Source organism: Pseudomonas saxonica (assembly GCF_007858365.1).
Classification (GTDB): Bacteria; Pseudomonadota; Gammaproteobacteria; order Pseudomonadales; family Pseudomonadaceae; genus Aquipseudomonas; species Aquipseudomonas saxonica.
Map to the genome: position 1 here is coordinate 115,344 of NZ_VFIO01000002.1, position 57,671 is coordinate 173,014.

Below are 57,671 nucleotides of genomic sequence, written 5' to 3' on the forward strand. Positions count from 1 at the left end.
TGCGTTGTATGTGCCGCAAGTGGGCATCATCAACCCCGGCGAAATGTCACCGACCAACTCCATCGAAGCGGCCGTGTGGGTGGCCTTGGGCGGACGCGGCACCTTGATTGGGCCTTTGCTCGGCGCAGGCGTGGTCAACGGCATGAAGAGCTGGTTCACCGTGGCCTTCCCTGAATACTGGCTGTTCTTCCTGGGCGCGCTGTTCATCATCGTGACCCTGTACCTGCCCAAAGGCGTGATCGGCCTGCTGAAGAAAAAGGGCGAACAATGAGGAATGTCATGCTCGAACCTATCCTCGACCCGAACAAGGACGCCGGCAGCAGCCGCGACGCCATCAGCTTTGGCCAGCGCGCTGAACCGGGCCTCAACACCCGCCACGGCACCATCCTGACGCTGGAAGATATCAGCGTCAGCTTCGATGGTTTCAAGGCACTGAATAACCTCAACCTGTACATCGGCGTGGGTGAATTGCGCTGCATCATCGGCCCTAACGGCGCCGGTAAAACCACGATGATGGATGTCATCACCGGCAAAACCCGGCCCAGCGAAGGCCAGGCCTGGTTTGGGGAAACCCTCGATCTGCGGCAGATGAGCGAAGTGCAAATCGCCCAGGCCGGGATTGGCCGCAAGTTTCAAAAGCCCACTGTTTTTGAAGCCTTGAGTGTGTTTGAAAACCTTGAACTGGCGCAGAAAACCGACAAATCGGTGTGGGCCAGCCTGCGCGCCAAACTCACCGGCGAGCAAAAAGATCGCATCGGCGAAGTACTCAACACGATCCGCCTGACCGGCTCGGCGCAGCGCCCGGCGGGGTTGTTGTCCCACGGCCAGAAACAGTTTCTGGAGATCGGCATGCTGCTGGTTCAAGACCCGCAACTGTTGTTGCTGGACGAGCCGGTGGCGGGCATGACCGACGCCGAAACCGAGTTCACCGCAGAGCTGTTTAAAAGCCTCGCGGGCAAACATTCGCTGATGGTGGTGGAACACGACATGGGCTTTGTGGGCTCGATTGCCGACCACGTAACGGTGCTGCATCAAGGTAGCGTTTTGGCCGAAGGTTCGCTGGAACAGGTGCAGGCGGATGAGCGAGTGATTGAGGTTTACCTGGGTAGGTAGCGAACCCGTAGCCGCAGGTCAAAAGGAATACATGCATGCTTCAAGTCGAAAAGCTTCATCAGTTCTACGGCGGTAGCCACATTCTTCGCGGCCTGTCATTTGAGGTCAAAGTGGGTGAAGTGACATGCCTGCTGGGCCGCAATGGTGTAGGCAAAACCACGCTACTCAAATGCCTGATGGGTTTGCTGCCGGTCAAAGAAGGCACGGTGCAATGGGAAGGTAAAACCATTACTGCGCTCAAACCTCACCAACGGGTACACGCTGGCATCGCCTACGTCCCTCAGGGCCGCGAGATTTTCGGGCGCCTTACGGTAGAAGAAAACCTGCTCATGGGTCTGTCGCGCTTTCCCGGCTCCGAAGCCCGCGAAGTGCCCGCGTTTATCTACGAACTGTTCCCGGTGTTGTTGCAAATGAAGCATCGCCGGGGCGGCGACTTGTCCGGTGGTCAGCAACAACAACTGGCCATTGGGCGTGCATTGGCCAGCCGCCCGCGCTTGCTGATCCTCGACGAGCCCACCGAAGGCATTCAACCCTCGGTGATCAAGGAGATCGGCGCGGTGATCAAAATGCTGGCGGCACGCGGCGATATGGCCATTTTGCTGGTGGAGCAGTTCTACGACTTCGCCGAAGAATTGGCTGATCAATACCTGGTGATGTCGCGTGGTGAAATCGTGCAGCAAGGCCGTGGTGAAAATATGCAAACAGAGGGTGTGCGCGGCCTGGTGACGATTTAATCTGTCACTCTTTCCGGGTAAAAAGTCCTACATATGAACCTGCCTGCCAACACCGCCTTATTCACCCCTAGCTGGCATGCCGAGCTGGAGCTGGGCTATGGCCGTTTCGGTGACAGCACGCGCCCGACTCTGCGCCGCCACGTCGGCCCGTTGCGGGTGCAAAAGCACCTGTACGCCGAAGGCCCTGAAGTGTGCCAGCACATCATCGTGCACCCGCCCGGCGGGATTGCGGGCGGTGACCGTCTGGACATTCGCGCCAGTGTCGGCCCCGATGCCTGGGCGCAGCTCACCAGCCCCGGCGCGGCCAAGTGGTATCGCGCGGCGGGCCCGGCCTATCAAACTGTCGAGCTCAACGTAGCGGCCGGCGCGACCCTGGAATGGCTACCACAAGAAACCATCGTCTTCAGTGCGGCCCAGGCCGAGCTCAGCACCCGCATTGAGCTGGAAGGCGATGCCAAATTGTTTTATTGGGACATGGTGGCGTTGGGACGGCTGGCCAGCGGCGAGCGTTTTGAGCGCGGGCACTTTCAGTCTGGACTGGATATTCGCCGCGACGGCCAATTGCTCTGGCATGAGCGCCAGCGCATTGTCGGTGACGACGGACTGCTGGACTCGCCCATCGGGCTGGACGGCAATCCAGTGTTTGCAACGTTGTTGGTCACGGGTGAAATCAGCGCTGAGTTGCTGGAAACCTGTCGCAGTTTGCCGAACCCGGTGCGCGGGGACTTGACCCAATTGCCGGGTTTGCTGGTGGCGCGCTGCCTGGCGGGTGAAGCCTTGCAGGCACGTGGCTGGCTGATTGATTTATGGCGCTTGCTGCGCCCGGCATTGCTGGGGCGCGAGGCGGTAGCGCCGAGAATTTGGAGCACCTGAAGCGCCCTCACCCCAACCCTCTCCCAGAGGGAGAGGGGGCTGATTAGAGGTGTTATACAGATCTGCTTTGCTTTTAGTCCCCTCTCACGAGAGAAGGAGATGATTGGGGGTGTTGCTTTTAGTCCCCTCTCCCTCCGGGAGAGGGCTAGGGTGAGGGGCTTTTGATTTTGAGCAACCCACACAACTTTTAACTGCCGAACACGGACTCCACCATGGACCTGACTCCACGCGAAAAAGACAAGATGCTGATCTTCACCGCCGGCCTGTTGGCTGAGCGTCGATTGGCCCGCGGCGTGAAACTCAATTACCCGGAAACCATCGCCTACATATCCGCCGCCCTGCTTGAAGGTGCCCGCGATGGCCGCACAGTGGCTGAATTGATGCACTACGGCACCACCCTGCTCTCGCGTGAACAAGTGATGGAAGGCATCCCGGAAATGATCCCCGACATCCAGGTCGAAGCCACCTTCCCGGACGGCACCAAGCTGGTCACTGTCCACCAACCCATCGCCTGAGGCTGCGCCATGTCTTATGTCATTCGTGATGCCGTCCCGGCTGACTTACCGGCGATTCGAGAGATCTATAACGATGCGGTGCTCAATACCCTGGCCATCTGGAACGAGCAAACCGTCGACCTCGATAACCGTCAGCAATGGTTCAACGCCCGTCAGGCGCAGGGTTATCCGATTTTGGTGATTGTCGACGACGCCAATATCCCCTTGGGTTACGCCTCGTTTGGTGACTGGCGGCCCTTTGAAGGTTTTCGTCACACGGTCGAACACTCGGTGTACGTGCACCCCGAGCAGCGCGGCAAGCGCCTCGGTCCACAGTTGCTGGCCGAGCTGATCAAGCGCGCCCGAGCGTGCGACAAACACGTGATGGTTGCGGCCATCGAAGGCGGCAATGCAGCATCGATTCACGTGCATAAGCAGCTGGGCTTCGTCACCAGCGGGCGCATGCCGCAGGTCGGTATCAAATTCGGCCGCTGGCTCGACCTGACCTTTATGCAACTCATGCTCAACCCCGGCGCACTGCCACCTCAGGAGTGCGGCCAATGAACGCCGAACACGTCATTCAAGTCACGGCCGCCACCATTGGCCAGTTCCGTGAAGACTTGATCGTACTGCTGCTCGATGCCGTGAAGCATGGCGCGTCCGTCGGTTTTATGGACGACCTGGATCTGCCACAGGCCAATCGCTATTTCGACGAAGTTCATGCGCAACTGAATCAGGGCAACCTGCTGTTGTGGGTGCTGGTTGAAGAGCAACGCGTGCTGGCCAGCGTGCAATTGGCGTTGTGCCAAAAGACCAATGGCCTGAACCGCGCCGAAGTGCAAAAGCTGCTGGTGCTCAACGAAGTCCGCCGCCGAGGCTTGGGCCAAGTGCTGATCCATGCCTTGGAGCAAGGGGCACGCGAGCAAAAGCGCGGCCTGCTGCACCTCGACACCGAAGCCGGCTCACCGGCCGAAAACTTCTACAGCGCTCTGGGCTACACCCGTGTCGGCGAACTGCCCAACTACTGCCAAAGCCCAAACGGCCATTACAGCCCTACGGCCATCTACTACAAAACCTTGAGTGAGCCGCAATGATTCCAGGCGAATACCGAATTGAAGCGGGTGAGATCGAACTCAACGTCGGTCGTCGCACCCACACACTCAGCGTCTCCAATCGCGGCGACCGGCCGATTCAGGTGGGCTCGCACTATCACTTTTTCGAAACCAACGACGCCCTGATGTTTGACCGTGCCGACAGCCGCGGTATGCGCCTGAATATCCCGGCGGGTACGGCGGTACGTTTTGAGCCGGGCCAGACCCGCGAAGTGGAACTGGTGGAACTGGCCGGTCTGCGCCGCGTGTTCGGCTTTGCCGGACGGATCATGGGTGATCTGGATTAACCCGAACTTATAGCCGCTGCCGAAGGCTGCGAAGGGTTGCGCAGCGGCCCCGGCATTTCAACGTGAACGAAGGTCCTTGGGCCCTTATCGCAGCCTTCGGCAGCGGCTACAGGGTTCGACTCAACGCTTAGGAACACACCATGAAAATCTCCCGCCAGGCTTACGCCGATATGTTCGGCCCGACTGTAGGTGACAAGGTTCGTTTGGCCGACACCGAGCTATGGATCGAGGTCGAGCAAGACTTCACCACCTACGGTGAAGAAGTAAAGTTTGGCGGCGGCAAGGTCATTCGTGACGGCATGGGCCAGAGCCAGTTGCTCGCCGCCGAGGTGGTCGACACGCTGATCACCAATGCGTTGATCATCGATCACTGGGGCATCGTCAAAGCTGATGTGGGCCTCAAGAACGGTCGCATCCACGCCATCGGCAAAGCCGGTAACCCGGACATCCAGCCCAACGTGACCATCGCCATTGGCGCCAGCACGGAAGTCATCGCCGGTGAAGGCATGATCCTCACCGCAGGCGGCATCGACACGCACATTCACTTCATCTGCCCCCAGCAGATCGAGGAAGCGCTCAACAGCGGCGTGACCACCATGATCGGCGGCGGCACCGGCCCCGCGACAGGCACCAACGCCACGACGTGCACCTCCGGCCCGTGGCACATGGCGCGCATGCTGCAAGCCGCCGACTCGTTCCCGATGAACATGGGCTTTACCGGTAAAGGCAACGCCAGCCTGCCACAGCCGTTGATTGAGCAGGTCGAGGCCGGCGCCATTGGCCTCAAGCTGCATGAGGACTGGGGCACCACGCCCGCCTCTATCGACAACTGCCTGAACGTGGCCGACCTGTATGACGTACAGGTGGCAATTCACAGCGACACACTCAATGAGTCGGGCTTTGTCGAAACCACCCTGGCGGCGTTCAAGGGTCGCACCATCCACACCTACCACACCGAAGGCGCGGGCGGCGGGCATGCCCCGGACATCATCAAGGCCTGCGGCCTGACCAACGTGCTGCCTAGTTCCACCAATCCGACCCGGCCATTCACCCGCAACACCATCGACGAACACCTCGACATGCTGATGGTCTGCCATCACCTGGACCCGAGCATTGCCGAAGACGTGGCGTTCGCCGAAAGCCGCATCCGCCGCGAAACCATTGCCGCCGAAGACATCCTGCATGACCTTGGCGCGTTCTCGATGATCAGCTCCGACAGTCAGGCGATGGGCCGTGTGGGTGAGGTGATCACCCGCACCTGGCAAACCGCCGACAAGATGAAGAAACAACGCGGCCCCCTGCCTGAAGATGCGCCCGGCAACGACAACTTCCGCGCCAAACGTTACATCGCCAAGTACACCATCAACCCGGCGATCACCCACGGTGTGAGCCATGAAGTGGGCTCGATTGAAGTGGGCAAGTGGGCCGATCTGGTGCTGTGGCGCCCGGCGTTTTTCGGGGTTAAACCGACGTTGATTCTCAAGGGCGGGGCGATTGCATCGAGCTTGATGGGCGATGCCAATGCCTCGATTCCTACTCCCCAGCCGGTTCACTATCGCCCCATGTTCGCCAGCTATGGCGGCTCTCGGCACGCCACCTGCCTGACGTTTATCAGCCAGGCAGCATTTGATGCAGGGGTGCCAGAAACCCTCGGGCTCAAAAAACAAATCGCCGTGGTCAAAGGTTGTCGCGATGTGCAAAAAACCAACCTGATCCACAACGGTTATTTGCCCACTATTGAAGTTGATCCGCAGACCTATCAGGTCAAGGCAGATGGCGTATTACTGTGGTGCGAACCGGCAGACGTACTGCCCATGGCCCAGCGTTACTTTTTATTTTGAAGCATCCCATTCAGCGCTCCGGCTCTTATTCAAAGTCGGAGTCTGAATTGCTCAGCAGGGAATCCAGGGGCGACCAGGAGAATTGAGCTGTCAAGGTACGCATGAGTTCACGCTCCTCGTCGTCAAGTGCACGCATTTGCGCATCATAGGCCGTGTTGGACATCAATCTGCCGAGGGCGACCTCGTCAGCCGACTTGCCCAGCACCCCAGCGGCTGTGTCGATGGTTGTGCGTAACTCAGCCCGCTGTTGCTCCGTTAAGGCGGGCTCTTCGATCCACTCGCGCAGCCCTACTTGCAAATCGGTCAAGGCGATCATTTTTTCCCTTATTGGCTTGAACCGTTCCGCATAAGCGCCCCGCAAATACTCGGTCCAGATGGGCTGATCCAGGAGATGATCGGACAGGCCTCCACCTTGCTCCAGCTCATGAACTCGTTGATAAGCTCGCTCTAACATTGCCGGGGTCACATCAGACTCGGGGAACATCATCTCGGGTGACTGCCAGGGTAAATGCAGCCTTTGCGCCAGTTCAGTGGTATAGGCCAGGTAGATTTCAACCTCATCAATGTCGCGGATCGGCCTGCCACTGCTGTCAAGGTGTGGCACTCGCTGACCGTTCGCATCGTACTCCGGGTGCAATCGCCCTTCAGCTTCAAGCGCACGCACTCGTGCCCGAGCAATGGCGCCCAGCTCATCCAGGCGCACCTTACCTCTAGCCAATTCATAAACTTCTGCACCGACGAATAACCGCGAGCCCTGGTAGATTTCGTGCAGCCTGACTTCAATCCCCATTGCATTGAACAGCTGCACTCCTGCATCCACGCAGGAATAAGGAGCGGCGGCCATCTCGAATAACTTCTCGCGCAGTACAGAGCTGTCCGAGATGCCTTGCAACATGCGCCAAACCTTGTCGCTCATGTCCAGCTTGAACGCCTGACTACGAAGGTTTAAGTGGCGAGCCTGATCGCGGATGACATTGAAAAAAGGTTCAGAACCCGCATGCGCTTCAACAGAATTCCACAGCGCCTGGTTAAGACCCACTTGTTCGGGCGACAAACCACTCATCCAGTCAAGGCTATCGGGCTGCAACTTCGAAGCAATGCGTTGCAACGGCTCCATACCCACCGACTCGAGATACAGGTTGTAGCGTTCGGCCACCTCGATGGAGACCTCACTCAGGGTCAACGAGGTGCGTGCAACGGTGGCGGCCTTATCCGAACCCGGCACCACCTCGGGAATGTGACGAAGCGGGTTCTGGTCAAGCAGCAGCTTGAATGCCCGTGCCCGCGGGTGCGCAAAGAGCCCCGTCGGCCAACGATCAAGCGCGCATTGGGTCAGCGTCAATTTCGACAGGTAAGGCATGCGGCTGATATCCGGAGGCAAGCCCAGCGGGCATCCCTCAAAATTCAACTCTTGCAGGTGGACCAAAGCTCGTAACCGGGCCACCCCCTGCGGGGTCAGCACAATAGCGTTGCCTTTGAGATTGAGTACTTCTAAAAAAGGCATGTCAGCGATGGCGGGGAGCACATGAGTCAGCGACTCACCCGTAATGTGCAGTTCCTGCAGGTTCTTGAAGCTGGTGAGAAATGTGTTAATCCCGTCCGTGATTCCGATCCCTGACAAATTGAGCTTGCTGACGTGAATCAGGTCAACACCCAGCGCCGGCAGGCTCTGTAAAATTGGCCCCACGCCCTCCAGTGGAAAGCTCAACTGTTGACCCTGATATTGCCCCGCTCGGTCAAAGTGAGGCTGTCCGGATCGGCGCCAGGCTTTATCCAGACGCTCACGCACTTGGTGCTTGAGCCTGAGAATGCGTTGTTCATGGGGTGTGGGGGTGGCGCTCACAGCTTTGCCGTCGATGGGCTGGTAATTCCAGTCCCCCAGTACCGTGGAGAACGCATCGAATTCATCCTCCAACGCATGGAGGCGGAGTTTCGAGAGGGCATCTTTATGTTTAAAAAAAGCATTTAGCTCGTCGGACGTGAACGTTGGATAAAGCCGTCCCAGCCGAATCTTCATCGCCACCCACTGAGCGTCATCCTCAACCAGCCCGGCCCTGCCGCTGAGTACATAACCCAACCGGCCATCAACCAATCGTTGAGGCGGCAGAAAATAGGGACGGCTGTCGGCTTTCAAATTCAGCAGCTTTTGCAGTTGCTCGCGCGATAACGCCCGGCGCTGCAAGCCACGCTTTAACTTCAAACCTTGCCCAACATGAGGCACCCCAAGTGCTTTTCGATAATCATCCGGCAAGGCGTGTTGCAAGCTGCTGTAAAGGTCATCAATGCCGTGCAGTTGATTGCCCTCGGCGTCAAAAGCCTGGTATTTCCCTTCGGAGGTTCTCACCAGTACTTTTCGATAGAGATCATCCTGCTCGCCAATGCTGGCCCTGAGCCGGCCTGAGAAATACTTATCGCGCACTTCAAGGAGCAGGTCGCTTTTCCAGCCGGGCAGCATCTTGAGCGTATTGAGGGCCAGGACCTCGGTATCTATCGTGACCAAGCCGTCCATATACAACCCCAGGTACGCGGTCGAAAGCCGCGTATTGCGCTGCAACGTGCGAGCCGACTCCATCAAACGTAAAGGGACTTTGCCCGTGGCGAGCTGTTTAATGTCATCCGGCCCCGCCTGCGCGACCAATCGCCGAGCCATTGAGCTGGGCAATTTTGGAAACATCTGCTTAATCAACTCAACGGGTCGATACGCGGGGTCTGCTTTGGCCAGAGGCTCCTCACGCAAGCTGTCGAACAGGCGCCGGGTATTATTTTCCATATAGGCACTCAACCGCTCTTTGAGCATATCCAGACAATCTGCCCGATCAAAGGGCACTCGACTGCCCAGCAGCACTTCAAGTTGCGGCATGCTCAAACCGTCCGCCACATGACCTGGCAGCTTGCCTGCCATCAAATCGGCCCGACTGATTTTGATCACATCCCCTTGGGTTGCCTTGGGGTTGCCGTAACTGATGCTGTTGGCGTGGAGTGCTTTTGAATCTGCCACTTCAATCGCTTTTGCCGCAGGCCAGCCGGGCATATCAACCGTGAACGCGGCCACATAGCTACACAACTCTTCGGAAATACGACCGGCTCGTACTTCAGTGACAATACGCCTGGCCTTGGAGTAGGCCTCCAGTTGGCGCAAGTTTTCATGCAGTAACATCGGTATCGGCTCGCCTTCGGCATACATACGTCGCAGGTCACCCTCTTGTACGTCACACACCTTAAGCATGAGTTCTATGTCTAAATCCCGCAGACCTTTCACCAAGGGCCCCAAGCGACGCTTGAGCATTCTGCGATTCCAGGTATGAGGCTGATCGGCTTCATCCACCCAGACCCCATAACCATTGTTCTTGAACTCGGGCCTATAGGCCGTTGAGTCTGTGGAGTGAATGGCGCGGTACTGCCCGAGTATGGGGTCTGATTCCAGCACATAGTTTTTACCCTCGTGCGACAACACTTTCTGCCCATCGATCAGGTAAAGCCCCTGCTCATTCACCTTGGTCTCTGGAGACATTTCAATCAGGCGTTCATAGGGGCGCAGGTCAACGTTCCACAGCCGCTGAGTGCCATTGCGCAAGGTGATTTTTTTGAGTCCATCGATAATGGGTGACGCCGCGACGACGGCGCCAGCACCTACCGCCAATGTCGCCACATTTTCCAGCACGTCACTGATGTGGGCCCAAGCCGCTTCCATGTCGCCGTCAGACCATTCATGAATGCCCTCGATGGTTTCATAAAGCAGCTGCCCCGCCATGACCACCATCATGACTTCGCCCAAAGGCGGTATGACCATCGCGACCAGGTTGGCCGAAAACAGCCCGATGTTCAGGTAGTGCGAAGTGCGCAATGAGCGATTATTGGCATCGGCCATCGCGGTGGGTAACGCCATGACTTTCGCATTGGCAAAAGCCAGGGTACGCATCTCCTTGAACAAGGTGCTCCATGGATCCAGCTCTGCCCAATAGGCTTCGTCACCCAACGTTATGGCACTGACGCGGATCGACGGGTGATTGGCCTGAACACGGCGTTGATGGGCTTCAGGGTTGGGCTTTACAACCAGCGCCAGCGACGCTTGCGGCGCCAAGGCACGAACCCAGAACTGGGTGGTTTCGGAGCGAAACCACTTCAGCCCCCAAGGCTGATCAGGCGCATCCTTAACGAGCTGGGTTAAACGTTTGTAGTAGTAAGGACGATCGGCTTGTTTGATAAACCGGCTTAGAAACTCCTGATAGGGTGTTAAACCGTTTTGCCTCAATCTCGTACTGCGAGCCGTTAGCTTGCGCACCAGCTCATCACGAAAATGTGCAAACGTGGCATACCGCTTAAGGGGATGCTCCGGATCGCCCGCAATCCAGACAATGAACTGGTCGGCATATCGGTATTTAACGCCGAGGGCGAAGATCACACAGCCTTGCAGCAAAAGCCCCATCACAGAAGGGGTCCAGTACCACAGTTGCTGCTCGCCCACTCGGATGTTGCGCTCGCCCTGAATCACGCGCTGCATCAATGCATGGCTGCTGGGGTCAATATCCCCTTTGAGCAAGGCAATTTCCGCATCCAGCTTGAGCATGGCTTTTTGCTGAGTGGCATGACGGTGCTCCAGTACGCCTTGGTACACCTGGCTCTGGGAGTTCAAGTACGTCTGTAGGTGCTCCTGATACTGAGCGCCAATATCAAGGTCGCGGCACAGCCGGGTGAAGGTCTCTATTTTCAGTGCGGTTTTATACGGCTGGAAACGCCCCAACTCATCGGGCTGTGTAATAAAGCCGGACCCTTCAGCAAAGTAATTGGCTTGCGTTTCGGGCTGTTCAAAATTGTGAAGCGCCGCTTGCAGCAATGACAACGTACGCACGCTGTGCGCCCCGGACCTGACCCCAAAGGCATCCACCGTCGGCGAGTAAAGTCGCAGATGCACTTCATTCACGGGCAGTGTGAAGCCCGCAGAGTTGAGGGCGGCTTCTAACAGCGGCTGCGCGAAAGCCTGCGCCGTCTTTAAGGCTCGCAGGTGGGTATCCAGGCGATTTTGTGAAATGAATCGAGCTTCAAACAACGATTTAAGCTGTTCTCTTTGCCCGTGGGTCGCGGCGGCGTACCAGTCCGGAATATGAGGTCGGATGTTCTTGAGTTCGGTCTTGCGTTCAACGCTGGTGTCGACCAGCCACCGGGGAAATGAACGCTTAAGGAAGGCATCATGACGCCCTTGCCGTGCCGGTTGAATAATCAGGGAAGACCCTGGAGTGCTGGAATCAAGCATGGTTGACCCTCGATAAATGTCTGAGTCATCAGCTTATCGAGGGGCACCGCCAGCAAGAGTTATCTATGTAGTGCCGCGCACTTAGGCAGACGCGACGTCTTACACGCCGCGCTGTATCTACTTATACGGCCAGTCAGGAGTCAGCTCTGCCTGTTTTCGGTTCATCTGCATCGGCCTCTATATTCAACTCCTCATTCGTCAAGAATTGCAGCAAGGCCGTCTTCTCTTGATTAAAAACCTCCAGTTGCGCGTAATACGCCTCATCACTGAGTACTTGCCCTGGCACAACCTTTATGGCGGCGGTGTCAGCCGCCTGCTGGATGTCCTTGCGCAATACCTCCTTTTGCACCTCGGACAACGTGGCACCCTTTTCTGCTAATTCTTCTTGCGCTTGAATCAAGTCGCTTAGTGCATCTATTTTATTTTTTATCGCGTCGAATGCTTCAGGGTTAGCGCGCTCAAGGTATTCAGTCCACATCGGCAGCTCAAGAAGTTGATCCCGCAGCCCTGTGCCCTCTTCCAGCGCTCTCACGTGGATGGCTGCGTTTTCGATCATTTCTGGGGTGACATCATCTTCACGAAAAACCATGTGGTCTATTTGCCAAGGGAGGTCGAGCCGGTTTTTAAGCTCGGAGGTGTATTTGAGGTAGATTTCGACCTCATCGATGGACCTCTGCAGAACGCCGTCTCGCCGATAAGGCACAACATCACCCGCTTCGTCGAATTGCGGAAAACGACGCCCCTCGGCAAGCAGTTCATCCACCCGCGCACGCGCAATCTTCCCTAATTGATTGAGACGCGCCTTACCTTTGGACAAGTCAAAGACCTCCAGTTTGACCAGCCACTCCCGTGGCGACAGGTAGGCTTCATACAACATCACCTCAATGCCCAATGCATTGAAAATCTGTGCCCCGGCATCCACACAAGCCGCAGGCGCAGATGCCATCAGAAACATCTTCTCGCGAAGCTGAGGGCTTTCGTCCATCGCCCTCAGCATCCGCCATATTTTATTTTGCATGTCCAGGATCGCCTCACCTGGACGATCCTTGAACGACCAAACCTGCTGTTGAAAAATTCTAAAGAAGGGTTCTGAACCATGCTCCTGCTCTATGCGATTCCATAATGCCTTGTTACTCACGACCACTTCGGAGGTTAAATCCTCCAACCAACTTTTACTGCCCTCTTCCAGCGCAGGAGGGAATTGGCGTTCAGGATCCAGCCCCAGGGCCCTCCTGTAACTTTTCAACTTTGTGAGCACCTCCAATGACACGTCATCGTAAGTCACTATTGCTCGGGCCAACGTATTAGCCCCCTCAGAACCTGGCTCTAAATCAGGAATGCTTGAAAGGGGGTTGTGATCAAGGTACATCTGAAATTCTCGAGGCCGTGGGACAGCCAAAAGACCTTCTGGCCATTGCTCGACTTCACAATGCCTCAGATTCAAACCTCTCAGTTTAGGCATGTGACTGATATCGGGAGGCAAACCGATCGGGTTGAATTCGAAGGACATCAGCTGCATTAGGCTCAATCGGCTTAGCTGGTTCACAGACTCAGGCGTCAGCTCTATATGATTAAGCGACAAGTCCAACTGGCCCAAACGCTTCATACGGCCAACCGACGCAGGTAATCGCGTTAGATAGCTATCCGTGATATCGAGCGAACGCAGCTTACTGAAGTTAGACAGAAAGCCATCGATGCCATCAGTTGTGCCAATACGGTCCATGACTACACGGCTGATATGACCAAAGTCCGCCGGAAGGGGCGGCATGGACTCAAGAATAGGGCCCAACCCAGGCTTATCGAATACCAGCATATGGCCAACATGGGTCTCGTTGAAAATATGCCGGGGGCCCACTCGACTCCAGGCTTCCTTTAAACGATAACGCACCCAATGTCGCAGCTTAAGTATTCTGCGCTGCCTGTTAGACAAAATGTTATCTATCGATTGACCGTCAATATTCGAAATAATCCATTGATTGAGCGTGCGGTCCAACTGGGCAAATTCATCTTCCAGTGCCTTTACACGAGCCGCCGTATTCTCCCCATACGTAGTCAGGTATTCCAACACCCCCGCTTCACTTAACGAGGGATAGAGGTTGCGCAACCGCGACTTCAAGATTTCATTGCTGTTAGGGGCAGCGCCAGTTGCGCCTCGGCCGCTGAGGGGATAGCCCAGTCGACCATCAAGCAAACGCTCAGGAGGCAGGAAAAAGGGGGAATTATCAGCTTGCATCCCTAACAGCTCGCGCAAGGATGATTGCGGTAATGCGTGCTGCTGGAGCTTGAGTTTTAACTCCCCCCCTTGGCCTACATGGGGCAAGCCAATTGCCTTGCGATACGCATCAGGCAGGGCATGTTGCAGGCTGCTGTAAAGATCATCAGTGCCGTGCAGATCATTGCCTTCGCGGTCGAACGGCTTATATCGGCCGTCCGAGATTCGGACTAATACCTTGCGATCGCTCGCGTCACTCTCGCCAAAACTGGCCGTTATCTCGCCACTAAAATGGTCGTTACGTATTTCAATACGCAGGTCGTTTTTCCAGCCCGGCAGATTTCCAAGGGTATTCAATATCAAGGTTTCGGTATCGGCCGTAATCAAACCGTCCAAATACCCACCTAAATAAGCGGCAGATAAGCGCGTTTGGCGCTGCCATCGGCGCGCGATCCTGTGCAGACGCGCCGGTAATTTACCGCTCTCAAGCTGCAGGCTTTCTGCTGTGCTGACGTCAGCCACTAGCTCACGCGCCAGGTTCGTCGACAGTTTAGGGAACAGACGCTGGACGAGTTTAATGGACGCTTTGGCCGGGTCTGTTTCCAACACGGGTTCACTAGACAAACTGGTGTACAGCCGATGGATGTTTTTTTCCATTTGCATGGCCAGTCGCTCTTTGAACACCCGCACTCGCTCTTCAGTCTCAACGGGAACCCGTTCACCCAGCAACCCGCCTATTTGCGACTCACTCAGCGCTTCGAGCACTCGTTCCGGCAACTTCCCCTTCATCAACTCTTCCTGGCTGATTCTGATTACGTTGCTGCCCGTTGCCTCCTCACTGCCATAGCGCTTGGGTTTTAACTGCGGCAAAGGCTCATCGTACACATCAAAGGCCAGGGTCTGCGGCCACCTCGCAAGCTCGGTGGTAAAGATGGCGCTATACGCACTCAGATCTCTGGAAAGAGGCCCGGCCCGTACTTCTGCGACAGCCTTCATGGCCCTGTTGTAGGCCCTGAACTGACGCAGATTATCGATCAGCACCCCAGGTAATGGCTCGTCCTCGACAAAAACACGTCGCAGATCATCTTCATGTACATCACTGACCTTGAGGATGTGGTCGAATTCGGTGTCGCTAAAGTCTGCGCTCAAGGTACCCAGACGGCGCTTAAGCGTGGGCAGATCCCACGTCAGCGGACGCTCTCCCTCATGCACCCAAACACCCTGCCCTTTGTGCTTGAATAAGGGTTTATAGGCATACGGTGCATAAGGATGGCCCGCACGGTATTCGCCGGAAACGGGATCAAACTGCAGGGTGTAGGTTTTGCCTTCGAGTAACAGCACGGCCTGCCCTTTTATGGTGTGCAGCCCCGTATCATCCGGTTGGGAAGTGGGAGGGATTTCAATTGAGCGGGCGTAGGGGCTCAGATCTTCGTTCCACAGCCGACTTGAACCATCGGGCATGAAAACCACTTTGAGTTTTTCAATCACCGGTGCCGCAACGTGAAAGACTCCAGCGCCTATCGCCAGTGTCGCTATGTTTTCCAGCACGTCGCTGATATGAGCCCACGCTGCCTGCTTGTCATCCTCGCCCCACTCGATAAAACCTTCGAATGTTTCGTAGAGCAATTGCCCGGCCATCACCACCATCATGACCTCGCCCAAGGGCGGTACGACCATCGCCACCAGGTTGACTGCAAACAACCCAATGTTCAGGTAGTGCGAATAGCGCAATGAACGATTGTTGGCGTCAGCGAGTGCAGTGGGTATCGCCATACCTTGCGCATTGGCAAAGGCTTGGGTGCGCATGTTGTTGAGCAGCGTGCTCCATAGATCTATGTCTGCCCAGTCGCTGCCTCCGTCCAGGGTGGTGGCCGTTACGCGGATCGAGGGGTGTGCGAGCTGAACACGGGTCTTATGGGTGTCGGGGTTGGGGGGTACGACTACCGGCAACGACACTATCGGCGCCAATGCACGAACCCATAACTGGGTACTTTCGGAGCGGAACCACTCCAGGCCCCAAGGTTGATCCGGCGCATCATTAACCAGTTCGGTTAAGTGCTGGTAGTAGCGAGGTCGATCACTTTGCTGGATAAACCGGCTGAGGAATGCCTGATACGGCGTAAGACCGACCTGCCTTAATCCCGTACTGGGAGCGGTTAGCTTACGCACCAGTTCGTCGCGAAACTCATCGAACGTGGCATACGACTTCAGGGGGTGCTCGGGATCACCTGGAATCCAGACAATAAAGCCCTCGGCATATTTATATTTCACGCTCGGCGCGAACACCACGCAGCCATGCAACAAGATTTTCATGACACAGGGGGTCCAGTACCACAGTTGCTTATCGCCCACCTTGATGCGACGCTCACCGTTGATCACTCGCTGTATCAGATCATGCTCACTGCGGGTTATATCCCCTTTGTACGACGCAATTTCCGCGTCCAGTTCGAGCATGGCCTTTTGCTGGGAGAAGTAACGGTGCTCCTGGATGCCTTGGGGAACCGGTTCTTGGGAATCCAGAAACGGTTTGATGTATTCCTGGTATTTAGCGCCAATATCAAGGTCGCGGCACAGCTGGGTGAAGGTCTCGATTTTCAGTGCGGTGGCATAGGGTTTAAATCGCCCCAGCTCATCGGGCGGCGTTATAAAGCCTGATCCATCAGCAAAGAAGTTAGCGCGCGTTTCGGGCTGTTCGAAGTTGTGCAGCGCCGCGTTCAGCAATGTCAACGTACGCACACTGTAGCCCCCAGTGGACACGCCAAAAGCATCCACCGCAGGCGCATATAACCGCAAATAGACGTCCTTCACGGGCAAGGGAAACCCTGCTGTCTTGAGGGCAGCGTCCAATAATGGCTGCGCAAACGCCTCAAGCGACAGCATTTTGGCCCAGTGCTGATCCAAACGATTTTGCGAAGTGAATCGCGCCTCCAGTAACGACTTTAGATCTGCCTTACGAGCCGGTGACAATGCGGCATACCAGCTTGGCATGGTTTTTTCGGTACTTTTAAGCCCAGCACGATGCTCAGGCTTGGCCGCCGCGAGGTACGGCGGGATAGAGGTTTTTAAAAACTCATAATGGCGTGATTCGGTAATGGGCGTTGCGCCGGGGGGCATGGCACGCGCTATCGTCGCAGGCATGGAAAACTCCTTGATAAATGATGAAGGCATCAGGTTATCGAGGAGGTGAATCACTCAAGAGGTATCTATATATCCCGTGTCCGCCTGGCATCAGATCCGTGGCGGTATTGCAAAGCTACATTAACGGCTAAGATACGCCACCCGCTTTATATCAACTCTTTTACCCAGGAAATTGGCTATGCGCCTGTCAGAATTCATCGTGCAAAACGTTGATCGCATCGTCGATGAGTGGGAGCAATTCGCCGCAACGATCGCACCCGCTGCCGAAAAAATGGACAGCATCGAGTTACGCGACCATGCCAAAGCTATTTTGATTGCGGCCTCTCGCGACATGGACACCGCGCAAACGGCCAGCGAGCAGCAGGCCAAGGCTGAGGGTGAAAACCTGGAGAAAACCCCAAGCCTGGACCGCGCCTCTGCCAATCATGGTGAGCTGCGCCATGCAGTCGGTTTTGATCTGGTGCAGATGACCTCGGAGTTCCGCCATTTGCGCGCCTGCGTGATTCGCCTGTGGGTAAATAGCGTCGACAGCCCCGCCCATACTCACCTGCAAGACATGATTCGCTTCAACGAGGCGATTGATGAAGCGTTGGCCGAGTCCACAGCGGCCTATGCCGAACAGGTCAATCGCTCGCGGGACATCTTCCTGGCCATTTTGGGACACGATCTGCGTGCGCCCTTGCAGGCAGTGAGCATGTCTACCGAGATGCTGGAACGTAAGGCCACACTGGACACACATGCGCTGGCGTATGTGTTGGCCATCAAAAACGGCACTCGCCACATGGGGTCAATGGTCAGTGACCTGCTGGAGTTCGTGCGCAGCCGGCTTGGCAGCAAGATGCCAATCGAGACCGTACCCATGGATCTGTCGCAGGCGTGTCAGATAGCGCTGGAAGAAGCCACTGCCGGACAACCTCACTGCGCCGTTACTTTGCATGTTGAGGGGGACGTCGTAGGGCAATGGGACCCGCGTCGTATGGGTCAGTTGCTGCAAAACCTTATCGGCAACGCACTGCAACATGGAGCCCGCAAGGGAGAAGTGAAGCTGAGTTTGAACGGCACGGCACATGACGTGACCCTGCGCGTTCACAATGTGGGCCTGCCCATCGCCCAAGATGCATTGGCGACATTGTTCGACCCACTGGTGCGCAGTCCCAGCGAAGACATCGAGCAACCGGGTACCTCGACCAGCCTGGGGTTGGGATTATTTATCATCAAAGAAGTGGTTGATGCTCACGGCGGCAAGATCGATGTCACGTCCACCGCCACCGATGGCACGACCTTTACCGTGGTGTTGCCGAAAAGGCCTTGATACGTGTAGTCGCTGCTGCAAGCTGGGGGCTGTTGTGAGTGGCTAACAGCTCGCAGCCTGCGGCAGCGACTCCAGGTCAGTCACGCGTGGCGTTGCCTACAAACCGCCCCAGTCGTTGCTTGAGACGCTGGTTCTCGGCGCGTAACTGCTGCACCTCCTCGATCAGGTCCAGCGCAAGGGCGACGCCTTCCCATTCAAGCTCCAGGTCTTTATGCAGCTTGGCCGCACGTTTTGCGATGAGCAGCTCATAGTCTTCAAAACGCCACGCATCCGGAGCGTGGCCCTGAGGTTCGATAATTCCGTGTTCGACAATCTCTATCACGTAAGTGGCCGGGATATTGGCCTCTTCGCAGAACCTTTCCATGTCCAGCTGAACGATCAGGGTGTTGCTCATGATCAGTTACTCCATTGGGCTCTCGGATCAAATGCCGCTTTGTCGGCGAGTTCTTGCCACAAGGCTTTGGTGGCCTCGTCGCTTTCTTTGGGCATGACCACTTTCAATTGGGCATACAAATCACCGCGCTGGCCTTTCTTGTCTACCAGGCCATGACCCTTGATGCGCAAACGATGACCTGTCTGGCTGTCAGGGCGCACGGTCATCATCACTTTGCTGGTCAGAGTCGGCACAGGCACTTTGGTACCTAGCGCGGCTTCCCACGGTGCGACCGGCACTGTGATGATCAAATCGTGACCTTCCACATCAAACTTCGGATGCGGCGCGAAACGAATGATCAGGTATAGATCACCATTGGCTGCGCCGCCTGCACCCGGTCCGCCCTGGCCTTTGAGACGGATGCGTTCACCATCTGTAACACCGGCCGGAATCTTCACGTTCAGGGTTTTGCTGACACCGCCAATCTGGAAGCTGATCGGCTTCGACTCACCCGACAGGGTTTCTTCAAGGAAAATCGGCAATTCCATTTCAACATCCTGACCGCGTCGTCCTGCACTACGGCCAGACTGGCCACCAAAACCGCCTCCGCGCGATCCGAAGATCGAGCTGAAAAAGTCTGAAAAATCGCCAGCGTCTTCGAAGCCACTGCTGGAGTGCCCCTGCCAACCAGGCGGGCCCTGAAATGGCTGACCATGTTGGCCATATTTGCGAATTTCGTCGTACTCAGCCCGTTTTTCGGGGCTTTTCAACGCTTCATACGCCTCGTTGACGTCCTTGAACTTCTCTTCGGCGTCTTTTTCTTTGCTCACATCAGGGTGGTATTTGCGTGCGAGCTTGCGATAGGCGGTCTTGATCGCCTTGTCGTCCGCCGTGGGCTCGACACCCAGGATCTTGTAATAGTCTTTGAAGTCCATGTAAGGATCACCATCCGTTATCAAAAACGCGCCGCTCAGCGCCCAGAATGCTCGGTTTGACTGGTCTGTACATTGACCGACCTCAACCCTGTGACCGTGCAGCGCTGCGAAAATGTTCGATAGCCCTGAAGCTACCACGCCAATGTCTGGAAGTTTGGGGACAAAGGATAGTCTTTCAAGAGGATTAAAACCTGCGAATTAGCGAATGTTCGCACTTCGGTTCTGTGAGCGTCTGACATACACTGCGCGGCCGTTTTTTTAACCGGAACATGATCGACATGAAAAGCGCCACTCCAGCACGTGCCTGCGGCATCGACTTTGGCACGTCCAACTCCACCGTCGGCTGGCTCCGTCCAGGCGTGGAAACCCTTATCGCGCTGGAAGACGACAAGATCACCCTGCCCTCCGTGGTGTTCTTCAACATTGAAGAGCGTCGCCCGGTGTATGGCCGTCTGGCGCTGCATGAGTACCTGGAAGGCTACGAAGGCCGCCTGATGCGCTCGCTCAAGAGCTTGTTGGGCTCCAAGCTGATCAAACACGACACCAGCGTTCTGGGCACGGCCATGCCGTTCAAGGACCTGTTGGGCCTGTTTATCGGCCAGTTGAAACAACGCGCCGAAGCCACCGCCGGTCGTGATTTCGAAGAAGTCGTATTGGGCCGCCCGGTATTTTTCGTCGATGACGATCCTCTGGCCGACCAGGAAGCCGAAAACACCCTGACCGACGTGGCCCGTGCCATCGGTTTCAAGGAAGTGTCCTTCCAGTACGAACCGATTGCCGCCGCTTTCGACTATGAGTCGACCATCGAGCGTGAAGAGCTGGTACTGATTGTCGACATCGGCGGTGGTACGTCCGACTTCTCGCTGGTACGCCTGTCTCCTGAGCGTCGCGGCATGGACAACCGTCAGGACGACATCCTCGCCACCGGCGGCGTGCACGTTGGTGGTACCGACTTCGACAAACAACTCAGCCTGCAAGGCGTGATGCCGCTGTTTGGCTACGGCAGCCGCATGAAAAGCGGTGCTTACATGCCCACCAGCCACCATATGAACCTGGCGACATGGCACACCATCAACTCGGTGTACTCGCAAAAATCCCAGTTGGCACTGGGCAGCATGCGCTACGACATCGAAGACACCAGCGGGATCGACCGCCTGTTCAAGTTGATCGAACAGCGTGCCGGTCACTGGTTGGCGATGGAAATTGAAGAAACCAAAATCGAACTGACCCACAACGACAACCGCCATTTACCGCTGGATCGGGTAGAGGCCGGGTTGAGCGTTGATTTGAGCCGTGTGATGTTTGAAGCCGCCATCGACAACCAACTGGAGCGCATCCGTAACAGCGTGACCCAGTTGCTGAGCAGCGCCGGTGTGGGTGTCGAGCAAGTCGACACCGTGTTCTTCACCGGGGGTTCGAGCGGTATTCCGGCGTTGCGCCAGAGCGTGTCGGCCATGCTGCCAAACGCCCGCCATGTTGAAGGCAACATCTTCGGCAGCATTGGTAGCGGCTTGGCGATTGAAGCTAAAAAGCGTTACGGCTAAAAACCCCTCACCCCAGCCCTCTCCCAAAGGGAGAGGGAGCTCGATTTGTGTGTGTGTTACAAATCTGCTTTTAGCCTTAAGTCCCCCCCCCTCAGGGAGAGGGCGCTCGATTTGTGTGTGTTGCAAATCTGCTTTTAGCCTTTAGTCCCCTCTCCCTCCGGGAGAGGGCTAGGGTGAGGGCAAGGCGTTACACCAACTCCAACTGCTTCAACTCACTCTTCAAATACGCGTAGTAGATCGGCCCAGCCACCACGCCCGGCAGGCCGAAGGCTGCTTCGAATACCAGCATCGCCAACAGCAATTCCCACGATTTGGCACTGATCTGGCCGCCAACGATTTTGGCGTTCAGGAAGTACTCCAGCTTGTGGATAACAATCAGATACCCCAATGCCGCCACCGCCACCCAGATCGACAACGACAAGCCGACGATGGTGATCAGGGTGTTGGAAATCAGGTTGCCGATCACAGGCAGCAACCCCAGCAAAAAGGTCAACATGATCAGCGTCTTGGTCAGCGGCAAGTGCACACCGAACAGCGGGAGCACCACGGCCAGGAAAATTCCGGTGAACACGGTGTTGAGCAAGGCGATCTTGATCTGCGCAAACACAATATTGCGGAACGCTTGCACCAACAGGTGAAGGCGATCAAACATCGCGGCCGCCAGCGGCTTGCGTCGACTGATATCAGGGATGCGCTGCAACGCAATGATGGCTCCCAGCACCATGCCGATCAGCAACGTCACAAACATGTGCGCCGCATCTTTGCCGACCAGTTGCAAGTCACTCAGATGCTTATTGGCCCATGCCCCAATGGCGATACGGAACTCGGCGGCACTGGCCGGCAAATAGCTGTCCAGAAACGGCGGCAGTTGCCCCCGCGCCCGGTCGACCACGGCCATGAACTTGTTCAGTGAGGCCCCCGGGTTTTCTGCCTCATGCAGTAAAAAGCTGATCGCTCCCGCAAAGATCAACGCCAACACGCTGACCACCAGTGTGCCCAGCAGGGCCACAGCCAACCAGCGCGCCCGGCGCCCGGCAATCAGGCGCTGGAGTTGCGGCGTGAGCATGTTGACCAGCTCGTAAACCAGCAAACCGGCCAGCAAGCTGGGCAATAGCCTTAATGGAAAAACCAGCAATAAGCCGATAGCAATAATGATGTAACTGGCCAACAGGATGTGACGCTGGGAAAACGATGGCATACAGCCTCAAAACGGGCAGCGCGAAAGGATGGGCAGTCTGCCAGCCTTCGTCCGGCAGCACTACACAATGTGACGGTTGGCGAGCAGCCCCCCGCAGCCACTCACGGTTATTTTTTCTTCAGGCACTCACTCATGAACGTTTTACGTGCATCACCTTTGAGCGCCTGAGTGGTGGCAGTGGCATTGCAGGTTTTCATTCTTTCTTGCGGCGTGCTCGGCTTGGCTTTCAGGCAGGCACTCATAAACGCTTTGCGCTCATCGCCCTTGAGGGTTTTAGCGCTGGCGTCAGCGTTGCACGAAGTCATTTTGTTTTGTTGGGAGGTGTCGGCAAAACTGTGGGAGCACAGCACCAAACCCATCAGCAGAAAAGGAACACGCAACATCTTCATGGAGTTTTCTCCTTAGGGCCGCACCGAATGGCCGCGGACTTAACAGCAGTGTAGACAAACTCTGTTACTTGCCACTTCGATAAAACTTTCTGCTCGCGCTGAACTCACACCCTATGAACCGACGTTGCCTACAGAGCGATGCGGCAACCTGATGAGTGAGGAGATTGAAATGACCGACATAAAGCTGTCCGATAAACAAACCCTGCGCGATCGTGCCCGCAAGAACGTCGAAGAAGGTGCCGTGACCCCTGGCTACAGCGCTGACCGCGAAGAAATCATTCGCTTGCTTAACGAGTCGCTGGCTACCGAGTGGGTGTGCGTGCTGCGTTACAAGCGTCATTACTTCATGGCAGACGGAATCAAAGCCCACGTGGCGGCGCAAGAGTTTTTGGAACACGCCAATCAGGAAATGGAGCATGCCGACAAGCTGGCTGAGCGCATCGTGCAATTGGGCGGCGAGCCGGAATTCAATCCTGACCTGCTCTCCAAAAACTCCCATGCACAGTACGTAGCGGGCAAGAACTTGAAAGAAATGGTGTATGAAGACCTGGTCGCCGAACGCATTGCGGTCGACAGCTACCGCGAAATCATCCAGTACATCGGCGACAAAGACCCCACCACGCGTCGCATCTTCGAAGAAATCCTGGCTCAAGAAGAAGAGCATGCTGACGACATGGCTGATCTGTTGAAAGGTCTATAAACGCCACCCTCACCCTAACCCTCTCCCAGAGGGAGAGGGGACAGGCTTGTGGTGTAGTGAATATCTGCTTTTGCCTTTAACCCCCTCTCCCCTTGGGAGATGGGGTTAATTTTTGCCGTCACGCAGCTCTGCCTTTGCCTTTTAGCCCCCTCTCCCTCCGGGAGAGGGCTGGGGTGAGGGGCGGCTTACTTCACCGTCTTCGGCACTTTACCCTGCTGCATTTGCTGCAACAGTGGCGCGCACTGGTTAGGCTCCCCGCCACTCGGCGCAATCAACGCCAACAAACCCGCCGCAGGCCCGGCTATCACACCCAACGCCACCATCCCCGCACCACGCAACAGCAAAGGCACCGCTTGGACGCCAGCGGACGGGTTGCCGAATGTGCCGCGCACATACAACGGCGAGCGCAGCGAAAACACCCTGAACCCCTTCGATTCAGGTGTGATCTTCAGGTCCAATTGCTCTGTCGCAAAGTTGGCTGTGCCATCGATGTAAATAATCGCGTTCTCTGTATCGAACACAAACAACTGGGTAGTTGCCAGGCCGTCCTTGATGCCGAAATCCGCGGCTGCGCAGTTGATCTTCACGTCTTCGTCACCAAAGATCTTGCCCACCACGTAGTTGCCCACGTTCAACCCGGCGATTTCCATCAGGCTGCGGCTGATGGCACCGTCGTTGATGATCATCTTCAAGCCACCATTGGCCGTGCCCAGCAATTTGGCCACTGAGTTGCCGCGCCCAGAAAGATGAGCATCGCCATTGAGCTCGCCAAAGCTGGTTTTCATCGGTTCAAACGTCGGGAACAACTGCTTGAGCTTGAAGTTACGCGCTGTCAGCTTGGCCCGCCCTTCAAGCGGAGTACTGCGGCCATTGAGGCGGATTTGCGCATCCAGCTTGCCACCCGCCACGCCGAAACGAAGGGGCTCAAGGCTCAACTCACCGTTGTTCAGCACTACATGGGTGAAAAGATCGGTAAACGGCAAGTCGGCACTCTGCACGATACGCTTGCCGGTAAACTCCACATCGGCGTCCATGTCGCGCCAGCGCTCAGTGCGGAACTCCTCGACAGGTAACACTTTGCCCGCAGGCTGTTTGCTCGCTCCGCCTCGGGCTTTTTGCTCTGCGTTGCTATCGGCGCCAATCAGCGGAGCCAAGTCAGCCATCAACAACTGGTTGGACACCAACTTGCCGGACAGCTTTGGCCGTGGCTGGCTGGCCGCGTATTTCAGGTCACCATGAATATCGCTGCTGCCAATCTTGCCGTTGAAGTTTTCATAGGTGAACACGGCACCACCCGGTTCATGCAGCTTGGCGATCAGATGACCATCAGTGGAATAAGGTGGCGAATCGGGCAAGGTCACACCCGTCAGCGGATAAAGGTTGCTCAGGCTGCTACCTGCGAGCTTGAGGCGTAAGTCCAGAGCGCCCAGATTGAGCGGGTCAGTCAGCGTACCGGCCAAGGCCACCTTGGTGTCCGCAATGCTGACCTGCGCTTGCAGCGGGAACGGTCTGGACGCGTCCTGTAACGCCAGCAAACCGCCAATTTTGCCAGTGCCATTGAGTTTCTGGCCGTGGTATTCGCCGCTCACCTTTAAGGCAAAGGCATAGTCTTGCGGCACCGCACCCTGTTCCTGAGCTTTTTTCGCTTCCTTTTCGCCGACGATGTCACTAAACGGGATCGGCTTGCCCAGAGGATCGATGACCACATCCAACCGAGCCTTCAAGGTTTGATCGTTTAAGGTCACGTGGCCTTTATCGAAGCCAATCGCCCCAATATCCACCGTCCAGTCTGAAGGTTTGGCATCGGGATCTTTAGGGTCGAAGGTAAAGGTCCAGTTGGCCCTTCCATCAGCCAACCGTTCAAGGTTGGCACTGGGCTCCGTCAGGTCGATGCGCGGGATGGCCACGGTCTCGGTCAATAACGCCAGCGGTGACACGCGTGCCTCAACTTTCTTGAGGCTGGCCATTTGCGGGTTTTTCGACCACTCGGGATTGCCCAGGGTGATGTCCTCAGCGATCACATGGGGCCACGGCACCCACGCCCGCCAGCCTCCCTCACCCTCTTCGCGCTGCCAGCGCACGGCCAGGTTGCCATTGATGGCAAAGGGGCGATGGAGAATGTCGGACACTTTGGTGTTGATGGTGGGCTTGATACGGTTCCAGTCGAAGGTCGCCAGGATCACCACCAGCACGGCCACCAACAGGAAGAAAATACCGACAACCCAAGCAAGGGTTTTACGGGTGCGCGTCATATCACGACTCCTTTCATACAACTGAACGTCCTTATTAAGACGCTATTAAGGTACGACTGACAAACCGGGCTCAAGGTTTAACCCGAGCTTAACTTTCGTAAAAAAACTTCCAAAAGCGGCGCAGTAGAGCGGTTGAGCCTGGACAATCAATTTTGTTGATTATCACCATTGGCCGTATGAACTTTGATCTTGAGGAGGCAAGCGTAGCATTGGCACCCTACCTACTTGATTGAACTGCTACGGAGTACCCTCATCATGAAACGCCCAGTATTGTTTGGCCTGAGCCTGTCACTGCTTGCTTTTAACGCCTTTGCCATGCCAGCCGAAGACGAACCCACTCCCATGGTACAGCCTGCCTCCAGCACCTTGAGCCAGCCTCTGAACCCAATTGCCGAAGACGGCGCCCAACGCACGCTGGATCAGCAAAACCGTGTCGCCGAAGATGGCTACGACCGCACCAAAGGCAGCACATTTGTGGCTGAGGGCGGCGCTGATCGTCTTGCTGAAAGAAATCAACGTGCGAGTTAATACCGACGCCAGCGGCCACAAGGCTTATTGAGCAACACAGCGTTCGACGTCATCAAAGCCGATTTGCTAGAGTGCGCCGCTGTACTTGTCTGGAATACCAGCCCCGATGCTGCCCCGCGCCGAACAGAAGCAACAAACCCGCCTTGCACTGATGGACGCTGCCCGCCACTTGATGGAATCGGGACGCGGCTTTGGCAGCCTGAGCCTGCGTGAAGTCGCCAAAACGGCTGGCATTGTACCCACCGGTTTTTATCGCCATTTCAGCGACATGGACCAGCTGGGCCTGGCACTGGTCAGCGAGGTCGGTCAGACCTTTCGCGAAACCATTCGCCTGGTGCGCCACAACGAGCTGTTCATGGGCGGAGTGATCAACGCCTCGGTGCGTATTTTTCTCGATGTGGTTGAAGCCAACCGCTCTCAGTTTCTGTTTCTGGCCCGCGAGCAATACGGTGGCTCACAGCCAGTTCGCCAGGCCATTGGCGCCCTGCGCGAAGACATTACGCTGGATTTGGCCACTGACTTGGGCTCAAAACCCAAATTGCGGCATCTGAATCATGCTGGCCTGACCGTGATTGCCGATCTGGTGGTTAAAAGTGTGTTCGCGGCCCTGCCCGATGTCATCGACCCGACCGGTGAGACGTTGCCCGATTACTTGCAGCCTCAGGCCAAAATCAGTCAGCAACTGCGGTTTATCTTTATCGGGCTCAAACATTGGCAAGGTCTAGGAAGCACCGAATAACCCCACGGCGCACCTTGCTGGTGCGCGAGCGCGCTAATCGCGCACCAGTTTTGACCTTGTCGCACCCTTCTGAGGCTTTTTCCCTACACATTTACGGCACACCACCGGGTTGGCGCGGCCTTTGCTCTGTTCAAGGCATTGTCATTCGCAGGAAGCCTTCCGATGTTGGTGATTCATCGCAGAGTCCAACCCCACCCCGTGTGGAGCGCCGAGTTACACCTGCACTTCGAGGCCCGCAGTAAAAGCCGCCTGCGCTGTTTCAGCAGCGACGGCGAAGATGTCGGCCTGTTTCTTGAGCGCGGTCAATCGCCTTTGCAAGACGGCGAATTTCTTCAAGCTCAGGACGGGCGTATCGTGCGCGTTTGCGCCAGCCCCGAAAAACTGCTGCACGTCACGTGCCGCAATGCCTTTGAACTGACACGCGCCGCTTATCACCTGGGCAACCGCCATGTCGCGTTGCAAGTGGGGGATGGTTGGCTGCGCTTGCTTGATGACTATGTGCTCAAGGCCATGCTTGATCAGTTGGGCGCCCACACCGAAACCATCGACGCCCCGTTTCAACCGGAGCATGGCGCGTATGGCGGCGGCCATCATCATTCAAGAGCCGGTGAAGAAGACTTCAACTATGCGCCGCGCCTGCACCAGTTTGGTGTGCGTTTGTGAATCCGGCCTGGGCGCTGCTGCGATTGGCCAGTCCCCAGTTGCCGATTGGCGGTTATAGCTATTCCCAAGGGCTGGAAATGGCCGTCGACAATGGCCGAGTAGTCGACCCGGTTACGGCCAGCCGCTGGATCAGCGATCAATTGCTGCTCAATCTGGCGCGCTTTGAAGCGCCACTGTTGCTTGCGCATTGCCAGGCAGCGGCGGACGAGGACTGGGAGCGCTTGCAGCGCGTTTGCGACGAACACCGTGCCAGCCGCGAAACCCGGGAGCTGCATCAGGAAAGTCGACAAATGGGCTATTCCTTGCAGCAACTGCTCACGGGACTGCCCGAACTGGACGACCCCGCCCGACTGTTTCTCAACCAACAATGCGAGCCACATCTGGCCCTCGGTTGGGCCTTGGCGGCGCGCGCTTGGGGTATCAACCCACAAGATGCACTGGCAGCCTGGCTGTGGAGCTGGCTGGAAAACCAATTGGCAGTGCTGATGAAAACCTTGCCACTGGGCCAACAAGCAGCCCAGCGCATGACCAGCGAGCTGTCACCCGCATTGCAGCTGGCTCAACAACACGCCAGCCGTCTCGATATGACCCACATGGGCAGCGCCGCATTTGGCCTGTCATTGGCGAGCATGGCCCATGAGCGCCAGTACAGCCGTCTGTTTCGTTCCTAGGAGAATGTCATGAACACACAACCTTTACGCGTCGGCATCGGCGGCCCGGTAGGCTCCGGCAAAACGGCCCTGACCCTGGCCCTGTGTCTGGCCTTGCGCGACAAGTACAACCTGGCCGTCGTAACGAACGATATCTACACCCGTGAAGATGCTGATTTTCTGGTGCGCAACGAGGCGCTCGCACCAGAGCGCATCATCGGCGTAGAAACCGGCGGCTGCCCACACACCGCCATTCGTGAAGATGCGTCAATCAACCTTGAAGCGGTTGACCAACTGAATCGGCGTTTTCCAGGTCTGGATCTAATCTTGGTGGAATCGGGTGGGGATAACTTGTCCGCAACCTTTAGCCCGGAGCTGTCGGACCTGACCATTTACGTGATTGACGTGTCGGCCGGCGACAAGCTGCCGCGCAAGGGTGGGCCGGGAATCTGTAAATCGGATTTGCTGGTCATCAACAAGATTGACCTGGCGCCGCTGGTCGGTGCTTCGCTTGAGCTAATGGACAGCGACACGAAACGCATGCGCGGTGAAAAACCCTTTGTGTTCAGCAATCAAAAAACCGGTCACGGGCTGGAGACCATCGTGGCGTTTATTGAGCGTCAGGGTTTGTTGGTTTGATTGCGAACCTGTAGCCGCTGCCGCAGGCTGCGATAGGGCCCAGAGACCGTCACTTTTATTTAAAAGCAGGGTCGCTGCGCAACCCGTCGCAGCCTGCGGCAGCGGCTACAAGTTTTGCGTGTATCATGTTGCGCAAACGCCCCAGCCGTGACGACGCCCGCCAATGCCCGATGTAGCCAGCACCACCTTTGCGCCTGAATTGACCGCCACCTTTGCGGCCGTGCAACAGCATTTCCGTCAGGTCATTGTGCCGCTCTGGCAAGGCCCCGGCTGGAATGCCGAACTGGCATTACCCTACGAGGCGCTCAGCCCCGAGCATCGGCCGCTGCCGCCCCAGCGCTATCGGGCTATGGCCTGCGCCCGTCAGCTCTATGTGTTTTCCAGCCTCATCGGCGACCCGGCCTTCCCCGCCGCTGCCGAGCGCGCGGCCGATTTGTTTCGCTCGCTGCAACGCCACTTTCACGACGCCGAGCACGGTGGCTGGTTCTACAGCATCGATCCTCAAGGGGCGCCGCTCGATACACGCAAAGACCTCTACACCCACGCCTTCATCATCTTCGCCTGCGCCCATTACTGGGCCAAGGTAGACGACTCGATTGTGGCGTCAGCCCTCAATGCCGCGTTACAAGTGGTTGCAGAGCGGTTCAGTGACGGCAAGGGCTTGTACGAAGCCAACCTTAATCAGGATTGGACCTCGCTGAACACCGGGCCGCTGCAAAACCCGCTGATGCACTTGGCCGAAGCCTTTCTTGCCACCTTGTCAGTGCGTGAGGATGAAATCGTGAAGGCCGCTTTGTTGGCACTGGCCGACGGTATGCAGCAGCGCTTTATTGAGCCTGTGCATAACGTGATGCTCGAAAAACCGTGTGGGGCTGTGGATAACTGGTTTGAGCCGGGGCATCAGTTCGAGTGGCTGTATTTACTGGAATCGTCGCCATTGCTGTGTTCAGGGGCTTTGCACGCGTCTCTGGATCGTGCGTTCGACTTTGCCGAGCAGGTAGGTGTCGATCTTGAAAGCGGCGCTGTGTGCGGGATGCTGGCGCCCGATGGCACGCTGCGCGATGGCACGCAACGCATCTGGGCTCAAGCCGAGTATTTGCGCGCCCTCACGTTGCGGCCGGACAACCTGACGCGTTTGCAACGTCAGTTGCAGGCGTTGCAGCAGCAGTTTTTGCATGCTGGGGGCTGGTACGAGTGCCGAGATGCCGAGGGTAACGTCAGCCGCGAAGACATGCCGTCGACTACGCCTTATCACTTGGCGACGTGTTACAGCGGCTTGGCGCAGTTTTTCGGTTGAGGCAAAACCCTCACCCCAACCCTCTCCCAGAGGGAGAGGGAGCTGATTTGTGCCGTTACACCTATCTGCTTTTGCTTTAGTCCCCTCTCCCTCCGGGAGAGGGCTAGGGTGAGGGGCTTACCGTCTCAGGTGATCCACTTGCGATCCCCGGTAAAGCTGATGGTCAGCCAGCGGGCACTGTCCCCCGGCCCCAACAGCGCGGAAATCTCTTCGCGCAGCGCATCCAGGGTGTTGATGCTGGTCAGGGCATAACCCCTTGGCAACACAATGTGGATTTCGATAAACCTCGCCCGCCCATGCTTCTGCACATAGGTTTTGTAACCCTCGAACCCGTGGCGCGCTGACATTTCTTCCAGCACTTCACGCACCTTGTCATCGAGCCTGTCCGGGGCAATGCCCAGCACGTCACGCAAGGCCGGCTTAAGGATTTTGAACGCTGGTGCCAACATGCTCAGCGCCAGCAAGATCAGAATCGCAGGGTCAACGTACGCCGCCCACTGTGCATAACCTTGCTGTTTCAATACCAGGGCCGTGACAAAACTTATCAACAGGCCCACCGACAACATGGCGTCCACCAGCCAACTGATGTTGTCGAACTGGATCAGAGTTGATTTGAGCTTGATGTTTTTGCGCCGTACCCAGAAGTAGTAGCCAAATTCGATCACGGTAAACACCGCCGCGTAGGCGATGACTAACCCCAGTTCAATATCACGTCCGCCATTGAGGATGCCGAACACACCATTGAGAAAGGCATAGATCGCAATCAATAACAGGAAGCTGCCTTCGATCAACAGCACCATCGGCTCAAGGTGCCAGAAGCCGAACTGAAAACGCTGATTGCTTTCTTTGGCGATCAATTGCGCCGTAATCAACATCAGCACTTTGATAAAGGTCGCGATCAGCGAGAAGAACCCATCAAACAGGATGGATTCTGACCCCGACATAAAACCCGTCACGATGCCGGCAACGGCCACCGCAAACATTAAAACAGTCGATTGCTTGAGCAATTTCTGCTCACCACGGTTACTCACACAAACTCCTTTCAACCCGGTTGAATGCGACCCCCTCAGGAGGCCGCGAGTGGGCTGCCAGGCGCGAGTTTACTCCTTGGCGTGACGTTCGATGGCAAAACCGCCCCAGGACTGGGTGACAGGCATCAGTTCAAGTCGGTTGATGTTGATATGCGCCGGGGTGTTGAGCACCCAGAAAATGGTCTCTGCAATATCTTGCGGCTGGATCGGCTCTGCCCCTTGATAGGTGGCATCGTAGCGCGCCTTGTCGCCGCCAAAACGCACCATCGAGAACTCGCTTTCACACAGACCCGGCTCAATGTTGCTGACCCGCACGCCCGTGCCCTGCAAGTCGCAACGCAGGTTCAGGGAAAACTGCTTAACGAACGCCTTGGTGCCGCCATACACATGGCTGCCCGGGTACGGATAGTTGCCGGCCACTGAACCCAAATTGATGATCCCGGCACCCCGGCCATAGGCAATCAGCCGTGGCAGCAACAGACGAGTCGTGAAAATCAAGCCTTTGATATTGGTGTCGACCATGGTTTCCCAGTCGTCCAGATCGCACTTGGGCGCAGGGTCAGTACCCAATGCCAGCCCGGCATTGTTGATCAGCCCACGCAATTTGCTGAACGAGGGTGGCAAATTCGCAATCGCAGCCTCCATCGCCGCCCGGTCGCGCACATCCAGCACCAGACCATGCACTTCGGTCTGTTTGGACAGTTCTTCACACAACGCCTTAAGACGCTCTTCGCGTCGCCCCGTCAGCACCAGTTTCCAGCCTGCCTGCGCAAACTTGCGTGCACACGCCTCTCCAAATCCGGAAGTCGCGCCCGTAATAAACAGGGTGGAAGTCATCGTGTTCTCCTTGGCTGGCGGGCTTTGGCCGCCGTTGAAATGGACACTGAGCAGCATGCCCCGACTGCGTTCCGGCAGCAACCCGGCCGCACTAAACGCCCCCGAACTGTACAAAAAACAACCAACATCTTCGAACCCACGTTCTATATAGGCTGGAGCACTGTGCACTCACCTTATCCACAGGCCCGTCCACAGTCTTTGGGGGCAACTCAACAGGCTGCAAGCTTCTGTTTACACGGGGTGCAGAGAATTTTACCGGGGTTATGACTTGACCTTGATACGACGAATATGCAGACGCCCCAAAAAGGTGCGGCCGTCCAACCCTTATGAGATAGCCAGAAGCCAGCAATTACACCGTCTAGCGCATTCTTTCCAGAGTTTAACCACAGACTTATCCACAGGCCCTGGGAACATTTATGACGGGCTATATAACTGAATAAACCTGTTGACAAATAATCCCGGCGGCTTGACATAAGACACTGTACAAAAAACAGCCACACCTCTGAACGCCACATAAATAAAGGCCTGCAGCCAACTACTCCCACGTTACCCACAGGCACCTCCACAGCAAACGGGGACAAGTCAAAACGATGACAAAACAGCAATTTACAGCGGCTTTATGTCGCGCTTTAGTAGGGTTGCAATATTGTTTTCCACAATTTCAGGCGCGAAAAAAAAGCCCCTCTGAAGGGGCTTGTCTACCTGTCGTTAATGCCCGCCCAAATAGGCGTTACGCACTTCATCATTGCTCAACAGTTCCTTACCGGTGCCGGTCAAGCGAATCTCGCCGTTGACCATCACGTAGGCACGGTCTGAAAGGCGCAAGGCATGGTTGGCATTTTGCTCAACCAGAAAAATCGTCATACCGGTTTTCGCCAACTCCCGCAGGGTGCCAAAGATCTGTTTCACCACAATCGGTGCCAAACCCAGACTGGGTTCATCGAGCAGTAACAACTTGGGCCGGCTCATCAATGCACGGGCGATGGCGAGCATTTGCTGCTCACCACCCGACATGGTCATGGCCCGCTGGGCACGCCGCTCTTTCAACCTGGGAAACAGCTCGAACATACGCTGCATGTCTTCAGCGGCGTATTTGTCGCCAATGGGGATGGTGCCCATCAACAGGTTTTCTTCAACGGTCATGTCCGGGAACACCCGGCGTCCTTCCGGCGATTGAGCAATACCGTGAGAGGCAATGTAATGCGAAGACTTCTGAGTGATGTCCACGCCCTGGTAGAGAATCTGCCCGCCGCTGGCACGAGGTTGGCCAAAGATCGACATCAGCAGCGTGGACTTACCCGCACCGTTGGAGCCGATCAGGCTCACCGTTTCGCCCTCTTCGATGTGCATCGAGACTTTTTTCAGGGCCTGAATCGGCCCGTAGTGAACGTCCAGTTCCTTGAGTTCGAGGATCTTGCCCGTCATATCAGCTCCTCTTCGTCTGCGCCCAGGTAGGCGGCGATCACTTTAGGGTCGTTGCGAATGGCGTCTGGTCCGCCCTCGGCGATCACGTTGCCGTGGTCGAGTACGACGATATGGTCAGAAATGCTCATGACCATGCCCATATCGTGCTCAATCAGCACAACGGTAATGTCATGCTCATCCCGCAACAGGCGAATCATCCCGCTCAGGGCTTCAGTTTCTTGTGGGTTGAGACCCGCAGCCGGTTCGTCCAGACAGATGATCTGCGGGCGCGTACACATGGCCCGCGCGATCTCAAGCCGCCGTTGCTGGCCGTAAGACAGTTCACCGGCCAGGCGGTTGGCACAGTCCACCAGGTCCACCACTTCCAGCCAGTAGAAGGCATGGTCGAGCGCATCGCTTTCGGCCTTGCGATAGCCTTTGGTGTTAAGAATGCCCGCCAGCATGTTGCGGTTGACCCACATGTGCTGCGCCACCAGCAGGTTTTCCAGCACCGACATTTCCTTGAACAGACGAATGTTCTGGAAAGTTCGCGCCAGCCCAGCCCGATTAACCAGATGCGTGCCGCCGAACATTTTGTAATACAGCCGGCTGGCAAAGGCTTTGGGCGAAATGAAGTCAGTCAGCCTGAACGGTTCCCCCAGCAACTTGATCACGTTGGTGCAGGCACCCCGGGCATTGACTTCAATCCTGCCGCCGCTGGCTTTGTAGAACCCGGTCAGGCAGTTGAAAACGGTGGTCTTACCGGCTCCGTTCGGGCCGATCAGGGCAAAGATCGAGTTACGTTTGACCTGAAGGCTTACATCACTGAGGGCCTTGATGCCTCCGAAGTGCATCATCAGTTTGTCAACGCGCAGTACGACCTCATCAGTGGTTTTGGCGAGTGTGGTCATGGCGCAACTCCTTTGCGTGGTTTAACCCCGACACGGCTAATGCGAATCAGGCCCCGCGGTCGCCAAATCATCATTAACACCATCAGCACACCAAACAGCAGCACCCGGTACTCGGCAAAGCTGCGCAGCAACTCTGGCGCAACGGTGAGCACAAAGGCCGCGATCACTACGCCCACCGTCGAGCCCATGCCGCCGAGCACAACGATCGCGAGGATCAACGCCGACTCGAAAAAGGTGAACGAGGACGGGTTGACGAAGCCTTGATAGCTGGCGAAAAACACACCTGCCAGTCCCGCTGTCGAGGCACCGAGGGTGAAGGCCGATAGCTTGACCAGCACGTGGTTCAAGCCCATCGAGCGGCAGGCAATTTCGTCTTCGCGCAGCGCTTCCCAGGCCCGGCCGATCGGCATGCGGGTCAACCGATGCTTGATGTAAAGCACCAGCAGCACCACCAGAAACAGCACGATGTAGATAAACAGGAATTTGATATTGGGGTTGTAGTCCAGGCCGAAGAACTCATGGAACGGCACGCCGCCTTCCTTGGCACGCCGACCAAACTCCAGGCCGAAGAACGTTGGTGAGGGCACAGGCATACCGTTAGGCCCACCGGTAAACGACAGCCAGTTGTTGAGCACCAGACGGATAATTTCGCCGAAACCCAGGGTCACGATGGCCAGGTAGTCGCCGTGCATTCGCAACACCGGAAACCCGAGAATGCACCCCGCCATCGCCGCCGCAATCGCCGCCAGTGGCAGCACCGACCAAAACCCCAGCCCCAGATATTGATAGCCCAAAGCCAGACCGTAGGCACCGATTGCATAGAACGCCACGTAGCCCAAGTCGAGCAAGCCGGCCAAACCGACCACGATGTTCAACCCAAGGCCCAGCAACACGTAGATCAGCCCCAGAATCACCACGGTCAAAATGTATTTGTTGGCAAAAAACGGAAAGACGATCGCAATCACGATCAACAACGGAATGATCCAGCGCAGCCGCGATTTGTAGTCTGGCGGCAGCACATGCACACCCGAGCCGCTGGACTCAAATCCTTGAAGAACTTTCAGCCCCTTGGGTGTCTGCAAAAACAGGCTTAAAAGGAAACGCCCCACCATCACAATCGCTACCAGCCAACCGACCCGTGCCGGTTGCAAGTTGAAGCTGTAACCGTCGAGCACCACCCCCACGATGGGCCCGAACAGAATCAAGGAGATCAACCCGGCAAGGATCGAATCGACAACGCTTTTTTTGATATCAACCGGTTTATTAATGGCTGCAGACATACTCACACCTTCGCCACAAGAGGACGACCCAGCAGGCCTTGGGGACGGAAAATCAGAATCAGCACCAGCAGTGAGAAACTGAACACGTCTTTGTAGTCAGAGTTGACCAGGCCGGCAAACAGCGACTCGGACACCCCCAGAATGATGCCGCCTAACATGGCGCCGGGCAGAGAACCGATGCCGCCCAGTACCGCGGCGGTGAAGGCTTTGATACCGATGATAAAACCCGCATAAAAATCGAAGGTGCCATAGTTCATGGTAATCAGCACACCGGCCAATGCCGCCATGGCAGCACCGATCACGAACACGTAGGAAATCACCCGGTCCGTGTTGATCCCGAGAATGGAGGCCATTTTGCGGTCTTGCTGCGTGGCGCGGCACATGCGGCCCAGCTTGGTGTTCTTAATGATGTAGGTCAGCAACCCCATGCCGACGAAGGCTGCAACCAGAATGAAGACTTTGGTGTAGGTCAGTTGCACAAAACCCGTACCAATATCGACGCGCCATGCGCCGCTGAGCAAGGTCGGAACGCCTTGCTGGCGTGAGCCTTGGGCAATTTGTACGTAGTTTTGCAAGATCAACGAAATACCGATGGCACTGATCAGCGGTGCCAGTCGGGTGGAGTTTCGCAGCGGTTTGTAGGCCACGCGCTCAATCACCCAGCCATATACGCCGGTGACCACAACCGTGAAAATCAAGGTGCCCAACATCAGCAGCGGGAAGGATTCGATACCGAAATATGCCAGCAGAGCCAGACTGATTGCCGCCAGATAAGCAGAAATCATGTACACCTCGCCATGGGCGAAGTTGATCATGCCAATGATGCCGTAGACCATTGTGTAGCCGATGGCGATCAGGCCGTAGACAGACCCGAGGGTCAGACCGTTCAGCAGTTGCTGCAGGAAGATACCGTCCATAACGCAATCTCACACAGGTGAGCCTTTGCGCAAACCCAGACCTGCCACACCGTCCGCAGACAGTGTTGGCAGGTTGGAACAAGCGCGACTCTTGGAAAAGATGACAGGTGAGGCCGATGAACCCTGAGACTGATCGGTAGCCAGGTACCGATCAGTCGAGGGACTCATCTCACTTCTGTTTTTCCAACTGGTGATACTTGCCGTCTTTGTCCCACTGGTACACCACGTAGTCAGAGACTTTCAGGTCGCCTTTGCTGTCCCAGGCTTTTTCACCCATCACCGTTTTTACCGGGTTGGCTTTGAGCCATTTGGCAGCATCCTCGCCCTTGTTGGACTTGGCGCCATTGAAGGCGTCTGCCAATGCTTGAACCGACGCGTAGGCATACAGGGTGTAGCCTTCAGGCTCAGTGCCGGCTTTACGGAACGCATCCACCACTTCTTTACTCTCTGGCAGCTTGCGCGGGTCTGCACCGAAGGTCATGTACACACCGTCAACGTATTGAGGGCCGCCAGCGGTGGCTACCAATTCATCGGTTACCACACCATCATCGGACATGAACTTCACGTCTTTGAGGCCCGCTTCTCGCAGTTGACGCACCAACGGGCCAGCCTCCGGGTGAAGGCCCCCGAAGTACACGACATCAGCGTCTTTGGAGCGGATCTTGGTCACCAGAGCGCTGAAGTCTTTTTCGCCCCGGGTCAGGCCTTCTTCAAGAATGGGCTTCACGCCACGCTTGGTCAGTTGTGCACTGGTGGCATCGGCCAAGCCTTTGCCGTAGGTGTCCTTGTCATTGATCACGGCTACTTTCTTGCCTTTGAGCACGTCGACGATGTAATCCCCGGCCACGACGCCCTGCTGATCATCGCGCCCACACATGCGGAACATGGCGTTCAAACCGCGCTCGGTAACTTGCGGGTTGGTTGAGCCCGGTGTAATTGCAATCACACCCGCCTCGTCATACACCTCGGATGCCGGGATAGTGTTCGACGAGCAGAAGTGGCCGACAACGCCAATCACCTTGTCCTGATCGACCAGACGGTTTGCCACCGCCACAGCTTGCTTTGGCTCACAGGCATCGTCGCCTGCGACCAGCACAATTTTTTCACCGTTAACCCCGCCCTTGGCGTTAATGGCATCTGCCGCCGCCTGCGCACCCTTCATGTACTGCTCACCAAATGCTGCGTTGGCGCCGGTCATGGGACCTGCCACACCGATTTTCACATCAGCCTGAACAAACGAAGAAACGCCCAGCGCAGCAGCCACTGCGAGGGCTAGAAAACCTTTTTTGTAGAACATCTGCGACATGAGGTGGTGCTCCTGAGGTTTTGTTAGATGGCACTTCGACTTCACGTAAAGCGCAGAGCAAGCCGCGTGCCATTGGTTTTTTATTCTCAAAAAAGCGTTTGTTTCAGGGGGGTGCAGGCGCCCTTGGTGCCCGTTCATCAGGCGTGCAACCGTCTAAACCGGGGAAGCTAAAACCACGCATTGATGATCGGTCAAACCCGCCACATCACGGGTTTCACCCCATCCGGACTGCACTGTGCTGCGAGGTCGTAACCGGCGGCGTCACCGAACTGCACACTCTCGGTGCGACACTGCTACAAGGCGCACCTTTTTAAGTGCGTGGTTAAACGAACAATCAGTCTCAAATCACAATCCGTAAACACTGACCCGCGTGATACAGCGAAAACCCGACTTCGTACAAACAGCTGCGCAGGGCCGTGCCAGACAGTGGCCGCATGGGTGTGAAGGGAATCGGCAGCATGCTCGCATCGCCATGGCACAGATAGTCGGCAAAGGCTTTGCCGACCACACTGCCGGTGGTCACGCCGCGCCCGTTGTAACCGGTGACTGCCACTAAACCGGGCGCGGGCTCAAATAAACGCATCAGGTGATCAGGCGTGAACGCGATACAGCCCGTCCAGGTACATTCCCACTCCACGCCTTTCAAGTAAGGGAAATAGTGCTGCTGGACGCGGTCGGCCCAAGCTTTGAGAAAGCACGTGGGTTTTTGATTGCCATTGCCCAGACTGCCCAGCAATAAACGCCCTTCGGCATCGCGGCGAATACTGCTGAGTACCTGACGGGTGTCCCAGGAACCTTGCCCACCCGGCAGAATGCGCTTGGCACAGTCATCGGTCAGTGGTTTTGAGGCGACCTGGTAGTAATACCCGGGGAAGAAATGACGCCGCAGATCGGTCCATTCGCCTTCGGTGTAGGCATTGGAGGCCAATACCACCTGTTCGGCATTCACCGCACCGCGCGCGGTTTGAACAGACCAGCGCTGGCCCTGACGTTCCAGCCCGGTGACGGGGGAGTGATCGAACAGGCGGCCGCCCAGATCACTGGCGGCCTTGGCCAGCCCCGAGGTGTAGGCCATGGGATTGAGCGTACCGGCGCGACGGTCCAGCAAGGCGGCGGCTATTTTCGGCGTGCCGGTGGCCGCTTCGCAGGCGGCCCCTGTGAGTAATTCAACGGGTGCGCCGCGACGTTTCCATTGCTGTTCCCGACAGCGCAAGTCTGCTTCACCCTTGGCATTGTGGGCCATGTGCAAGGTGCCTTCGCGTCGCAGCTGACAGTCGATGGCGTACTTGTCGATCAGGCTGAACACCAGCGCCGGAGCCGCGCCGAGCATGCGATTGAGCTGGCTGCCGACCGCCTCACCAAAGCCGGCTTCGATGTCATCGGGTGCGATCCACATCCCGGCGTTGACCAGTCCTACATTGCGTCCCGAACCGCCATGGCCGGTGCGATGGGCTTCGAGGACGCACACCGTCTTGCCTTGTTCGAGCAAATGAATGGCGGCTGACAGGCCGGTAATTCCGGCACCAATGACACAGACATCGACCTTGAGTTCGCCTTTGAAGGCGGTGGCTTGAGGTCGTTGTGGCGTGAGTGTTTCCCACAGACATTGTTCGCGTAAAGACATTGCCAAGCTCCAGAAATGAAACCCAACCACGAGATCAAAAGCCCCTCACCCTAACCCTCTCCCAGAGGGAGAGGGGACTGACCGTGGGCGTCCGCAAATCAGCCCTGTATCCCCGAAGGCGGGGGGAGCTGACCGCACGCGGCCTCAAAAACACCGCAAATTAGCCCCCTCTCCCTCCGGGAGAGGGTTGGGGTGAGGGCAAGGCATCACCTCAATCGAACGTAATCCCCTGCGCCAGCGGCAGTTCAAGCGAGTAATTGACGGTATTGGTCTGACGCCGCATATACCCGCGCCACGCATCCGACCCAGATTCGCGACCGCCTCCCGTTTCTTTTTCGCCCCCAAACGCACCGCCAATTTCAGCACCGCTCGGCCCAATGTTGACGTTGGCAATCCCGCAGTCACTGCCCGTAGCCGACATAAATTGCTCGGCCTCACGCACATCGGTGGTGAAGATGCACGACGACAAGCCCTGCGGCACGGCGTTATTCAGACGCACCGCCTCGGAAAAATCGCTGTAGCCGACAACATACAAAATGGGCGCAAATGTCTCGCTGCACACCACTTCGCTCTGCTCCGGCATTTCCACTATCGCCGGGGCCACGTAGTAAGCATTCGGGTACTGGTCAGCCAGCTGGCGCTCACCGCCAAATACACGCCCGCCTTCGCTCAACGCTTGTTCCAACGCATCGCGCATGTTTTCAAAGCTGCTCTTGTCGATCAGCGGCCCCACCAGATTGCCTTCCAGCGGATGACCAATACGGATTTTGGAATACGCAGCCTTGAGCCGGGTGACGATTTCTTCTTTGACCGACTCATGGGCGATCAAACGGCGCAAGCTGGTGCAGCGTTGACCCGCCGTGCCCACGGCGCTGAACAGAATGGCGCGTACAGCCATATCCAGATCGGCACTCGGCGCCAGAATCATCGCGTTGTTGCCACCCAACTCCAGAATGCTGCGAGCAAAACGGGCAGCGATTTTGGGTGCTACTTCGCGCCCCATCCGAGTGCTGCCCGTCGCACTGATCAGGGCTACACGCGGGTCATCGACCAAGGCTTCACCGGCGTCGCGACCGCCAATAATCACTTGGCTCAAGTACGCAGGCGCACCTTCGAAGGTGTTTAACACACGATCAAACAACGCCTGACAGGCCAGCGCGGTCAGCGGAGTCTTCTCGGACGGTTTCCAGACCACGGCGTTGCCGCACACCAGCGCCAGGGTGGTGTTCCACGCCCAGACCGCCACCGGAAAGTTAAACGCGCTGATCACCCCGACCACGCCCAGCGGGTGCCAGGTTTCACGCATATGGTGGCCCGGGCGCTCCGAAGCGATGGTCAACCCATAAAGCTGGCGCGACAGGCCGACCGCGAAGTCGCAGATGTCGATCATTTCCTGCACTTCACCCAGCCCCTCCTGAGTGATTTTGCCCGCCTCCCACGACACCAGCTCGCCGAGGTCGGCCTTGTATTCACGCAGCAAATCACCAAACTGACGCACCAGCTCGCCACGGCGCGGGGCCGGCACCTTGCGCCACAGATCAAAGGCATGCTCGGCACGGGTAACATGCTGCTCGGCTTCGGCCGCACCCTCCCACTGCACGACGCCGATCTGGCTGCCATCGATGGGCGAATGCACGGGTTGTTTGCCCTGTTGGTACAACGCGGGGTTGACTCCTAAACGATCCAGCAATGCGGCAACCATGGGTCACTCCTCAACTCAATAAACGGAAACTCTGGCCATTAGTTGTAGCTGGCTCACATCGCCGCAACAAACGACCTTTAAGCGAGATATCATTCCGAAAATTCATGCTGCGCTAGTCATCTACCCAAAAGGGCCGCCCGATGCTCAATAAACGTTATCTGCCGTCGATCGCCGCTTTGCAGTGCTTCGAAGCCGTGACCCGTCACTTGAGCTTTACCCGCGCAGCAGAAGAGCTGAACCTCACGCAAAGTGCAGTCAGCAAACAAGTGGCCCAGTTGGAAGATCTGCTACAGCACCTGCTGTTCCGCCGGGTAAGGCGGCGTTTACAACTGACCCCTGCTGGCGAGCTGTATCTGGTAGAAGTCCGAAAAATCCTGACCCAAGTCGAAATGTCGACCCATACGCTGCGCTCCTATGGCGGCGAAACTGAGGTATTGCGGGTAGCCACACCCTCAACCTTCGGCGCCCGATGGCTGGTACCCCGGTTAAAAGGCTGGCGGTTACGTCATCCACACATTCATCTGGACCTGTGCAATGAGGCTGTAGCCGAGGAGTTGTTGCAGGGCGGCTGCGACCTGGCCTTTTACTTTGGTCAGTGCGCACGACCGGGCAGTGAATGCCTGAAACTGTTTGGCGAAGAAATGGTGGCGGTCTGCGCGCCCGGTAACCTGCCCGCCTCGCCGTTCACTGATCCCACGCAATTGACCGATCTGGTACTGCTGCAAAATGCTTCACGCCCTCAAGCCTGGCATGAATGGTTTGAAAACCAGGGCTATCACACTGACCACAGCTACCATGGCCCGCGCTTCGATACGTTTTATATGAGCACCCGGGCCGCTCAAGTCGGCTGTGGAGTCGCCCTGCTGCCGCGATTTCTGATCGAAGAAGAATTAAACGACGGCAAACTGGTGATTGCCTGGCCACACACGCAGCCCAGTCAGGACGCGTATTACCTGACTTACCCTGAGCATTCAGCATGTGTGCCTAAGGTCAGAGCCTTTGTCAGCTGGATGATGGAGCAGCTGGATGATGCACCGGGTTGAAAAAACCGCTGGCAATACTGCCTGCGGATATGCGCCACTAGCACCATTCATTGAAAAAGCTGAACGTCGTGGCAATCAGGCACGGCCAGCATGGAGATTGCCGTTATGAGCGAGAGTGTATTTGCCGATCGCATCGTGCAGAACCTGCTCGACACCGACTTCTACAAATTGACCATGATGCAGGCGGTGCTGCACAACTACCCCAACGTCGAAGTCGAATGGGAATTCCGCTGCCGCAACAGTGAGGATTTGCGCCCGTACCTGAATGAGATTCGCCATCAGATTGATCGTCTGGGTGAGTTGAGCATGACCCAGGACCAGCTCGGTTTCCTGGAGCGTATTACCTTTATGAAGCCGGATTTCATTCGGTTTCTCGGGCTGTTTCGCTTCAACCTGCGCTACGTGCACACCGGCATCGAGAACGGCGAGCTGTTTATCCGCCTGCGCGGCCCGTGGCTGCACGTCATCTTGTTTGAAGTGCCGTTACTGGCGATTGTCAGCGAAGTGCGCAACCGCTCACGTTATGCCGACACCGTGCTGTCTCAGGCGCGCGAGCAGTTGTACCGCAAGTTCGACTGGCTTCAGGCAAATGCCAGCGCTGAAGAATTGTCTGAACTTCAAGTCGCCGATTTCGGAACGCGCCGTCGATTTTCGTACCGCGTACAAGAAGAAGTGGTCAGCGTGCTCAAGCACGATTTCCCCGGACGCTTCGTCGGCACCAGCAACGTTCACCTGTCCCGCGAGCTGGACATGAAACCGCTGGGCACTATGGCCCACGAATGGATCATGGCTCATCAGCAACTCGGCCCCCGGCTGATCGACAGCCAGAGCGCCGCGCTGGATTGCTGGGTACGGGAGTATCGCGGCCTGCTGGGGATTGCCCTGACCGACTGCATCACCACTGACGCCTTCCTGAAGGACTTTGACCTGTACTTTGCCAAGCTGTTTGACGGCTTGCGCCATGACTCGGGCGATCCTGTGGTCTGGGCCGAAAAATGCATCGCCCATTATCACAAGCTCGGCATTGACCCGATGAGCAAGACGCTGGTGTTCTCCGACAGTTTGACCTTGCCCCGTTCGCTGGAGATCTTCCGGGCGTTGCGCGGCAGAATCAACGTCAGCTTCGGCATTGGCACCAATCTGACCTGCGACATTCCGGGTGTGGAGCCGATGAGCATCGTGCTTAAAATGACGGGTTGCAATGGCTCGCCGGTTGCGAAGATTTCTGATGAGCCGGGCAAGACTCATTGCTCCGACCCTAATTTCGCCGCCTACTTGCGACACGTTTTCCAAGTTCCCGAACAGTCCCCCAAGGAGTGAATCATGCAGGCCGTACAGCGTCAGATTGCTGAAGACCTCAAGGTCCAGCCGCCGTTTAAAAACCAGGACGCGCTGGAGGCTGAAGTCGCCCGCCGTATCACCTTTATTCAGTGCTGCCTGGTCAATTCCGGGCTCAAGACGCTGGTGCTGGGCATCAGCGGCGGGGTCGATTCGCTGACCGCAGGGTTGATGGCCCAGAAAGCCGTCAAGCAACTGCGTGAACAGTCAGGCGATCAGGCCTATCGTTTTATTGCCGTGCGCCTGCCCTATGGCGTGCAGCAGGATGAAGCTGATGCGACCGCTTGCGTCAATTTCATCAACCCTGATGAGCGCCAAACGGTGAATATCGGCCCGGCCGTCAAGGCACTGTCTGCAGAAGTCACCGCGTTTGAAGGCAAGTCACCTGCCACCGTGGATTTTGTACTGGGCAATACCAAGGCGCGGATGCGCATGGTGGCGCAATACACGATTGCGGGCGCAACGGGCGGTCTGGTGATTGGCACAGACCACGCGGCCGAGGCGGTGATGGGCTTCTTTACCAAGTTTGGCGACGGCTCTTGCGACCTCGCGCCGTTGAGCGGGCTGGTGAAGAACCAAGTGCGCTCGATTGCACGCTTTTTCAAAGCTCCTGAGTACCTGGTCGAGAAAGTCCCGACAGCGGATCTTGAGGACTTGGCGCCGGGCAAGCCTGACGAGGCGTCTCACGGTGTGACCTATGCCGAGATTGATGCTTTCTTGCATGGCGAGCCGGTGAGCGAAGAAGTCTTCAACATCATCTGCAAGACGTACGAAAAAACTCAGCACAAACGTGAGATGCCGTTCGCGCCTTAAGCCTGCGTACATCGTTTGCCCTCACCCCAACCCTCTCCCGGAAGGAGAGGGAGCTGATGGGTGGTGTTGCGTAGATTTGCTTTTGATTGAGTCCCCTCTCCCTCCGGGAGAGGCTAGGGTGAGGGGCTCTTCGTCCAGCCCGAAAAAACGGAATGACCCCCACGCTTTTTTTCGCTTGTCGCCCCCGCCTCCAAACGCTTTGATAGACGCCTGTCCCGTCACCAGAGCCCTGCCCCATGCCTGCCTTTGATGGTTTGTTCACCCTCGTCGAATCTGAACTTGGCCAACCCGCGGCCCACTGGCTGCGCGCCCATGTCGAGGTTCCCCAAGCCTTGCAGCGCTTCAACTGGAGCACCCAGGCCGTGCATCGGGCCTGGCTGGCCGAAGCCCTGAACCTGTGTTTACTGCACAAACTGGTAAATGCCGTGCCCAACGGTCTGCGCTACGTCGAGGAACAAGCGCAACAAGGTCGCAAAATCGTATTCGACCACGGCGCTATTCGTACCGTGGACTGGCCACTCAACGGCCAGCTACCCCGTGGCCGTCAGGCATTTTCCCGATTGCTGGAGCCGCTAGGCTTTACCGATGTACGCACTTACCCACTGACCAAACTGAATATGACTGGCTGGGGCTACCGGCACATGGATCTGCCCGAAGACATCGCGCAATTTTTTGTCTCGGAACTCCATCCAGGACGTTTCAGCGAGGCATTTCAACAAGCCGTTAGCCGCGTGGTCGCGTCCAGCCTTGACCCCCTGCACGATGAACACCAGCACATCCTTGAGCGCCTGCAACTCACCCGCCATTGCAGCCTGCAAGAAGCCACCACCTTGTTACCCGCGCTCTACCGGGCGTTCGGGCGTCAACATGGCATCGTTTTGGAAGCCGACTATCAATGCCTGCTCAGCGAAAGTGCTGAAATGGCCTGGATTGCCACCGAAGGCAACAGCTTCAACCACCTCACTGACCGCGTGTCAGATCTTCAAGCCTGCGTCGCCCAACAACGCGAATTGCAGCGCCCGATGAAAGACAGCATCGAGGTGTCTGCGTCAGGACGGGTCATGCAAACGGCTTATCATGCCTGCACCGTTACCCGCGGCCTGATCGATGCTGGCGGGCAGCTTCGCGAACACTCAGTGCCCGGCTCGTTTGTCGAGTTCATCCAACGCAAGGTCGACCCGGAAACGGGGCATATCGACTTGAATTTTGACAGCAGCAATGCGCAAGGCATTTTCAAAATGACCGACTCAAAAGTCTGACCCGTAATGCAAAAAGCCCCGACGGCCTAGGGCACGTCAGGGCTTTTGAGAGCGAACCGGATTCTTATTTAAGAATCACAGCACCTTTCATCATCGAGTTGTGGCCCGGGAAGGTGCAGAAGAACTCATAGTCTTCACCCGCCTTGAGCTTCGATACATCGAAGGTCACGGAATCTTTCTCGCCAGCGCCAATCACTTTGGTGTGGGCAATCACGCGCTCGTCGCCGTCCTTGAGGTAATTCTTGTCCAGACCGGCCGCAATCCCGTCAGTGGAAACAGCCTGCATGTCGGCTTTTTTGCTCAGCACCCAGTTATGCCCCATCACGTTTTTAGGCAAGTTGCCGGAGTGCTCCAGGTTAACGGTGAAGGTTTTGCACGACTTGTCGATCACGATTTCTTTGGTGTTGAATGACATTTGATCAGTCGAATCGACCGTCACTGCACACTCAGCTGCCAGCAAATGGCCGCTGGCCAGGGTCAACAGGGATACCGCAACAGCTTTAGCGAACATGGTTTCTCTCCAAGGTAGGGTACAAAAAATCCATAACTTGTATACAGGTTGCACGAAAATGGTCGCATTGCCAATGACCCACGTCATGCTCGATGTGTATAAACGGCACTATGATCCCTCTAGACGAACCGTAAACGCTCAACCTTAGGCCATCACCGAGCGATAAGGCTCAACAGACCGCGGAATTAATCCACCTCGCGCTTTTTGAGCGGTGTAAAGTCGTGAAAGCCGCGCAAATATAGCCTTGCAAAAACCCAGCTAACGGCTAAGCACTAATACAGGGCAGAATACGCGCCGCTCAACTTCCCTTCGAGCCCCAGAGGATCGCCCATGGCCAAACCAAACTATAACTTCGCTAAGCGTCAAAGAGACTTGGCTAAAGAGCAGAAGAAAGAGGAAAAGCTCGCGCGCAAGAAAGCCGCAGCTGAAGAAGGCACTGTAGAGCCGGGCACTGAAACCGACACCGACGTCGATGAGCAAGGTGATGTTGTCGCTGAAACTACCGACACCCCTGAAGAAAAAGCTCCAAACGCGTAACCCCCACGGCCCGGTTATCCACAACCCGGCCCACAGGATCTGTGATCAGGATCAGCAGCGCGCCTGCTGATCCTCGCAGATAGCCTGAGCGTCTTTCAGACGCCTTAAGAGCCACTCCCCTTACTCAGCCTCAGCCAACAGCCTACAAGTTCGTGGCAGGCTTCTCAGCGCCCAGAAACCACAACGCCAGCCCGAAGGCTGGCGTTGATCACTTTCCTCCGTAGCAGCTGCCGCAGGCTGCGTCCGACGACAGCGTCGTCGTAAATTCAGAAATCACAGTGCGACTGTAAAATCGCGATTACTGGTTTTACGATCGCTGCGCAATCGGACGCTGCCTTCGGCAGCTGCTACGAATTAGGTCTTAGCGCGGTACAGCCGGTTTGCGGGTTGGCTTTTGGCCTTTGCCACCCTTGGCCGCTTCATGTCGCTCTTTGGCTGCCTGTTTGTTACGGGCGAATGCCGCAGCTTTAGCCTGCTCGCGTTTATCCCACGGGTTACCACCGTCGCTGGCACGTGGCGGCAAGCCAGTGTGCTGGGTCAGGATTTTGGTGGTCTTTTCTCCAGCCACTTTATGGCTGCCAGCAGGCGTCGAGTTTTTGCGACGCGCACTCTGGTAGCTGTCAGTCGCCGGCTGATGCAGGGGAATCAACTGATCTTTACCCGAGCCGATCAGATCAGCCCGGCCCATGCGGGTCAGCGCTTCACGCAGCATCGGCCAGCCTTTCGGGTCGTGGTAGCGCAAGAACGCCTTGTGCAGACGGCGCTGCTCTTCACTCTTGACGATGGTGACCGAATCGCTCTTGTACGTGACCTTGCGCAGCGGGTTCTTGCCCGAGTGGTACATCGCCGTAGCGGTAGCCATTGGCGAGGGATAGAACGCTTGCACCTGATCCGCCCGGAAGCCGTTGCCCTTGAGCCACAGCGCCAGGTTCATCATGTCTTCATCTTTGGTGCCGGGGTGAGCGGCGATGAAGTAAGGAATCAGGTACTGCTCTTTGCCCGCTTCCTTGGTGTACTTCTCGAACATGCGCTTGAACTTGTCATAGCTGCCAATGCCCGGCTTCATCATTTGGTTGAGCGGACCTTCCTCGGTGTGTTCCGGGGCGATCTTGAGGTAACCACCAACGTGGTGGGTCACCAGCTCTTTCACGTATTCCGGCGACTCGACCGCAAGGTCATAACGCAAGCCGGAAGCAATCAGAATCTTCTTCACACCCGGCAGGGCACGGGCACTGCGGTACAGCTGAATCAGCGACGAGTGGTCAGTGTTCAGGTTCGGACAAATACCAGGGAATACGCAGGACGGCTTACGGCACGCGGATTCGATTTCCGGCGTTTTGCAGGCAATACGGTACATATTCGCGGTCGGGCCGCCGAGGTCGGAAATAACGCCAGTAAAACCAGGCACTTTGTCGCGAATTTCTTCGATTTCTCGAATAATCGACTCTTCGGAACGGTTCTGGATGATCCGGCCTTCGTGCTCGGTAATGGAGCAGAAGGTGCAGCCACCGAAGCAGCCACGCATGATGTTCACCGAGAAGCGGATCATGTCGTAGGCCGGGATTTTTTCCTTGCCGTACGCAGGGTGTGGAACACGTGCGTAGGGCATGCCAAACACGTAGTCCATTTCTTCGGTGGTCATTGGGATCGGAGGCGGGTTGAACCACACATCCACTTCGCCATGCTTCTGCACCAACGCACGCGCGTTACCCGGGTTGGTTTCGAGGTGAAGCACGCGGTTGGCGTGAGCGTAGAGAACGGAGTCGCCACGCACTTTCTCAACCGACGGCAGACGGATTACCGTCTTGTCGCGGGTCATGCGCGGGCTGGCCAGAATTTGCACCACTTGGGCTTCGTTCGGGTCTTCAACCGGGCCTTTTTCCTGCTCAATGGCGCAGGCTTGAGTGTCCTGGGTGTTCACGTACGGGTTGATGATCTTGTCGATCTTGCCCGGACGGTCGATACGTGTGGAGTCGACTTCGTACCAGTCTTTTGGCGTATCGCGACGAATGAACGCGGTGCCGCGCACATCGGTAATGTCTTCAATCTTGTGGCCGTACGACAAGCGCTGGGCAACTTCGACAATGGCACGCTCGGCGTTGCCATACAGCAGGATGTCGGCGCAGGCGTCGATCAGGATCGAGTTGCGGACACGGTCCTGCCAGTAGTCGTAATGCGCGATACGGCGCAGGGACGCTTCAATCCCACCGAGCACGATTGGCACGTGTTTGTAGGCTTCTTTACAACGTTGGCTGTACACCAGGCTCGCGCGATCCGGACGTTTGCCAGCCATGCCACCTGGGGTGTAGGCGTCATCGGAACGGATCTTTTTGTCGGCGGTGTAACGGTTGATCATCGAATCCATGTTGCCGGCCGCGACACCGAAGAACAGGTTCGGCTCGCCCAGCTTCATGAAATCGTCTTTGGACTGCCAGTTCGGCTGGGCAATGATGCCCACACGGAAACCCTGAGACTCCAGCAAACGACCGATGATGGCCATGCCGAACGACGGGTGATCGACATACGCATCACCGGTGACGATGATGATGTCGCATGAATCCCAGCCAAGCTGATCCATCTCCTCCCTGCTCATCGGCAGGAATGGTGCTGGACCGAAACATTCGGCCCAGTACTTCGGATAGTCAAATAAAGGCTTGGCTGCTTGCATGTCGGTGACCGGTGTTGAGTGCAAAAAGGAGCGCGTCATTTCTTAAGAAATTCGCGGTCGCGGAATATAGCACAAAAAATAACCAATTCCGACGGCGATGGTCGGCTTTATTCGAGCCCCTGCTCAGGGCTGCATATACACGATTAGCCAATCTAATGGGCCATGCATAGCTAAACGCAAATCAGAAAAAACGTGGGTAACGTCACTGCAACACATTACCCAAGGCTAAAGTCATGTCCCATTCTCGCTCACCATCCAGTCGGCCCCCTGGATCCATTCACGCCGATTTTATAAAGGAACGCTTGCCCAGCTGGGCAGCAAGTGCCAGCCCGATCGTACTTGCAGAGCTGCGTAGTAGCCTGATCAGAAATAACCAATCGCGGCATGACCTCAATGAATTATTGGGTCAGGTGCAAAATCCCGAAATGTTCGTCCGCCCGCTATTCAGACAAGCCCTAAGAAAATATTTAACAGGGCTTGACCCAGACAAAACTCTTTTTGTACGTGAATGGCGCAATGAGCACCTGCTCGGGGTGTACAGCACTCATGACCGAACATCTGAACACTCATTGTTTGAAGCGGCACTGCAAAATTTTGAGCCTTCGGAAGCAGAAAGTGGTGGCATTGAGGAGGGGTCCGGGCTGTTTCTGCAGACGGCTACCGGGCGAGTGCGAGCCCATACCCCGCCCATTATTTTTGCTCAATTTTGCCGCCATCTTGATTTAGGCAGCCACTACCAGCGACATCTCAATGAATTTTTCAATCCGCCTCCCCTATCGGACGCCTTACAGACTGTACCCAACCCGCGTCAGGTTATACGCGCATATGAACAAAGCAGCTTTGAAAGCGCCTTGCACTTGGCACTCCTCAAAGGCGAAATCAGCAATGAGCTGTACCAGCAATTATTCACCCTTCAGATCGATGGACAGCACCCGGATTTAATCTGTAATCATCTGACCATTAACAACGTGACGCTGCCCGGAATTCTGGTGATCCGGGACCGTCACTTCGACAAAAGTCAGATTCTTTACACCCCTCATGATCCAGTGGCGATGTTTCGCAGATACCCCTCAATGCACCAACTTGAAGCTGATCTGTCCGTGCGCTTGCTCAGCGCTCGCTACCTCGAGTTTTTTAACCGATTTGTCCCCCTGCGTTATCGCGGTCACCTGATCTCCATTACCCCCCCACGCATTGATTAACTGCCTGGAGGGCGCCCCACCACACGTGTACCCGCCAGAGTCGATCAAGCAATCAGCCGAACGCCTATCACAGGCAATATTTTCCACTCCATCGCTGAACACCGTATTAGCCACATCAGAAGCGATGCTCGTGTGTTGGTTGTACCTACTGCAGATGCAAACTTGCGAGGTCGCGAGGCACGTCTGCAACGCTTTAAAGAATTGGGAACTTCCATACTGTTTTTCGCTGCATCGTTCATTCCGGTTGTGGGCGAAGTACTGTTCACTGTGACTGGGCTACAGCTGATTAGCAGTGTCTACCACGGCTTTGCTGCCTGGAGCCGAGGCGATAGCGATCAAGCCCTGAATGAACTGCTGGATGTGATGGACACTGTCGCTTTGGGGCTAGCCACAGCAGGTGCCATAAAGACCGCAGGCTTCACGGCCACATTGGTGAAAGTGCAGCTCAAGAATCGATCCTGGCGGTTATGGAGTCCAGATTTGACACCTTACCGTAGCCCTCATGAACTGCCCGAAGGCTTGGCTGCAAACGCGCAAGGGCTCTATGAGCACAACCAACGGCACTATTTGAAGCTGGGCAAGGATGTACTCCATCAGGTCAAACGCGATCCGCAAACACAACAGTGGCATGTAGAGCATCCGCTCAGTGAGGCCGCATACACCCCAGCTTTGCTAACCAATGGCGTGGGGACGTGGCGGCACGCGCACGAGGCTGTCAAAAACTGGGATGACTTAACACTCCTGACCCGAGTGGGGCCCGATGCCTTACATATTGATCAACCTGCATTTGAACCGATTCTTCAAGTAAGCGAGGTGAACATCGAACAACTGCGTCACGTTCATCAGGACATGGTTCGCCCCCCACCTCGACTGCGAGACACGTTAAAACATTTCAACTTTGAACAAGAAATCAATCAATTCACTATGGCCCGCGCTGAAGGCATAACAGTCTCTGCGCACTCACCGCTGATCCAACTCCACCTGCTGGGTTCACTGCCCGAATGGCCCGCGACTACTGTATTGAAAATTCTCGACCCCAAACAAAACACAATTATGAGCTTCGGGGCGCAGGGCACGGAGATTTCAATTAGCGAAGAACAACTGAGGAAAGGCGAGCTATTGCAGGTACTTGAACAGAAACTGCCTGCGAATGTATTTGAGGCGTTAGCCCATACAGACTCAATACCTGACGAAGCCAAGCCATACTTCACTCCCGTCTCAAGATTGGCGTCTCGATTAAGTGAAGAGGCAGCGCAACACAAACAACGGATATTCACCTGGCTATGTGAATACAGCGAAAAACCGGTCACGCCTATCGAAAAACAACTCAGCGAGATTATTCCACTGCTCACCAAGAGCCAGTTGGAAGAGACATCTGCCGTGCTCGGTGAGCATGAACAGAGTCGAGTATTACGGGAAAAAAGTCTGACTGCAGAACAACGCTGGGAAGTCGACCAATATGTTCGGCAATCCGAGACGTTGCGGATTCGCGAGGGCCTTTACCTGGATTCGGTCAGCACGCCTGAAAGCTTGTGCATGTTGCTGTTTACACTTGAACAACTTCCCGGCTGGCCCGCCTCTCACCGCATAGAAATCCGTGACCAGAGGTTTGATGGAAATCTTCTTGGCCGTGCAGGGCCGGCGAATACTGGCACTCTGCATGTGCTGACGCGTGAAGGTGAGCTATACGGTCTATTTTCTTCGGCAGGTGTACGCCTGAAAGAACCGGCTGACCTATTCAGCACCGTTGAACACACGCTCTCCAGCACCCAACGCCAAGCAATTACCTTGCGCACCGAAACGGCGTCACTGAAGCAAGCTGCACGTAAACTCAGCATGGAGTTACTCGCAAACCCAGCCCCAACCGCCAGGGGTAAACCTGCTGAGATCAAAATCCCGCCCAGACCCTTCCAGCCCTTTGATCCTCTTTTTGCAGAAAACATGCACCCGGTGATGAAGACACTGCGTAACGACGGTATTTATGAAAGCGCGCCGTCAAGCGGTAGAGAAAACCGTTACTACGTGCTGCAAAACGCCCGTTACTATCAAGTCAAAAGAAACCCGGTGGGCTGGCAACTGATCGATGCTCGCAGCCCCTTCAGGGCATACAAACCCTATGTGGGCAAAAACGCACAGGGCGAATGGGGCATTGATCCAAATACAGGGGCACTTTTTGGCGGAATGAACAACTCACCGCCCAGGCGCACAAGTGTCGACACTCACTTTGATTCGCAACATTCGCCGGCACAGGCTCAAGCAAGTCCTTCGGAACACAGTTCAGGAGCGGGTTTAACATCGATGGTCTCTGCCGAAGAGTCCCTTGGCTTAATTCCTTCTGAAAGCTCTTACCATACGGGCGAAGAGGCCACGCACCCAGTTCCTTACACACAGCAGGAGCTTGAACACATGCACTCCAGTTCGAGCTATCAACACAGCCGCAATTATCAGCGCCAATATGATCGCGCTAACAATGGCCGTTACCCATTACGAGATGTAGACGGTCAATCATTACGTATCAGGTTTATTCAAGCGGTGGCCAAGTCTTACACCTCAGAAACAACCATTCATAAAGATCTCGTATTGCCGTATATCAAATGGGAAGGTTACGAAGAAGTCGCGCGCTTGTACGACGAAAAGCTGGAAGTGGTGCCTTTCTCAGCAGAACATCAAAAGTTTCCTCAAGAGTCGAGCTTGATTGGAGAATTCACTGTCATTAGCCGAAGAGTCATTCAAAAAGGTGAGGTTCTGGGCGTCTATGGTGGCGAGTTGCTGCCACCCCCCGTTGCGACCTATCGTAATGACCCTTATTTGATGGATGTAATGGCAAAAAACCTGCCCAAAGAGGACGCACCTGGGCATCCCACAATGATGACCCGAGAAGTGATGTTATCTGGCGACAACATTACTTCACGTATCAATACGATTTTTGAATACGAAGACGGGCGACCTGTCAGACAAGCTACGTCAGGGTATAACGTCGAGACTGCACCTTTTGACGTGGACGTGCAAAAAGGCACTGCCCCCTGGAAACGAATGAGTCTGTGTGTCTTGTTTGCCAGTGAGCAGATTGAAGCAGGGGCAGAATTGCGCTGGAATTACTGCTACACGGAACCGAGCGTCAGAAAGCTGTTCGGAGCACCTGCTGCAAGCAGTGTATCCAGCGTGCCGAAGCCTTAGTCATCATCGAAGTTGTAACTGCCCGGCGCCAGGTTTTCAAAGCGTGTGTATTTGCCGATAAACGCTAGGCGCGTCGTGCCGATAGGCCCGTTACGCTGCTTGCCGATGATGATTTCGGCAATGCCCTTGTGCTCGGTCTCGGGGTGATACACCTCGTCCCGGTACACGAACATGATGACGTCGGCGTCCTGCTCGATGGCGCCGGATTCACGCAAGTCGGAGTTGATCGGGCGTTTGTTCGGGCGCTGCTCAAGAGAACGGTTGAGCTGCGAGAGTGCCACTACCGGGCAATTGAATTCCTTGGCCAGGGCTTTCAAGGAACGCGAGATCTCGGAAATTTCGTTGGTACGGTTATCACCGCCGGAACCCGGGATCTGCATCAATTGCAGGTAGTCGATCATGATCAGGCCGATATCACCGTGCTCACGCACCAGGCGTCGGGTACGGGCGCGCATTTCCGAAGGGCTGATGCCTGCGGTGTCATCGATGAACAGCTTGCGGTCGTTGAGCAGGTTGACCGCCGAGGTCAGGCGCGGCCAATCGTCGTCTTCAAGGCGACCGGCACGGACTTTGGTCTGATCAATACGCCCGAGAGACGACAACATACGCATGATCAGCGATTCACCTGGCATCTCGAGGGAGTAAACCAGTACAGCCTTCTCACTGCGTAACACGGCGTTTTCTACCAGGTTCATCGCAAAGGTGGTTTTACCCATGGATGGACGACCGGCGACGATGATCAAGTCCGCAGGCTGCAAGCCGCTGGTCATGCCATCCAGGTCGGTGTAACCGGTGGACAGGCCCGTGATGGCGTTGTCGGTGTTGAACAGGGTGTCGATGCGGTCGATGGCTTTGGTCAGCAGGTCATTGACGCTGACCGGGCCGCCGGTTTTTGGCCGGGCCTCGGCAATCGCAAAGATCTGCCGTTCAGCCTCATCGAGAATCTCTTCAGCGCTACGCCCTTCGGGGTTGAACGCGCTGTCGGCGATCTCGGTGCTGATGCCGATGAGCTGACGCAACGTCGCACGCTGGCGCACGATCTGGGCGTAAGCCTTGATGTTGGCGACCGACGGTGTATTTTTCGCCAGTTCGCCCAGGTAACCCAGGCCACCCACTTGGGAAGTCTGACCTTCCTTGTCCAATTGCTCGGCAAGGGTCACGACGTCAATCGGGGAGTTCTGGTCAGCCAGTTTGGCGATGGCGCGGAAGATCAGCCGGTGGTCATGTCGATAGAAATCACCGTCCGAGACCTGATCCAGCACGCGTTCCCAGGCGTTGTTGTCCAGCATCAAACCACCAAGCACAGCCTGTTCGGCCTCGATGGAATGCGGAGGCACCTTCAGGGCTGCGGTTTGTAGATCGTATTGCTCAGGAGCGGAGATATCGTTCATGGCCACTTGAATTTGAAAAAGCAGGGGTTTGAAAATCAGGATCAGCAGAAAGACAAAGGGCACGACCTGTAAACAGGATCGTGCCCGATGTTAACCGTCCAGCACACAAGGTGCCAGTCAGTTAAGACTGCTTAAGCAGCTACCACAACAACGCGTACGGTTGCTTCAACTTCGGCGTGCAGGTGCACAGCCACGTCGAATTCGCCAACGTTGCGGATAGTGCCGTTCGGCAGACGAACTTCGCTTTTAGCAACTTCAACGCCAGAGGCGGTCAGTGCATCAGCGATGTCGTGAGTGCCGATCGAACCGAACAGCTTGCCTTCGTCACCAGCAGTGGCAGTGATAGTCACTTCCAGCTCAGCCAGTTGGGCAGCGCGTGTTTCAGCCGAAGCTTTCTTGTCAGCTGCTGCTTGTTCCAGCTCAGCACGACGCTCTTCAAACGCAGCCAGGTTGGCAGCGGTTGCAGCGGTAGCTTTGCCGTATGGCAGCAGGTAGTTACGACCGTAACCGGCCTTAACATTTACTTTGTCGCCCAGGTTGCCCAGGTTTGCGACTTTTTCCAGAAGGATCAGTTGCATGTGAAAATCCTCTTAACTTTTAACCTTCACCGTCCGCAGAGCCTTTATCAGCGTCTTTCGGCGCCAGACGTCCGCGAAAATCAATCAGGCTGTCGACAATGGCCAAAACCACGAGCAACGGATAGATCAGCTGCATAAACAGCAAGAGCGTGACGTACATCCCCACCAGCCAAAACTTGGACAGTCGCTTTCGCGCCACCAGCCCATGAATCAGGGCCAGCCCGGCGAAGAACAACGCTACGCTGCACAACGGCGTGAGCATGGCCATTTGAGGACCGAAGTTCGGCCCAACAAGCATGCACGCCAGCAACAATAACGCTGGACCCAGCGGTAGGCGGATGCTGCGAAACTCGCTGGCAAAACCGCCCGGGTTGTACAACAGCGCTTGCCAGTAACGCCCAAGTATCAGGCTCAGCACGCTGACGACCTGCATCAAAGCTGCAATCAAACCGGTAAGGACGGGTGCAATCAGTGCTCCAAGGCGCGCTCGCTCTACGTCAGATAACTTGTCGTAGAGACCATTGAGGACCTGCGGCAGAAGTTTTTCCAACTCCTGCGCCATCGCACCAATGGGTTCGCGGAAAACCGTACCCAGGATCACGCCATACACCACACCCAACGCTACGCTGACCAGCAGCACGCGATACCAAGGCTGACCGGCGCGCAAAAGCATCGCCAATCCCAGAGTACCCAGCAGCACCATCAAGGTGCGAGGCTCTCCGATAAACCACCAGACCAAGGCCGGCAGTAAAGCCCATGAGAGGATGCTCAAGGCATCTCTCGGACCGCGCCGCAGAAGCACAAGGCACCCTGCAGCAGCACTCAACCAGAACAAAAACGGCAATGCCGCACATCCGGCCACGATTAACGTGGCCTGTACACGGCCTCGCATGATGAACTCAGCTAAGGCGCGCATACTTTCAATCCTTTACTACCTGTCGACTGCCCGGTCTCAGCGGCCGTGGCTGTCGGTGTAGGCCAGCAGGGCCAGGAAGCGGGCGCGCTTGATAGCGGTGGCCAGCTGACGCTGATAACGAGCTTTAGTACCGGTGATACGGCTTGGAACAATTTTGCCGGTTTCGGATACGTAGGCTTTCAGAGTGTTGAGATCTTTGTAATCGATCTCTTTCACTTCTTCTGCTGTGAAGCGGCAGAATTTACGACGACGGAAGAAACGTGCCATGTAATTGGCTCCTCAAAAGGTCCGTGGATTACTCGTCAGCGTTATCGCTGGCGTCGCTGTTATCGCTGTCATCGCCATCGGCGCTGTCAGAATGCTCAGGACGGTCACGACGCTCACGGCGCTCACTGCGGTTCTCTTCAGCCTTGAGCATCTCGGACTGGCCAGTTACGGCTTCGTCGCGACGGATGACCAGGTTACGGATCACAGCATCGTTGTAACGGAAGTTGTCTTCCAGCTCAGCCAGGGCTTTGCCAGTGCATTCAACGTTCAGCATCACGTAGTGAGCCTTGTGAACATTGTTGATTGCGTAGGCCAGTTGACGACGGCCCCAATCTTCCAGACGGTGGATTTTGCCGCCGTCTTCTTCGATCAGCTTGGTGTAACGCTCTACCATGCCGCCGACTTGTTCGCTTTGATCCGGGTGGACCAAAAAGATGATTTCGTAATGACGCATGAATGCTCCTTACGGGTTGTAGCCTGCCGCTAACTAAAAAGCGGTCAGACAAGGAGTGAATGACACTTGTGTGTCTTGCCTAGAGAGGCACATATGCGCCCGCCATGACGGCAAGGGGCGCAATTGTAGAGAAGGCACAAGAGAGGCGCAAGGCAATTGGTGATTATTTGAACAATCTTGCCGTACGGTCATCTGTAGCCGCTGCCGCGGGCTGCGATCGAGCATGCAACG

General features: G+C 56.2%; 48 protein-coding genes (1 of these 48 only partly in view). 25 read left to right on the top strand and 23 right to left on the bottom strand.

The genetic code is table 11. The annotated features are described in order from the left end of the window. The 9 genes from urtC to ureC form a co-directional block, all read left to right on the top strand. Positions 1-271 carry the 3' portion of an urea ABC transporter permease subunit UrtC gene (urtC, locus tag FJD38_RS07725; RefSeq protein ID WP_122785025.1) on the top strand. The gene continues 809 nt to the left of window position 1, outside the view, so 271 of the gene's 1,080 nt are visible here — the last part of the coding sequence; its start codon lies beyond the left edge, outside the window; its stop codon occupies positions 269-271. Then, on the top strand, positions 268-1,113 hold the full coding sequence (gene urtD, locus FJD38_RS07730) for an urea ABC transporter ATP-binding protein UrtD (RefSeq protein WP_122785026.1): 846 nt from the start codon (positions 268-270) through the stop codon (positions 1,111-1,113). Before urtC ends, urtD begins: the two co-directional genes overlap by 4 nt. Positions 1,114-1,148: 35 nt before the next feature. Beyond that, positions 1,149-1,847 carry an urea ABC transporter ATP-binding subunit UrtE gene (urtE, locus tag FJD38_RS07735; protein ID WP_122785027.1) on the top strand — a complete coding sequence of 233 codons (699 nt, stop codon included), beginning with the start codon at positions 1,149-1,151 and terminating at the stop codon, positions 1,845-1,847. Between the two features lie 33 nt (positions 1,848-1,880). Continuing rightward, positions 1,881-2,720 (top strand): urease accessory protein UreD, encoded by an 840-nt coding sequence (locus tag FJD38_RS07740; RefSeq protein ID WP_146384740.1) that lies wholly within the window; start codon positions 1,881-1,883, stop codon positions 2,718-2,720. Between the two features lie 212 nt (positions 2,721-2,932). Continuing rightward, a complete protein-coding gene (ureA, locus tag FJD38_RS07745) occupies positions 2,933-3,235 on the top strand; it encodes an urease subunit gamma (RefSeq protein ID WP_048366542.1) in 303 nt (100 codons plus the stop codon). A gap of 9 nt (positions 3,236-3,244) precedes the next feature. Then, complete coding sequence (locus FJD38_RS07750; protein WP_122785029.1) at positions 3,245-3,778, top strand: GNAT family N-acetyltransferase; 534 nt, start codon at positions 3,245-3,247, stop codon at positions 3,776-3,778. Further along, positions 3,775-4,308 (top strand): GNAT family N-acetyltransferase, encoded by a 534-nt coding sequence (locus FJD38_RS07755; RefSeq protein WP_146384741.1) that lies wholly within the window; start codon positions 3,775-3,777, stop codon positions 4,306-4,308. Before FJD38_RS07750 ends, FJD38_RS07755 begins: the two co-directional genes overlap by 4 nt. After that, the gene (locus FJD38_RS07760) at positions 4,305-4,613 is read left to right on the top strand and encodes an urease subunit beta (protein WP_122785031.1); all 309 of its coding nucleotides are present in this window, start codon (positions 4,305-4,307) and stop codon (positions 4,611-4,613) included. Before FJD38_RS07755 ends, FJD38_RS07760 begins: the two co-directional genes overlap by 4 nt. A 140-nt stretch (positions 4,614-4,753) precedes the next feature. Next, positions 4,754-6,454 (top strand): urease subunit alpha, encoded by a 1,701-nt coding sequence (gene ureC / locus FJD38_RS07765; RefSeq protein WP_122785032.1) that lies wholly within the window; start codon positions 4,754-4,756, stop codon positions 6,452-6,454. Positions 6,455-6,479: 25 nt separating this feature from the next. Here ureC and FJD38_RS07770 read toward each other — a convergent pair whose 3' ends face one another. Both FJD38_RS07770 and FJD38_RS07775 read right to left on the bottom strand, forming a co-directional pair. After that, the gene (locus FJD38_RS07770; protein WP_146384743.1) at positions 6,480-11,705 is read right to left on the bottom strand and encodes an NEL-type E3 ubiquitin ligase domain-containing protein; all 5,226 of its coding nucleotides are present in this window, start codon (positions 11,703-11,705) and stop codon (positions 6,480-6,482) included. Positions 11,706-11,838: 133 nt separating this feature from the next. Further along, positions 11,839-17,055, bottom strand: a complete 5,217-nt coding sequence (locus FJD38_RS07775) for an NEL-type E3 ubiquitin ligase domain-containing protein (protein WP_158637853.1) — start codon at positions 17,053-17,055, stop codon at positions 11,839-11,841. Positions 17,056-17,233: 178 nt separating this feature from the next. Here FJD38_RS07775 and FJD38_RS07780 point away from each other — a divergent pair, with 178 nt between their 5' ends. Continuing rightward, the gene (locus tag FJD38_RS07780) at positions 17,234-18,367 is read left to right on the top strand and encodes a sensor histidine kinase (RefSeq protein WP_146384747.1); all 1,134 of its coding nucleotides are present in this window, start codon (positions 17,234-17,236) and stop codon (positions 18,365-18,367) included. A 76-nt stretch (positions 18,368-18,443) separates the two neighbouring features. Here FJD38_RS07780 and FJD38_RS07785 read toward each other — a convergent pair whose 3' ends face one another. Then, the gene (locus FJD38_RS07785) at positions 18,444-18,761 is read right to left on the bottom strand and encodes a chaperone modulator CbpM (RefSeq protein ID WP_122785036.1); all 318 of its coding nucleotides are present in this window, start codon (positions 18,759-18,761) and stop codon (positions 18,444-18,446) included. 2 nt (positions 18,762-18,763) lie between these two features. Beyond that, positions 18,764-19,675, bottom strand: coding sequence for a curved DNA-binding protein (cbpA, locus tag FJD38_RS07790; protein WP_122785037.1), 912 nt, complete (start codon positions 19,673-19,675; stop codon positions 18,764-18,766). Positions 19,676-19,953: 278 nt separating this feature from the next. On the opposite strand from cbpA, the gene FJD38_RS07795 reads away from it, so the two are divergent. Beyond that, on the top strand, positions 19,954-21,219 hold the full coding sequence (locus tag FJD38_RS07795) for an Hsp70 family protein (RefSeq protein ID WP_122785385.1): 1,266 nt from the start codon (positions 19,954-19,956) through the stop codon (positions 21,217-21,219). A gap of 187 nt (positions 21,220-21,406) precedes the next feature. On the opposite strand, the gene FJD38_RS07800 is transcribed toward FJD38_RS07795, so the two are convergent. Further along, the gene (locus FJD38_RS07800) at positions 21,407-22,417 is read right to left on the bottom strand and encodes an AI-2E family transporter (RefSeq protein ID WP_122785038.1); all 1,011 of its coding nucleotides are present in this window, start codon (positions 22,415-22,417) and stop codon (positions 21,407-21,409) included. A 107-nt stretch (positions 22,418-22,524) separates the two neighbouring features. Then, positions 22,525-22,806 (bottom strand): PsiF family protein, encoded by a 282-nt coding sequence (locus FJD38_RS07805; protein ID WP_122785039.1) that lies wholly within the window; start codon positions 22,804-22,806, stop codon positions 22,525-22,527. A gap of 169 nt (positions 22,807-22,975) precedes the next feature. Here FJD38_RS07805 and FJD38_RS07810 point away from each other — a divergent pair, with 169 nt between their 5' ends. Further along, on the top strand, positions 22,976-23,506 hold the full coding sequence (locus FJD38_RS07810) for a ferritin-like domain-containing protein (RefSeq protein ID WP_122785040.1): 531 nt from the start codon (positions 22,976-22,978) through the stop codon (positions 23,504-23,506). A 185-nt stretch (positions 23,507-23,691) separates the two neighbouring features. Here FJD38_RS07810 and FJD38_RS07815 read toward each other — a convergent pair whose 3' ends face one another. After that, the gene (locus tag FJD38_RS07815) at positions 23,692-25,758 is read right to left on the bottom strand and encodes an AsmA family protein (protein WP_122785041.1); all 2,067 of its coding nucleotides are present in this window, start codon (positions 25,756-25,758) and stop codon (positions 23,692-23,694) included. 255 nt (positions 25,759-26,013) lie between these two features. On the opposite strand from FJD38_RS07815, the gene FJD38_RS07820 reads away from it, so the two are divergent. The 6 genes from FJD38_RS07820 to FJD38_RS07845 all read left to right on the top strand — a co-directional run bounded on the left by FJD38_RS07820 (position 26,014) and on the right by FJD38_RS07845 (position 30,274). Next, the gene (locus tag FJD38_RS07820; protein ID WP_122785042.1) at positions 26,014-26,286 is read left to right on the top strand and encodes a hypothetical protein; all 273 of its coding nucleotides are present in this window, start codon (positions 26,014-26,016) and stop codon (positions 26,284-26,286) included. Positions 26,287-26,392: 106 nt separating this feature from the next. After that, complete coding sequence (locus FJD38_RS07825) at positions 26,393-27,025, top strand: TetR family transcriptional regulator (protein ID WP_122785043.1); 633 nt, start codon at positions 26,393-26,395, stop codon at positions 27,023-27,025. 162 nt (positions 27,026-27,187) lie between these two features. Then, positions 27,188-27,688, top strand: a complete 501-nt coding sequence (gene ureE / locus FJD38_RS07830) for an urease accessory protein UreE (RefSeq protein WP_122785044.1) — start codon at positions 27,188-27,190, stop codon at positions 27,686-27,688. Beyond that, positions 27,685-28,359 carry an urease accessory protein UreF gene (locus tag FJD38_RS07835; protein WP_122785045.1) on the top strand — a complete coding sequence of 225 codons (675 nt, stop codon included), beginning with the start codon at positions 27,685-27,687 and terminating at the stop codon, positions 28,357-28,359. The genes ureE and FJD38_RS07835 overlap by 4 nt, the downstream gene beginning before the upstream one ends. A 9-nt stretch (positions 28,360-28,368) precedes the next feature. Then, a complete protein-coding gene (ureG, locus tag FJD38_RS07840; RefSeq protein WP_122785046.1) occupies positions 28,369-28,977 on the top strand; it encodes an urease accessory protein UreG in 609 nt (202 codons plus the stop codon). Positions 28,978-29,140: 163 nt separating this feature from the next. Then, positions 29,141-30,274 carry an AGE family epimerase/isomerase gene (locus tag FJD38_RS07845; RefSeq protein WP_146384749.1) on the top strand — a complete coding sequence of 378 codons (1,134 nt, stop codon included), beginning with the start codon at positions 29,141-29,143 and terminating at the stop codon, positions 30,272-30,274. A 125-nt stretch (positions 30,275-30,399) separates the two neighbouring features. Here the strand turns inward: FJD38_RS07845 and FJD38_RS07850 are convergent, their stop codons facing one another. The 9 genes from FJD38_RS07850 to amaB form a co-directional block, all read right to left on the bottom strand. After that, positions 30,400-31,305: a cation diffusion facilitator family transporter gene (locus FJD38_RS07850; RefSeq protein WP_122785048.1), complete on the bottom strand. Its 906-nt coding sequence runs from the start codon at positions 31,303-31,305 to the stop codon at positions 30,400-30,402. A gap of 69 nt (positions 31,306-31,374) precedes the next feature. Beyond that, entirely contained in the window at positions 31,375-32,142 is a 768-nt protein-coding gene (locus FJD38_RS07855) for an SDR family oxidoreductase (RefSeq protein WP_122785386.1), read from the bottom strand. A gap of 708 nt (positions 32,143-32,850) precedes the next feature. Continuing rightward, the gene (locus tag FJD38_RS07865; RefSeq protein ID WP_146384751.1) at positions 32,851-33,567 is read right to left on the bottom strand and encodes an ABC transporter ATP-binding protein; all 717 of its coding nucleotides are present in this window, start codon (positions 33,565-33,567) and stop codon (positions 32,851-32,853) included. Next, positions 33,564-34,457: an ABC transporter ATP-binding protein gene (locus tag FJD38_RS07870; RefSeq protein WP_122785050.1), complete on the bottom strand. Its 894-nt coding sequence runs from the start codon at positions 34,455-34,457 to the stop codon at positions 33,564-33,566. The genes FJD38_RS07865 and FJD38_RS07870 overlap by 4 nt, the downstream gene beginning before the upstream one ends. Continuing rightward, a complete protein-coding gene (livM, locus tag FJD38_RS07875; RefSeq protein ID WP_122785051.1) occupies positions 34,454-35,737 on the bottom strand; it encodes a high-affinity branched-chain amino acid ABC transporter permease LivM in 1,284 nt (427 codons plus the stop codon). The genes FJD38_RS07870 and livM overlap by 4 nt, the downstream gene beginning before the upstream one ends. A 2-nt stretch (positions 35,738-35,739) precedes the next feature. Beyond that, entirely contained in the window at positions 35,740-36,654 is a 915-nt protein-coding gene (locus FJD38_RS07880) for an ABC transporter permease subunit (RefSeq protein ID WP_122785052.1), read from the bottom strand. A 169-nt stretch (positions 36,655-36,823) separates the two neighbouring features. Continuing rightward, a complete protein-coding gene (locus FJD38_RS07885) occupies positions 36,824-37,960 on the bottom strand; it encodes a branched-chain amino acid ABC transporter substrate-binding protein (RefSeq protein ID WP_122785053.1) in 1,137 nt (378 codons plus the stop codon). A 340-nt stretch (positions 37,961-38,300) separates the two neighbouring features. Further along, positions 38,301-39,584, bottom strand: a complete 1,284-nt coding sequence (gene amaA, locus FJD38_RS07890) for an L-pipecolate oxidase (RefSeq protein ID WP_146384753.1) — start codon at positions 39,582-39,584, stop codon at positions 38,301-38,303. A gap of 211 nt (positions 39,585-39,795) precedes the next feature. Beyond that, positions 39,796-41,286, bottom strand: coding sequence for an L-piperidine-6-carboxylate dehydrogenase (gene amaB, locus FJD38_RS07895; protein WP_122785055.1), 1,491 nt, complete (start codon positions 41,284-41,286; stop codon positions 39,796-39,798). 140 nt (positions 41,287-41,426) lie between these two features. Here amaB and FJD38_RS07900 point away from each other — a divergent pair, with 140 nt between their 5' ends. The 4 genes from FJD38_RS07900 (at position 41,427) to FJD38_RS07915 (ending at position 45,739) form a co-directional block, all read left to right on the top strand. Beyond that, on the top strand, positions 41,427-42,329 hold the full coding sequence (locus tag FJD38_RS07900; RefSeq protein WP_122785056.1) for a LysR substrate-binding domain-containing protein: 903 nt from the start codon (positions 41,427-41,429) through the stop codon (positions 42,327-42,329). Positions 42,330-42,434: 105 nt separating this feature from the next. Further along, complete coding sequence (gene pncB, locus FJD38_RS07905) at positions 42,435-43,649, top strand: nicotinate phosphoribosyltransferase (RefSeq protein ID WP_122785057.1); 1,215 nt, start codon at positions 42,435-42,437, stop codon at positions 43,647-43,649. Positions 43,650-43,652: 3 nt separating this feature from the next. Continuing rightward, positions 43,653-44,480 carry an ammonia-dependent NAD(+) synthetase gene (gene nadE, locus FJD38_RS07910; protein WP_146384755.1) on the top strand — a complete coding sequence of 276 codons (828 nt, stop codon included), beginning with the start codon at positions 43,653-43,655 and terminating at the stop codon, positions 44,478-44,480. Between the two features lie 236 nt (positions 44,481-44,716). Next, on the top strand, positions 44,717-45,739 hold the full coding sequence (locus FJD38_RS07915; RefSeq protein WP_146384757.1) for a DUF1338 domain-containing protein: 1,023 nt from the start codon (positions 44,717-44,719) through the stop codon (positions 45,737-45,739). 64 nt (positions 45,740-45,803) lie between these two features. Here FJD38_RS07915 and azu read toward each other — a convergent pair whose 3' ends face one another. Further along, positions 45,804-46,250 carry an azurin gene (gene azu, locus FJD38_RS07920; RefSeq protein WP_122785061.1) on the bottom strand — a complete coding sequence of 149 codons (447 nt, stop codon included), beginning with the start codon at positions 46,248-46,250 and terminating at the stop codon, positions 45,804-45,806. Positions 46,251-46,580: 330 nt separating this feature from the next. Between azu and FJD38_RS07925 the strand changes: the two genes are divergently transcribed. Next, complete coding sequence (locus FJD38_RS07925; RefSeq protein WP_122785062.1) at positions 46,581-46,787, top strand: hypothetical protein; 207 nt, start codon at positions 46,581-46,583, stop codon at positions 46,785-46,787. Between the two features lie 361 nt (positions 46,788-47,148). Here the strand turns inward: FJD38_RS07925 and FJD38_RS07930 are convergent, their stop codons facing one another. Continuing rightward, complete coding sequence (locus FJD38_RS07930) at positions 47,149-49,455, bottom strand: YgiQ family radical SAM protein (protein WP_122785063.1); 2,307 nt, start codon at positions 49,453-49,455, stop codon at positions 47,149-47,151. Between the two features lie 233 nt (positions 49,456-49,688). Here FJD38_RS07930 and FJD38_RS07935 point away from each other — a divergent pair, with 233 nt between their 5' ends. Together FJD38_RS07935 and FJD38_RS07940 are read left to right on the top strand one after the other, a co-directional pair. Next, the gene (locus tag FJD38_RS07935; protein ID WP_146384759.1) at positions 49,689-50,657 is read left to right on the top strand and encodes a dermonecrotic toxin domain-containing protein; all 969 of its coding nucleotides are present in this window, start codon (positions 49,689-49,691) and stop codon (positions 50,655-50,657) included. Between the two features lie 132 nt (positions 50,658-50,789). Continuing rightward, positions 50,790-53,834 carry a DUF6543 domain-containing protein gene (locus FJD38_RS07940; protein WP_146384761.1) on the top strand — a complete coding sequence of 1,015 codons (3,045 nt, stop codon included), beginning with the start codon at positions 50,790-50,792 and terminating at the stop codon, positions 53,832-53,834. On the opposite strand, the gene dnaB is transcribed toward FJD38_RS07940, so the two are convergent. The 5 genes from dnaB to rpsF form a co-directional block, all read right to left on the bottom strand. Continuing rightward, the gene (gene dnaB, locus FJD38_RS07945; RefSeq protein WP_016783319.1) at positions 53,831-55,225 is read right to left on the bottom strand and encodes a replicative DNA helicase; all 1,395 of its coding nucleotides are present in this window, start codon (positions 55,223-55,225) and stop codon (positions 53,831-53,833) included. The genes FJD38_RS07940 and dnaB overlap by 4 nt on opposite strands. A gap of 131 nt (positions 55,226-55,356) precedes the next feature. Next, positions 55,357-55,803, bottom strand: coding sequence for a 50S ribosomal protein L9 (rplI, locus tag FJD38_RS07950; RefSeq protein ID WP_003439047.1), 447 nt, complete (start codon positions 55,801-55,803; stop codon positions 55,357-55,359). Between the two features lie 19 nt (positions 55,804-55,822). Further along, on the bottom strand, positions 55,823-56,719 hold the full coding sequence (locus FJD38_RS07955) for a YybS family protein (RefSeq protein WP_122785065.1): 897 nt from the start codon (positions 56,717-56,719) through the stop codon (positions 55,823-55,825). 36 nt (positions 56,720-56,755) lie between these two features. Further along, positions 56,756-56,986, bottom strand: a complete 231-nt coding sequence (gene rpsR / locus FJD38_RS07960) for a 30S ribosomal protein S18 (RefSeq protein WP_003171373.1) — start codon at positions 56,984-56,986, stop codon at positions 56,756-56,758. A 28-nt stretch (positions 56,987-57,014) separates the two neighbouring features. After that, entirely contained in the window at positions 57,015-57,440 is a 426-nt protein-coding gene (gene rpsF / locus FJD38_RS07965; protein ID WP_003439045.1) for a 30S ribosomal protein S6, read from the bottom strand. Positions 57,441-57,671 lie beyond the last annotated feature (231 nt).

Excerpts from the sequence above, each read along its gene's own strand:
- urtD (WP_122785026.1), top strand. The coding sequence starts at position 268 with ATGAGGAATGTCATGCTCGAACCTATCCTCGACCCGAACAAGGACGCC.
- urtE (WP_122785027.1), top strand. The coding sequence starts at position 1,149 with ATGCTTCAAGTCGAAAAGCTTCATCAGTTCTACGGCGGTAGCCACATT.
- FJD38_RS07740 (WP_146384740.1), top strand. The coding sequence starts at position 1,881 with ATGAACCTGCCTGCCAACACCGCCTTATTCACCCCTAGCTGGCATGCC.
- ureA (WP_048366542.1), top strand. The coding sequence starts at position 2,933 with ATGGACCTGACTCCACGCGAAAAAGACAAGATGCTGATCTTCACCGCC.
- FJD38_RS07750 (WP_122785029.1), top strand. The coding sequence starts at position 3,245 with ATGTCTTATGTCATTCGTGATGCCGTCCCGGCTGACTTACCGGCGATT.
- FJD38_RS07755 (WP_146384741.1), top strand. The coding sequence starts at position 3,775 with ATGAACGCCGAACACGTCATTCAAGTCACGGCCGCCACCATTGGCCAG.
- FJD38_RS07760 (WP_122785031.1), top strand. The coding sequence starts at position 4,305 with ATGATTCCAGGCGAATACCGAATTGAAGCGGGTGAGATCGAACTCAAC.
- ureC (WP_122785032.1), top strand. The coding sequence starts at position 4,754 with ATGAAAATCTCCCGCCAGGCTTACGCCGATATGTTCGGCCCGACTGTA.
- FJD38_RS07770 (WP_146384743.1), bottom strand. The coding sequence starts at position 11,705 with ATGCTTGATTCCAGCACTCCAGGGTCTTCCCTGATTATTCAACCGGCA.
- FJD38_RS07775 (WP_158637853.1), bottom strand. The coding sequence starts at position 17,055 with ATGCCTGCGACGATAGCGCGTGCCATGCCCCCCGGCGCAACGCCCATT.
- FJD38_RS07780 (WP_146384747.1), top strand. The coding sequence starts at position 17,234 with ATGCGCCTGTCAGAATTCATCGTGCAAAACGTTGATCGCATCGTCGAT.
- FJD38_RS07785 (WP_122785036.1), bottom strand. The coding sequence starts at position 18,761 with ATGAGCAACACCCTGATCGTTCAGCTGGACATGGAAAGGTTCTGCGAA.
- cbpA (WP_122785037.1), bottom strand. The coding sequence starts at position 19,675 with ATGGACTTCAAAGACTATTACAAGATCCTGGGTGTCGAGCCCACGGCG.
- FJD38_RS07795 (WP_122785385.1), top strand. The coding sequence starts at position 19,954 with ATGAAAAGCGCCACTCCAGCACGTGCCTGCGGCATCGACTTTGGCACG.
- FJD38_RS07800 (WP_122785038.1), bottom strand. The coding sequence starts at position 22,417 with ATGCCATCGTTTTCCCAGCGTCACATCCTGTTGGCCAGTTACATCATT.
- FJD38_RS07805 (WP_122785039.1), bottom strand. The coding sequence starts at position 22,806 with ATGAAGATGTTGCGTGTTCCTTTTCTGCTGATGGGTTTGGTGCTGTGC.
- FJD38_RS07810 (WP_122785040.1), top strand. The coding sequence starts at position 22,976 with ATGACCGACATAAAGCTGTCCGATAAACAAACCCTGCGCGATCGTGCC.
- FJD38_RS07815 (WP_122785041.1), bottom strand. The coding sequence starts at position 25,758 with ATGACGCGCACCCGTAAAACCCTTGCTTGGGTTGTCGGTATTTTCTTC.
- FJD38_RS07820 (WP_122785042.1), top strand. The coding sequence starts at position 26,014 with ATGAAACGCCCAGTATTGTTTGGCCTGAGCCTGTCACTGCTTGCTTTT.
- FJD38_RS07825 (WP_122785043.1), top strand. The coding sequence starts at position 26,393 with ATGCTGCCCCGCGCCGAACAGAAGCAACAAACCCGCCTTGCACTGATG.
- ureE (WP_122785044.1), top strand. The coding sequence starts at position 27,188 with ATGTTGGTGATTCATCGCAGAGTCCAACCCCACCCCGTGTGGAGCGCC.
- ureG (WP_122785046.1), top strand. The coding sequence starts at position 28,369 with ATGAACACACAACCTTTACGCGTCGGCATCGGCGGCCCGGTAGGCTCC.
- FJD38_RS07845 (WP_146384749.1), top strand. The coding sequence starts at position 29,141 with ATGCCCGATGTAGCCAGCACCACCTTTGCGCCTGAATTGACCGCCACC.
- FJD38_RS07855 (WP_122785386.1), bottom strand. The coding sequence starts at position 32,142 with ATGACTTCCACCCTGTTTATTACGGGCGCGACTTCCGGATTTGGAGAG.
- FJD38_RS07865 (WP_146384751.1), bottom strand. The coding sequence starts at position 33,567 with ATGACGGGCAAGATCCTCGAACTCAAGGAACTGGACGTTCACTACGGG.
- FJD38_RS07870 (WP_122785050.1), bottom strand. The coding sequence starts at position 34,457 with ATGACCACACTCGCCAAAACCACTGATGAGGTCGTACTGCGCGTTGAC.
- livM (WP_122785051.1), bottom strand. The coding sequence starts at position 35,737 with ATGTCTGCAGCCATTAATAAACCGGTTGATATCAAAAAAAGCGTTGTC.
- FJD38_RS07880 (WP_122785052.1), bottom strand. The coding sequence starts at position 36,654 with ATGGACGGTATCTTCCTGCAGCAACTGCTGAACGGTCTGACCCTCGGG.
- FJD38_RS07885 (WP_122785053.1), bottom strand. The coding sequence starts at position 37,960 with ATGTCGCAGATGTTCTACAAAAAAGGTTTTCTAGCCCTCGCAGTGGCT.
- amaA (WP_146384753.1), bottom strand. The coding sequence starts at position 39,584 with ATGTCTTTACGCGAACAATGTCTGTGGGAAACACTCACGCCACAACGA.
- amaB (WP_122785055.1), bottom strand. The coding sequence starts at position 41,286 with ATGGTTGCCGCATTGCTGGATCGTTTAGGAGTCAACCCCGCGTTGTAC.
- FJD38_RS07900 (WP_122785056.1), top strand. The coding sequence starts at position 41,427 with ATGCTCAATAAACGTTATCTGCCGTCGATCGCCGCTTTGCAGTGCTTC.
- pncB (WP_122785057.1), top strand. The coding sequence starts at position 42,435 with ATGAGCGAGAGTGTATTTGCCGATCGCATCGTGCAGAACCTGCTCGAC.
- nadE (WP_146384755.1), top strand. The coding sequence starts at position 43,653 with ATGCAGGCCGTACAGCGTCAGATTGCTGAAGACCTCAAGGTCCAGCCG.
- FJD38_RS07915 (WP_146384757.1), top strand. The coding sequence starts at position 44,717 with ATGCCTGCCTTTGATGGTTTGTTCACCCTCGTCGAATCTGAACTTGGC.
- azu (WP_122785061.1), bottom strand. The coding sequence starts at position 46,250 with ATGTTCGCTAAAGCTGTTGCGGTATCCCTGTTGACCCTGGCCAGCGGC.
- FJD38_RS07925 (WP_122785062.1), top strand. The coding sequence starts at position 46,581 with ATGGCCAAACCAAACTATAACTTCGCTAAGCGTCAAAGAGACTTGGCT.
- FJD38_RS07930 (WP_122785063.1), bottom strand. The coding sequence starts at position 49,455 with ATGCAAGCAGCCAAGCCTTTATTTGACTATCCGAAGTACTGGGCCGAA.
- FJD38_RS07935 (WP_146384759.1), top strand. The coding sequence starts at position 49,689 with ATGTCCCATTCTCGCTCACCATCCAGTCGGCCCCCTGGATCCATTCAC.
- dnaB (WP_016783319.1), bottom strand. The coding sequence starts at position 55,225 with ATGAACGATATCTCCGCTCCTGAGCAATACGATCTACAAACCGCAGCC.
- rplI (WP_003439047.1), bottom strand. The coding sequence starts at position 55,803 with ATGCAACTGATCCTTCTGGAAAAAGTCGCAAACCTGGGCAACCTGGGC.
- FJD38_RS07955 (WP_122785065.1), bottom strand. The coding sequence starts at position 56,719 with ATGCGCGCCTTAGCTGAGTTCATCATGCGAGGCCGTGTACAGGCCACG.
- rpsR (WP_003171373.1), bottom strand. The coding sequence starts at position 56,986 with ATGGCACGTTTCTTCCGTCGTCGTAAATTCTGCCGCTTCACAGCAGAA.
- rpsF (WP_003439045.1), bottom strand. The coding sequence starts at position 57,440 with ATGCGTCATTACGAAATCATCTTTTTGGTCCACCCGGATCAAAGCGAA.